The sequence below is a fragment of the Candidatus Thiodiazotropha sp. AKIB8 genome (assembly GCF_058244675.1).
In genome coordinates, this window is the sequence record NZ_JBSYOO010000046.1 from 1 (window position 1) to 57,671 (window position 57,671).

Annotated in this window: 41 protein-coding genes (1 of these 41 running past the window's edge); 26 read left to right on the forward strand and 15 right to left on the reverse strand. The window is 46.4% G+C overall.

The features are described from left to right. Positions 1 to 331: 331 nt before the first annotated feature. The 3 genes from AC4IFB_RS15760 to AC4IFB_RS15770 all read left to right on the forward strand — a co-directional run bounded on the left by AC4IFB_RS15760 (position 332) and on the right by AC4IFB_RS15770 (position 5,608). Positions 332 to 2,794, forward strand: a complete 2,463-nt coding sequence (locus tag AC4IFB_RS15760) for an acylase (protein ID WP_490780669.1) — start codon at positions 332 to 334, stop codon at positions 2,792 to 2,794. Positions 2,795 to 2,797: 3 nt separating this feature from the next. Beyond that, positions 2,798 to 4,636 carry an ATP-binding protein gene (locus AC4IFB_RS15765; RefSeq protein ID WP_490780670.1) on the forward strand — a complete coding sequence of 613 codons (1,839 nt, stop codon included), beginning with the start codon at positions 2,798 to 2,800 and terminating at the stop codon, positions 4,634 to 4,636. Between the two features lie 99 nt (positions 4,637 to 4,735). Then, positions 4,736 to 5,608, forward strand: coding sequence for a class I SAM-dependent methyltransferase (locus tag AC4IFB_RS15770; RefSeq protein ID WP_490780671.1), 873 nt, complete (start codon positions 4,736 to 4,738; stop codon positions 5,606 to 5,608). A 462-nt stretch (positions 5,609 to 6,070) separates the two neighbouring features. Here the strand turns inward: AC4IFB_RS15770 and AC4IFB_RS15775 are convergent, their stop codons facing one another. Next, a complete protein-coding gene (locus AC4IFB_RS15775; protein WP_490780672.1) occupies positions 6,071 to 9,262 on the reverse strand; it encodes a hypothetical protein in 3,192 nt (1,063 codons plus the stop codon). A 457-nt stretch (positions 9,263 to 9,719) separates the two neighbouring features. Here AC4IFB_RS15775 and AC4IFB_RS15780 point away from each other — a divergent pair, with 457 nt between their 5' ends. The 3 genes from AC4IFB_RS15780 (at position 9,720) to AC4IFB_RS15790 (ending at position 11,989) form a co-directional block, all read left to right on the forward strand. After that, complete coding sequence (locus AC4IFB_RS15780) at positions 9,720 to 10,394, forward strand: DUF2238 domain-containing protein (RefSeq protein ID WP_490780673.1); 675 nt, start codon at positions 9,720 to 9,722, stop codon at positions 10,392 to 10,394. A gap of 249 nt (positions 10,395 to 10,643) precedes the next feature. After that, positions 10,644 to 11,123 (forward strand): hypothetical protein, encoded by a 480-nt coding sequence (locus AC4IFB_RS15785; RefSeq protein WP_490780674.1) that lies wholly within the window; start codon positions 10,644 to 10,646, stop codon positions 11,121 to 11,123. 374 nt (positions 11,124 to 11,497) lie between these two features. Next, positions 11,498 to 11,989, forward strand: coding sequence for an MOSC domain-containing protein (locus tag AC4IFB_RS15790; RefSeq protein ID WP_490776570.1), 492 nt, complete (start codon positions 11,498 to 11,500; stop codon positions 11,987 to 11,989). An 18-nt stretch (positions 11,990 to 12,007) separates the two neighbouring features. Here AC4IFB_RS15790 and AC4IFB_RS15795 read toward each other — a convergent pair whose 3' ends face one another. The 3 genes from AC4IFB_RS15795 to AC4IFB_RS15805 form a co-directional block, all read right to left on the reverse strand. Continuing rightward, on the reverse strand, positions 12,008 to 12,943 hold the full coding sequence (locus AC4IFB_RS15795) for an aldo/keto reductase (protein ID WP_490780675.1): 936 nt from the start codon (positions 12,941 to 12,943) through the stop codon (positions 12,008 to 12,010). 1 nt (position 12,944) lies between these two features. Then, a complete protein-coding gene (locus AC4IFB_RS15800) occupies positions 12,945 to 14,267 on the reverse strand; it encodes an NTP/NDP exchange transporter (protein ID WP_490780676.1) in 1,323 nt (440 codons plus the stop codon). 105 nt (positions 14,268 to 14,372) lie between these two features. Continuing rightward, a complete protein-coding gene (locus tag AC4IFB_RS15805; RefSeq protein WP_490780677.1) occupies positions 14,373 to 15,998 on the reverse strand; it encodes a sensor domain-containing diguanylate cyclase in 1,626 nt (541 codons plus the stop codon). Positions 15,999 to 16,708: 710 nt separating this feature from the next. Here AC4IFB_RS15805 and AC4IFB_RS15810 point away from each other — a divergent pair. Then, entirely contained in the window at positions 16,709 to 19,072 is a 2,364-nt protein-coding gene (locus AC4IFB_RS15810) for a cytochrome c3 family protein (RefSeq protein WP_490780678.1), read from the forward strand. Between the two features lie 590 nt (positions 19,073 to 19,662). Next, positions 19,663 to 23,352, forward strand: coding sequence for a tetratricopeptide repeat protein (locus AC4IFB_RS15815; protein ID WP_490780679.1), 3,690 nt, complete (start codon positions 19,663 to 19,665; stop codon positions 23,350 to 23,352). Positions 23,353 to 23,638: 286 nt separating this feature from the next. On the opposite strand, the gene AC4IFB_RS15820 is transcribed toward AC4IFB_RS15815, so the two are convergent. Further along, positions 23,639 to 24,691 carry a hypothetical protein gene (locus AC4IFB_RS15820; RefSeq protein ID WP_490780680.1) on the reverse strand — a complete coding sequence of 351 codons (1,053 nt, stop codon included), beginning with the start codon at positions 24,689 to 24,691 and terminating at the stop codon, positions 23,639 to 23,641. A 323-nt stretch (positions 24,692 to 25,014) separates the two neighbouring features. Here AC4IFB_RS15820 and hisS point away from each other — a divergent pair, with 323 nt between their 5' ends. The 6 genes from hisS to putP all read left to right on the forward strand — a co-directional run bounded on the left by hisS (position 25,015) and on the right by putP (position 32,365). After that, positions 25,015 to 26,292 (forward strand): histidine--tRNA ligase, encoded by a 1,278-nt coding sequence (hisS, locus tag AC4IFB_RS15825; protein WP_490780681.1) that lies wholly within the window; start codon positions 25,015 to 25,017, stop codon positions 26,290 to 26,292. A gap of 49 nt (positions 26,293 to 26,341) precedes the next feature. Beyond that, the gene (locus AC4IFB_RS15830; RefSeq protein ID WP_490780682.1) at positions 26,342 to 26,968 is read left to right on the forward strand and encodes a YfgM family protein; all 627 of its coding nucleotides are present in this window, start codon (positions 26,342 to 26,344) and stop codon (positions 26,966 to 26,968) included. Then, entirely contained in the window at positions 26,943 to 28,133 is a 1,191-nt protein-coding gene (gene bamB / locus AC4IFB_RS15835) for an outer membrane protein assembly factor BamB (RefSeq protein ID WP_490780683.1), read from the forward strand. Before AC4IFB_RS15830 ends, bamB begins: the two co-directional genes overlap by 26 nt. Then, positions 28,133 to 29,524, forward strand: a complete 1,392-nt coding sequence (gene der / locus AC4IFB_RS15840; protein ID WP_490776580.1) for a ribosome biogenesis GTPase Der — start codon at positions 28,133 to 28,135, stop codon at positions 29,522 to 29,524. Before bamB ends, der begins: the two co-directional genes overlap by 1 nt. Positions 29,525 to 29,535: 11 nt before the next feature. Further along, complete coding sequence (locus tag AC4IFB_RS15845) at positions 29,536 to 30,816, forward strand: SPL family radical SAM protein (protein WP_490780684.1); 1,281 nt, start codon at positions 29,536 to 29,538, stop codon at positions 30,814 to 30,816. Between the two features lie 106 nt (positions 30,817 to 30,922). Next, the gene (gene putP, locus AC4IFB_RS15850) at positions 30,923 to 32,365 is read left to right on the forward strand and encodes a sodium/proline symporter PutP (RefSeq protein ID WP_490780685.1); all 1,443 of its coding nucleotides are present in this window, start codon (positions 30,923 to 30,925) and stop codon (positions 32,363 to 32,365) included. 66 nt (positions 32,366 to 32,431) lie between these two features. Here putP and AC4IFB_RS15855 read toward each other — a convergent pair whose 3' ends face one another. The 4 genes from AC4IFB_RS15855 to AC4IFB_RS15870 are packed head-to-tail and all read right to left on the reverse strand — an operon-like array spanning position 32,432 to position 35,793. Then, positions 32,432 to 33,349 carry an alpha/beta hydrolase gene (locus tag AC4IFB_RS15855; protein ID WP_490780686.1) on the reverse strand — a complete coding sequence of 306 codons (918 nt, stop codon included), beginning with the start codon at positions 33,347 to 33,349 and terminating at the stop codon, positions 32,432 to 32,434. Next, the gene (locus tag AC4IFB_RS15860; RefSeq protein ID WP_490780687.1) at positions 33,346 to 33,777 is read right to left on the reverse strand and encodes a hypothetical protein; all 432 of its coding nucleotides are present in this window, start codon (positions 33,775 to 33,777) and stop codon (positions 33,346 to 33,348) included. The genes AC4IFB_RS15855 and AC4IFB_RS15860 overlap by 4 nt, the downstream gene beginning before the upstream one ends. Then, positions 33,765 to 35,063 (reverse strand): ABC1 kinase family protein, encoded by a 1,299-nt coding sequence (locus AC4IFB_RS15865; protein WP_490780688.1) that lies wholly within the window; start codon positions 35,061 to 35,063, stop codon positions 33,765 to 33,767. The genes AC4IFB_RS15860 and AC4IFB_RS15865 overlap by 13 nt, the downstream gene beginning before the upstream one ends. Beyond that, positions 35,056 to 35,793: a TetR/AcrR family transcriptional regulator gene (locus tag AC4IFB_RS15870; RefSeq protein WP_490776586.1), complete on the reverse strand. Its 738-nt coding sequence runs from the start codon at positions 35,791 to 35,793 to the stop codon at positions 35,056 to 35,058. Before AC4IFB_RS15870 ends, AC4IFB_RS15865 begins: the two co-directional genes overlap by 8 nt. A gap of 273 nt (positions 35,794 to 36,066) precedes the next feature. On the opposite strand from AC4IFB_RS15870, the gene AC4IFB_RS15875 reads away from it, so the two are divergent. Together AC4IFB_RS15875 and apbC are read left to right on the forward strand one after the other, a co-directional pair. Beyond that, positions 36,067 to 36,711: a TetR/AcrR family transcriptional regulator gene (locus AC4IFB_RS15875; protein WP_490776587.1), complete on the forward strand. Its 645-nt coding sequence runs from the start codon at positions 36,067 to 36,069 to the stop codon at positions 36,709 to 36,711. A 217-nt stretch (positions 36,712 to 36,928) separates the two neighbouring features. Further along, complete coding sequence (apbC, locus tag AC4IFB_RS15880) at positions 36,929 to 38,020, forward strand: iron-sulfur cluster carrier protein ApbC (protein WP_490780689.1); 1,092 nt, start codon at positions 36,929 to 36,931, stop codon at positions 38,018 to 38,020. Positions 38,021 to 38,127: 107 nt separating this feature from the next. On the opposite strand, the gene AC4IFB_RS15885 is transcribed toward apbC, so the two are convergent. The 5 genes from AC4IFB_RS15885 to rnt form a co-directional block, all read right to left on the reverse strand. Further along, positions 38,128 to 38,787: a LutC/YkgG family protein gene (locus tag AC4IFB_RS15885; protein ID WP_490776589.1), complete on the reverse strand. Its 660-nt coding sequence runs from the start codon at positions 38,785 to 38,787 to the stop codon at positions 38,128 to 38,130. Beyond that, a complete protein-coding gene (locus tag AC4IFB_RS15890; protein WP_490780690.1) occupies positions 38,780 to 40,198 on the reverse strand; it encodes a LutB/LldF family L-lactate oxidation iron-sulfur protein in 1,419 nt (472 codons plus the stop codon). The genes AC4IFB_RS15885 and AC4IFB_RS15890 overlap by 8 nt, the downstream gene beginning before the upstream one ends. After that, positions 40,188 to 40,949 (reverse strand): (Fe-S)-binding protein, encoded by a 762-nt coding sequence (locus tag AC4IFB_RS15895; RefSeq protein ID WP_490780691.1) that lies wholly within the window; start codon positions 40,947 to 40,949, stop codon positions 40,188 to 40,190. The genes AC4IFB_RS15890 and AC4IFB_RS15895 overlap by 11 nt, the downstream gene beginning before the upstream one ends. Before the next feature lie 25 nt (positions 40,950 to 40,974). Further along, a complete protein-coding gene (locus tag AC4IFB_RS15900) occupies positions 40,975 to 41,718 on the reverse strand; it encodes an FCD domain-containing protein (RefSeq protein WP_490776592.1) in 744 nt (247 codons plus the stop codon). 367 nt (positions 41,719 to 42,085) lie between these two features. After that, positions 42,086 to 42,748, reverse strand: a complete 663-nt coding sequence (rnt, locus tag AC4IFB_RS15905; protein ID WP_490780692.1) for a ribonuclease T — start codon at positions 42,746 to 42,748, stop codon at positions 42,086 to 42,088. Positions 42,749 to 42,914: 166 nt separating this feature from the next. Here rnt and AC4IFB_RS15910 point away from each other — a divergent pair, with 166 nt between their 5' ends. Next, positions 42,915 to 43,661: an MlaA family lipoprotein gene (locus AC4IFB_RS15910; RefSeq protein WP_490776594.1), complete on the forward strand. Its 747-nt coding sequence runs from the start codon at positions 42,915 to 42,917 to the stop codon at positions 43,659 to 43,661. 54 nt (positions 43,662 to 43,715) lie between these two features. On the opposite strand, the gene pyrC is transcribed toward AC4IFB_RS15910, so the two are convergent. Then, positions 43,716 to 44,750 carry a dihydroorotase gene (gene pyrC / locus AC4IFB_RS15915; protein ID WP_490780693.1) on the reverse strand — a complete coding sequence of 345 codons (1,035 nt, stop codon included), beginning with the start codon at positions 44,748 to 44,750 and terminating at the stop codon, positions 43,716 to 43,718. A 328-nt stretch (positions 44,751 to 45,078) separates the two neighbouring features. On the opposite strand from pyrC, the gene AC4IFB_RS15920 reads away from it, so the two are divergent. The 9 genes from AC4IFB_RS15920 to lpdA form a co-directional block, all read left to right on the forward strand. Beyond that, positions 45,079 to 45,405, forward strand: a complete 327-nt coding sequence (locus tag AC4IFB_RS15920; RefSeq protein ID WP_490776596.1) for a sulfur globule family protein — start codon at positions 45,079 to 45,081, stop codon at positions 45,403 to 45,405. A gap of 87 nt (positions 45,406 to 45,492) precedes the next feature. Continuing rightward, positions 45,493 to 46,158: a sulfur globule family protein gene (locus tag AC4IFB_RS15925; RefSeq protein ID WP_490776597.1), complete on the forward strand. Its 666-nt coding sequence runs from the start codon at positions 45,493 to 45,495 to the stop codon at positions 46,156 to 46,158. Between the two features lie 338 nt (positions 46,159 to 46,496). Further along, positions 46,497 to 49,151: a pyruvate dehydrogenase (acetyl-transferring), homodimeric type gene (gene aceE / locus AC4IFB_RS15930; RefSeq protein WP_490776598.1), complete on the forward strand. Its 2,655-nt coding sequence runs from the start codon at positions 46,497 to 46,499 to the stop codon at positions 49,149 to 49,151. A gap of 86 nt (positions 49,152 to 49,237) precedes the next feature. Then, positions 49,238 to 50,581 carry a dihydrolipoyllysine-residue acetyltransferase gene (gene aceF, locus AC4IFB_RS15935; RefSeq protein WP_490776599.1) on the forward strand — a complete coding sequence of 448 codons (1,344 nt, stop codon included), beginning with the start codon at positions 49,238 to 49,240 and terminating at the stop codon, positions 50,579 to 50,581. A gap of 212 nt (positions 50,582 to 50,793) precedes the next feature. Further along, on the forward strand, positions 50,794 to 51,750 hold the full coding sequence (locus AC4IFB_RS15940) for a cytochrome-c peroxidase (RefSeq protein WP_490776600.1): 957 nt from the start codon (positions 50,794 to 50,796) through the stop codon (positions 51,748 to 51,750). Further along, positions 51,747 to 55,001 carry an EAL domain-containing protein gene (locus AC4IFB_RS15945; RefSeq protein WP_490776601.1) on the forward strand — a complete coding sequence of 1,085 codons (3,255 nt, stop codon included), beginning with the start codon at positions 51,747 to 51,749 and terminating at the stop codon, positions 54,999 to 55,001. Before AC4IFB_RS15940 ends, AC4IFB_RS15945 begins: the two co-directional genes overlap by 4 nt. A gap of 147 nt (positions 55,002 to 55,148) precedes the next feature. Beyond that, the gene (locus tag AC4IFB_RS15950) at positions 55,149 to 55,277 is read left to right on the forward strand and encodes a hypothetical protein (protein ID WP_490780694.1); all 129 of its coding nucleotides are present in this window, start codon (positions 55,149 to 55,151) and stop codon (positions 55,275 to 55,277) included. 222 nt (positions 55,278 to 55,499) lie between these two features. Beyond that, positions 55,500 to 55,745, forward strand: coding sequence for a hypothetical protein (locus tag AC4IFB_RS15955; protein ID WP_490776603.1), 246 nt, complete (start codon positions 55,500 to 55,502; stop codon positions 55,743 to 55,745). 374 nt (positions 55,746 to 56,119) lie between these two features. Beyond that, positions 56,120 to 57,671, forward strand: the 5' portion of a protein-coding gene (gene lpdA, locus AC4IFB_RS15960) for a dihydrolipoyl dehydrogenase (RefSeq protein WP_490780695.1). The gene runs 173 nt beyond the window's last position; 1,552 of the gene's 1,725 nt are visible here — the first part of the coding sequence; its start codon is at positions 56,120 to 56,122; its stop codon lies off the right edge, out of view.

The following is a 57,671-nucleotide window of genomic DNA, read 5'->3' on the forward strand; positions in this document are numbered from 1 at the left end:
CAAATTCCTGGGTAAAAAGTATAAAGCACTATAGTAGGGACTATTTTACAGCAGTTGGAGCAATTGATCGGATAAAGGCTTATGCACAATCCCTGGAGAAGTGTTGGTTTCAGGGCCAAAGTGCAGCGAAAAGCAATTATCATTTTGTATAGTTTGAGAGGGTATTGTGCAATTATGGTATCGTTTTTCAGTAGAATTTTAGGATCAAAGTTTGGGTGTCCCAGAATAGAATATGGATTACGACATAATTTTAAATGCACTTTAAATGGATAAAAATATAAGGATTTTCATGATAACAACAACGGTATGTTTTTGGAAAAACTGTTTTAACTTGGCTTTGGTATGTGCACTGGTATTAACCGGCTGTCATGATGACAAGAGTGCTAACAATGAAGATCCTACTACCTTTGATGAAGATGGTTTTCTTGAGGTCAGTATCATTCGCACAGAATTTGGTGTTCCCCATGTTACTGCGGACAATCTCGAGAGCCTGGCATTCGGTTTAGGGTATGCCTTTGCAGAGGATAATCTCTGTCTGTTGGCTGATCAGGTAGTTAAGTACAGTAGCCAGAGATCGAAATATTTTGGGCCGGATCAGGTATTAGGTAGCGGCGATTCACTCAACCTTATTAATGATTTCTCTTACAAGGCGCTGGATATCCGTGCACAGGCTGAGGCTGGCTTTCCTCTAATGAGTGAGAGATTGCGTGCCATGTTGTCTGGATATACGCAAGGATACAACCACTATCTTGAGGTCACTCCTGTCAGTCAGCAGGATCCACGTTGTGCCGGTCGACCCTGGCTCCAACCTATCAGTGAAGTTGATATGGTGACCTTTGCAGTAGGGATTGCTCTACTACCCGGTGCCGGCCAGTTTCTGGCACCTCTATTCGTTGCTGCACCTCCTGGCGAGTCTTACCTGCCTGAGTCTGTAGTGGAAGGTGCGGCCGCGCAGGTCTATCAACCAGAGAGATTGGATCTACGACAGGTCAAGTTACCGGAGAGTAAACCAAAAGGATTGGGTTCGAATGGCTGGGCTCTGGGTATGGATAAGAGTGAAAATCAGGGAGGTATGTTGTTGGCCAATCCCCATTTTCCCCATACAGGTAATCTACGATTCTGGCAATTCCAGGGGACGATTCCCGGAGCTATGGATACGATGGGGGCTAGTCTTGCCGGTATGCCAGGTATTGTAAATATTGGCTTTAATCGTGAGGTAGCGTGGACTCACACAGTATCTACCGCGCAGCACTTTATCGTCTACCGCTTAAGTCTGGACGAGACGGATACCTCTGGCATGACCTATCTGGTCGATGGTCAAAGCAAACAGATAGAGAGTCGTTTATTGACTATAGATGTCAATGTTAATGGTATGAATGTACCGCTTACTAAAGAGGTCTATTACAGTGATTTTGGTCCCATGATAGTTGTACCTGATCAACTTGGGTGGGGTATAGATGCATCAACGGGTCTTTTCTCTGCTTACAGTATCAAAGATGTCAATGAGGATAATCTCGACCTGATGGAGTTCTGGATGGCGCTCAATCTCGCTGGTGATATGAGTCAATTCCAACAGGCGTTCCAGGATTATGATGGTGTCATATTCAATAATACGATGGCAGTTGATCGAAAAGGAAATGCCTTTTATATCGATGATTCCACCGTGCCCAATTTATCCGATGTGGCAGAAGCTGCCTTGACCACAGATCCAACACTTATCGCAATGCGTGAGATGGCGGGATTTGTTATCCTGCCGGGAGATAGCTCAGTGTTTGATTTCGAAGGTCCGGTTCCCTATCAAGAGGCGCCCAAGCTGGCGCGAAGTGATTTTGTGCAGAACTCCAATGACAGCTATTGGCTGACCAATCCACATCAACCATTGAGTGGCTATTCCACACTCTATGGACCTGTCGATTACCAGCAGACACTGCGTTCACGGATGGGGCAAAGGTTGTTACAGGATGCTGCCGGTGAGGATAATCTCTTCTCATTGGACGAACTAGAACAAGTCTTGATTAACAATCGTAACTATCTTGGCGAAGAGGTGCAGGATGACTTACTGGGACTATGTGACTCTCTAGAGAATACACAAGTGACGATTGGTGATGAATCGGTAGATGTAGCAGCTGGTTGTCAGGCACTCTACCAGTGGGACGGCTTGATGAATCTGGATAGTCGTGGTGCGCATCTTTTCAGAGAGTTCGCACAAGTTTTTGCAACGAATCCACAGTGGCTAAATAGTTTCGATCCAGCTGATCCATTGAGCACCCCGAATACCCTCGCCACCAATCAAACAGTGATGGAGCAATTTGCTACAGCTATAGCGACCGTTCGATCCGCTGGCTTATCACTGGATGCTTCATTGGGTGAAGTGCAGTATGTTGAACGAAGCCTACTGGATGGAACTGCCTCCGGTGAAAAGCTTTCATGGGCTGGCGCGAACGAAATTGAGGGAGGGTTTAATATATTCTCCTCCAATCTAAATAATGACGGGACCCTCTTGCCTCGTCATCTCTATGCCTCATTGCCAGGGTCTCAGTTGAGCGCTGAGGCAGCGGGGTATCCGATTTCCTATGGTTCCAGTTGGATGATGGTGGTCGAATTTCTGCCCACTGGCCCAAACGCCAGAGGTCTGTTGAGCTATTCGCAGGCATCGAATCCAGCATCACCTTATTATGATGATCAAACGAAAATTTATTCTGAGCAGCCACGATTACGTCCAATATGGTTTGATGAGCGAGACATTCAGACTCATGCACAGAGCAGTCTGCAGTTAGAGAAGCGTGTACGTTAGATAATGGATGCTAAACTAGAACTTGAATTGGCAAGTGAGTCGTATGAGCTGGCGATAAAATCCACTTACACGTTTTATCTATTACTCGCTATTATTACCTATTTGTTCTGGGGTAAGTTATCCACAACGGTGTTACTTAGTTGGGTAGGTATAAACTACTTTACCGCAACACTTTTTCTGTTGACTGCTCGTTGGTTTAAACGGCACGGTACAGAAGAAAATGCAGCTCAATGGTTACGAATCTATACCATTCTAGTCGTAATCCATGACACCCCATGGGGGTTTCTTGGTCCAATCAGTAACTTGATAAACGATATAGAATACGTTCTACTCAGCATGTTTTATTTGGTTTTTATGGCCTCTGCAGGCTTCATTGCCCGTGCCCCCATATTCAGAAATTACGTTATCTCTCTGCTCTGCGTTATGTTGCCAACCACTATTCTGCTTGTTTACCAGGATACAGCGCTAACATATATAATGTCAGTGATGCTTATGGTCTTTATGCTGTTTATGTTTTGGGCTGCACAAGGTTACAGTCAGACGATTAAGCGCAAGACGCAGCTCTGGCTTGATAATGAGAAGCTCATTAAAGAGCTTAGGGAATACCATGCAGAAGTTGATGAGGCGAACAGGGGTTTGACCCTGGAAATTGACCATAGAAAACTGGTAGAAAGTAAACTTCTTAAAGCAAATAATGCAAAAAGTCAGTTTCTGGCAACGGTCAGTCATGAACTGCGCACCCCTTTGAATGGAATTATCGGCTTTACTGAGTTACTGCAAAGTGAAGTGCAAGAAGTAAAGCATAAGCATTATCTTGATCAGATCAGTAAGGCAGGTAAAACGCTATTAAACATAATCAATGACATTTTAGATATCAACGCCATTGAAGCAGGTAAAATTCGTCTCTATGAAGAGTCCTTTTCTATTCGTTCAGAACTAAATGACCTGGTAATCATGCTTCAACCTATGGTTAGCAAGAAAGGATTATATCTTGAATTACAGATAGATGAAGAGGTAAAGGATGATCTATGTGGGGATATTAAACGTCTTCGTCAGATAGTGGCAAATATTCTCTCTAATGCACTCAAGTATACTAACGTTGGAGGTGTGGTCTTTCATGTCAGTTGTGTCGATAATTCGGGGAGTAAAATTAAGCTGCGTTTTGATATAGAGGATACCGGTATTGGTATTTCAGTAGATAAGTTGGATACAATATTTAATAATTTCACCCGTGTCGAAGGTTTTGAAACACGACGAACAGAAGGAACAGGGCTAGGTCTGGCTATAGTAAAAAACCTTGTGCATATGTTAGATGGCAGTTTAGATGTTAAAAGTGAACCTGGTCAGGGTTCTTGCTTTAGTTTCGAACTGGCTTTTGAGCCTGGTAAAGTAGTAGAAGCAGAATTAGAACTTCAAGCCAAACCAGGTCTAACAGCAGAGCAATGGGTTAATCTAAAGGCATTAATCGTAGATGATAATGGAATTAACCGTATGCTGCTCAGTGCATTTCTAGCCAAGCTTGGCATCCAATTTGTTGAAGCTGCCAATGGACAAGAGGCCTTGGAGTATATGAGAGCCGACCATTTTGATGTTGTATTACTTGACATTCAAATGCCGGATTTCAGCGGTTTTGAAGTTGCTGATCAAGCATTAAAGGAGCTTAAATCACCTCCGATACTGATAGCTGTTACAGCCCATGCATTTCCTGAGCAACGAAAAGCTATTCTTGATGCTGGCTTTACAGATTTTTTAATAAAACCAATCTCGTTTAACGTTCTGACTACAATGCTGGCGCAAGTATATAGGGCTTTAAACTGTGAAGAAAAACGGGTAATTAATTAGTCAATATATAAAATTCATTTATCTCTTTACGTAGATTCTGCAAATAAGTGCATAACAGTTATGCGGCTTGTATTGCTGAAAAATAGCTTCAGATAATTTGTGGTTTATTGCAAATTCCATCACATAAGATGTCAAAAGGCTGATATTACTCGAAATATGAAAGATATAGATACAGATCAATTAAAGAAAAATCTTGAAAAGACATTTGATGATGTTTCAACAAGATATGATGAGAACAAGTTCTTCGCTATATCGGCAAATCGAATGGCAGAATTAGTGCCCTATTCTGAAAGTATGAATATTCTTGATGTTTCTACTGGAACAGGCTTAGTTGCCATTGAGGTAGCAAGAAAGCACCCTCATGCAAGAATAGAGGCTATTGATCTATCTCAAGGCATGCTAAAGCAGGCAGAGAAGAAGGCACACAAAGAGGGTATTGATAACATCACATTTAGACAGTGCGATGTGGAGAGCATCACTTATGATAAAGAGATGTTCGATGCAGTAACTTGTGGTTACGCCTTGTTCTTCTACCCAGATATGAATGGCTCATATTTATCAATAAGCAAAACAATAAAACCTGGCGGAACCTTTGCCTTTTCCTCGTTTACAGAAGAAGCATTTAATCCATATGCAGAAAGTTTTCTGAAGAGGTTAGAAACAGATTACAAAGTCGTAGCTCCATCACGACTTAGAGAGAGACTTAAGACAGAGCAGCATATCAATGAGTTGATCGCAATTGGTAATTATCAAAACTTCTTTGTAGAACTCTATCCGATTCGTTACTCCTTAACAATAAATGAGTGGTGGTCTTTACTGAATAATGCAGGATACAAATCCTTAATAGATCAATTGAGTCCTGAACAACTTGTCCAGTTTAAACAAGAGCATCTTAAAGAAATTGAAAAGAGCTTAAATAGAGGTGTTATAGAATTAAATGCTGATACACTGTTTGGAATAGTCAACATATAGACATGTTTTCATCAACGTGGACTACTCCACTAGATATCTTGGTCTATATTTAATACAAAGTGCAATAGGATGGAGCATGGCCCAAACCATCCAAGATATTACTTGTTATAAAGCCATCTTAAGGGCACCTCTATTAATTGCTTGTGCCCTCTGGCTTTACGACCCGTTCACAATCAAGGCGTGCTTTTGAAGCCATGCTTATTGCCTGTCGAAAAAGCGCAACGCAGAGTCTGGAGGGCTCGTAAAGCCCCGTAGAGCGCGACCTGAAGCATGCATCTGCTGCGTTGTGATGCTTGAGAATGGAACAACCATTTTGCTTTGGATCACGCCTTGCAGCCACACGCTTCAGGTCACGCAGAGGGCATAAGCAGTTATTAGAGGTGCCCTTAACTATAGCGCAGTGACTTTTGCCTAATCCGCTTCCGAGCTCATTTACCCTTTAGTTGCAGTGATAGATTCAGATCAGTCCAAGCTGCAATTTTGTGCCGCTGCTATAGCATAAAACACTGTTTGTACCATCTGTGAGGCATCCTTGTGCCAGCCGTAACCGCTATCACGAAGATGATTAGCTACTGTTGAGCTGTTGAGATTAGTGTTAAATCCTCGTCTTACCTGACTGCAGCGCTCGTTACTCACCACTCCAGGGTCTAGTGTGTTGCCAAGCATCACTGTTCCAAGTGTGTTGAGGTGAGCGTTATCGTAGGTAGGATCAGTGGGGCAACTACCTCCGCTTGGGTCAACCATCCCTGTACAGTTATATTTGATGCACTGTTCAACGATGTCACTTCCGCTACTGAAGTCACACACGTAGCTGTCACCCCAGGCTGTAGGTGAGAAATCTGTAATCTCATCACTACTGTCACGTGGGATGCCGGAATCAATCAGACGTGCCGTCTTGGCCAGAGCATTGATAATTGCTTCGCGCTCACTGTTCCCCGGTGGCAGATCGAGAGCACGGTTGTAAAAGAGTTCCTGCCATAGAGCAACGTAATGGAATACGCCGCTTGGTGCGAAGGCGCAGTCGATCTGGTTTGTATCGGCATCATCACTATAACAAAAGAGACCATTGGGAAGGTTGTCTGTGGTGTACTCTTCTATCATTGCATTGAACTTGCTACGTAGAGCTGTGTCATTCACTGGTGAATATTCGGCGGCAAAACGTAGAGCATTGAGATGTTGTATCACCTGACGGGTCATCACTCGTGATGAAACTGTCTCCTCGCGGCTACCAGTTGCATCAACATAACGGTTGATCACTGATTCACCCGCTGCCTGGAATCGCTCTGCCAGTGAGCGATGTGGACGGATCACATAGGCCTTGCCTGAACCCTGGTTATAAAACTTGTCATCGGAACCATAACCTGACCGATAACGGGCACCGTCACCAATACTCCCTGACGCAATTACCAGTCCACTACGGATTCCGACTACACCGCGACTGCCTGTATTGTAGGCATTGCTTTTCCACAGGTTCCACTCGGCAGGTAGAGCATAGTCCCATACCCACTTCGGATCACCAGTGATAAACCACAGTAAAAGTTCGCTATTTGTTGGACTCCAGATATTGCTGCTGGGTGAGTATTCATCGAGGCTGGTGTTGATCACATCCTTGATACCCTCCTGCATTGAGTCTATCCAGCCGACCAGAGAGTAGCCCTTCATACGATCACGTTGTGCGCCGCCGAGAATACTATCGATGATAGTGTTCTCGTGAGCACCCTCAATCAACGGCACCAGGATATCCATCTCTGCGGCGGATATCTCCGGCAGTTGCGGAAATACTTTGGCTTGGTTCAGATACCATAGCGGTGTGCGCCATAACAGACCTCGTTCCATGGCGGCATTGTTGCGAGCAGCACGGAGAGAGAATTCATCATCACTCAACCTGGCAGTGTCGATGGATAGGCGTCCTTGTCCCCAGATTCCCTGAGCCTCACCGAGGACAAACGGGTCGGATAGATCTGACATGACAGGATAGATATTGACAGATACGCTGTCAGAGCCATAACTGCTTTGTGCTGCAAGCCCTTGTGGTTCGCGGAAACGCATCCAGGGTTGCTGCACCAGTAATGTCAGGTTGCTATCACTCACTCCTGCAACTGGCAGTGAGAAAAATTCAGCGTCGATGATTACAGAGGAGTCAGGTTGTAAGGCTGTTCTGGTCTCCCGTGCCCAACGCCAATCGCTACCTGAAGGGTTACCCACAGCACCTTTGTTCTGTCTCAATACAATCGTTGTGTCACTAAGATTGCTGACAGAACTGATATCGCTGCTTGAACGGGTAGTAACCGTCTCGCCGTCAATGCCGCTGAAATCAAATGTTAGGGTTAGGTTGCTGATGTTGATGGTGCGACTCCACCAGTCGGAACCATTGATCGCACCGCCCGGTGAAGCGGCGAACATACCATCACCGCACTCGTTGACGAAGTCACTTTCCACACCCAGGTCTGCGCTACCACGCACCAACGTCCAACGCAGGGTGTAGCCGGGAGGATTGGTGCAGCCTGGGCCGGTCAAACCGCTAACATGACCTCGGGCTCTTATTACTGTCTTAACAGGGCCGCTCTCCTCCAACAGAAATTGTGTGCTGTCAGCAGCAGGTGAGCCTGATTGAGATGTGTCACCGTCAATCAGCAAGCTGCTGCGAAAGGTCGTCGCCCCCACCTGGCCGCTACTGATGCCTGTCGCTGCTGTTGGGTCGAAGGTTACCTGACTGATGCCGGTGTCCACGATCAATGTACCGTCGGGGTTGGTAGTGACTTGTAGAGCATTTGTGTCAGTGACTGACGGTAGTGTTGCGCAGTACCGAAGAGAGTAGTTAGATAAAGTGGATGGTTCAGTGGCTACTACCGCTGCCACCTCCAGCCATTTGAGCGGTGCATTGCTGTCGGATAGTGCTGCATTCCAGCGTGCAAGCGGGCGAAACTGGGCAGCAACAAGGGTCTCACCTGGGCCTACCAGTACAAGATTTTCAGTGTCAGTGAGTGAGACTTCGCGAGGTATGGCAATTCCGCTCCAAGCCAGTTCTGAGGTTCGATTCACAGTCTGATCATTGAACAGCTCAAGTGTGGTAAGTGCCTCGCACTGGGTGGTTAATCTCCCGAGACTTGAAATAGTTGGGACGCTGGTCCCCATGTTGTAGAAAGGGCTAGTGTCGGATGCGACTGCAGAGATCTCATCGAGATACTCCCAGCGCCAACTGGCAGGACGGCTATCGACTAAACCGTTGACATTGGCCCGTACCTGAAAAAGATGCTCTCCGGCCGTTATATCAGTAACAGCGTGTGGGCTGCTACAGCTGCTCCACCCAGAGTTGTCCTGATTGCACTCAAAAGTAGCGCCAGTGGGACCAGCAAAACTGAATGACGCGGTAGCACTGAGGGTTCCGGGAAATGGTGCTGAGAATATCCAGGTTCTACCTGCAATACCCGGTGTGGTGTTAGAGGTGTCGCTGTCATCAGAGGGGCTATCATCCCCTGGAGGTCCGCTATCTTCCGAAGGTGAGTCTTCCCCCGATGATCCATCGTCATTCGGTGAGTCATCATCACTTGATGAGCCGCCACCACAGGCGGGCAATAGCAGCAGAATGGTGGTCAGTAGTAGAAGTTTAGGAAACAACTTAGGTGAGATGGGGAAAAACGACAGGAACGGCATAGGGTGGCCCTCAATTATTTGAGTACATTATCCCACTTGATACCTCACATGGGGATCACATGCCGAACCACTAATCCAGTAATCTGCACCGGTAGTCTGAAGTGATAGTGTCATGTTTAGGCCGAAATCTAACATTTAAGGGAGTTTGTAGTCATTTCAGACGGTTGGTAGCAGATGCAATCAGTAAAATTAGTCAAATCGATAGAGTGCATTGAGACCAAATGTAAATATAAGACCATATTTATGAATGCGCCAGGAAAGAACAATCGTGATATTCCTGAAAAGCCATCCTATTCACAACGAGTTACGGTATGAGTGGAAATGAAAAATACCAGTCATCTATAATTATGTTTAACAAATTGATTTTATGTTGAATCTGACTGAATAAATTGAAAGCCAACAGCTATTCATACGCTTGAGGATTTTAGTCGAACAGCAATTCAAATGATGCTAATAAGTGCTGAAAGGAGTATCTAAGATTAAGTACTTTTGGATAATTATCTATTTAGCCGTTCTGGTGTGGTCTGGTGTGGATCCGAAAGATCACTTCACCTGGTTTCTTGAGGTTGCTCCCGCACTGGTTGGTGGGGTGTTGCTGGCATTAACCTATAATTCCTTCAGATTAACTCCGATACTATATTATTTTATATTAATACATTGCATCGTGTTGATGATCGGTGGCCATTACACTTATGCTGAAGTACCATTTTTTGATGGACTTTTTGGCGCAGAGAGGAATAACTACGACAAGGTGGGTCATTTTTTTCAGGGTTTTGTACCAGCACTTCTCGCAAGGGAAATACTCATACGAAAAAACATAGTCAATGGTAAAGTCTGGTTGGTTGTAATAATTATCTCAATCTGCTTAGCCTTTAGTGCATTCTACGAGTTAATAGAGTGGTGGGTAGCCCTGGCTACAGGCGAAAATGCTGAAGCATTTCTTGGAACCCAGGGCTATGTTTGGGATACACAATCAGATATGGGCTTGGCTTTACTAGGATCAATATGTTCCATAATAGTGTTGTCTAATATTCATAATAGACAGTTAAAGCATGTAGCTGATCATCCAGTTGGTTGTGCTGAGAATTTAAGAGCAGATATGCCGGTTAATGAAAGGAAGCGAAGCGGATGATCCGGCGTCAGCGTCTATTGTAAATGAAGCAGTGCTGAGCCGTTAACTATTGCAGCATGCATTCTGATTAAACAAGTTGGATCATGCATGGTTGATCGCCTGTAGGCCTTACCATAAAATCCCGTTTTTTATAAGATTGAGCTATTATTATCTTAGGGCCTGTTAACAGGCCCTAAGATTTGTTGTGTGCTTTTCTGCAACTGAGAGTGGATTTGGAGAAAGTGAGAAGCAACAATAGGGGTGATTTCGATGCCTGTTTTTAAACCTTATGTGACAAGATTTCTGCTTGTCTTTCCTGTAATTATTCTGGTCACTTCATGCACTGCAGGTGATGCTCAATTTTCAAATGAGACCCCCGCTGGGTTCTTTTGGGGCCTCTGGCACGGTGTGATTTCAGTTATCAGTCTGATTATACATCTGTTTAATGACGCTGTTGCTGTATATGAAGTAGATAATAGCGGCGGTTGGTACGATTTTGGTTTCTTGCTGGGTGTTATTATGGTTTGGGGAGGAGGGTGCCATGCAAGCTGTAAAACTAAAAAAGAGAAGCAGTGTGATAAAGAGTGGGATGAAATTGGTGAAAAAGTAGAAAAGAAAGTTATGTGGAAATTGAAAGCGTGGGCAGAAGAGGATGAGTTGCCTGAAACAGGTGAGGAGTGGGGGGAAATTAGTGACAAAGTGGAGGTGAAGCTTAAGCGTAAGATACGGGAGTGGGCTGAGAAAGATTAGACCAATTTGTTGCTATCTCTTTAACACTCAATCATCCAGAAACAAGCATATAACCACTCTATCTTGATAGGGAAGGGATTGAAGAGAGGTTGGACATCAAGTGTTTGATGCGGTTGATGAATACTCCCCCCCATCTCCCCCGGCCCCTCTCCCACAAGGTGAGAGGGGAGCTACCCTTCCTCATATCAGACACGCTGCTATTTATAATCTTTACCTCCCTAATGCGTTATGCTTTCACATCTCGATTTAGGATTACGCCTTAATAAGCATGTCAGGCAAAGGATGAGGGAGTGAAAAAAGGCACTATTGTCATCAGGATAGCAATTGTTATGAGTGAGTATTACCGCTAACCCCTTAATTTAAGAGGGTACACTTTGCCTAAGTTTAAAACTATTCATGACCTCATGAGCAATCTTCCACAGACAGGCTGTGTCGAATGGATTGGTGTTAGACCTGCACGTGGGAAACCTATGGATAGTCTCAATTCAGTTCAGGTGGATCTTGATAAAGGATTGCTCGGTGATCGATTCAGTGGTCGTCCCGGAGGTGCCAGGCAGGTGACTTTGATTCAATATGAACATCTACAAGTAATAGCTGCATATCTTCATAGAGACTCTGTTTTACCGGAGGAGTTACGTAGAAATATAGTCGTTTCAGGAATCAATCTATTGGCGCTTAAGAATAAGAACTTTCAAATCGGTGAAGCTATTTTGAAATACAGGGGGCAATGTCATCCCTGTAGTAAAATGGAATTGGTTTTAGGTGAAGGTGGCTACAATGCAATGCGTGGGCATGGGGGGATTACTGCAAGCGTTGTCAGACCCGGTATGATCAGCCTAAAAGACAAGGTCATCGCAAGCTATTGATTTCCATCTGAGTGGCACTTAAAGTGATGCGAAGTGGCGTGCCATCCTCTCTCTAGTCTTTGCATCGGGTAGAGATCCATACCCAGCTCCCATGTTATCAACCATATGGTGCGTCTTACTGGTTGCTGGAATGGCACAAGTAACTGCTGGGTGGGATACAGCATACTTCAGAAAAAACTGTCCCCAACTGTGGCAACCGAATGCTTCAGTCCAGTCCGGTAGTGATTTGCCCTTTGTCAATTTAAATAAACTACCCCGTGCAAAAGGTCGGTTGACAATAACTGCAATGCCCTTTTCCTGGGCCAATGGTAGCAGGCGATGTTCCACTTCCGGGTTCGCGATGTTATAACTCAATTGAACAAAGTCGAATGGATGTTTCTCAAGTGCCTGGTATAGCTCATCATGATCCCGACCATGAGAGGTTGTGATGCCGATATAACGAAGTTGTCCCTCCGCTTTCATTGTTTTCAAGGTCTCTAAATGAACCTGCCAGTCCCTTAAGTTGTGAATCTGCATCAAATCAAAGCGCGTAATACCCCAGAGCTTCTTAGACATAGCCATCTGGTGGATGCCTGATGCCTTACCGTCGGTCCAGACCTTGGTTGCTGAGAACAGCGCTTCCCGTTTTGATATTGACTTCAGTAAGCGGCCGAGCACCTGCTCAGAACTGCCGTACATTGGCGAGGAGTCGATCAGTTTTCCCCCTTGTTCAAAGAATAGCTCCAACACTTTGCCCAGGTTTTGTAACTGTGACTGGTTACCTCCTGAGTCAAATGTGCGGGAGGTACCCATGCCGATCACCGGCAGCTTTTCGCCACTGACGGGTATGGTTTTCTCGATGAGACGACGTGGAGAAGCAAGCAATACGCCTGGAGTAAGGAGTAAACTGCCACCAACACCAGCAATTGTTTTCAGAAGAGTCCGTCTTGCTGTTTGGAAATTATCTTTATTCATATCACTCATCTCCTTTTGGCGCGTTGAATTGAGTTGCGATTCGATCCTGTCTCTCACCCAGTCTGAAGGCGACCCATGCCCAGATGAGGGATATGGGGGCGGCTATCCAGGCGATTGCGGGCAGGCTTATGCCGATACTTCGGAAACCGGTATAGATCCACGAGCTGACTGCATCGCCTCCTCTATAGACAACTGTATCGATAAAATTCTTCGCTTTATACTTCTCTTCCCGGTTGAGTACCACATAGAGCATCTCCCTCGCAGGGCGCATCACTGCGTAGTTACCAGCACGTCGCATAACCTGTAGACCTATCAGTACCGGTAGTGTAGGGAACAGGGCCAGCACTATAAACCCAATACTGAGTAGCAGGGGAGTCAGTGCCAGAACCCAACGAAGCCCCAGTCCCTTGATCAGGCGGGCTGTGATAAGCGTTTGTATAATCAGAGTCAGGCTATTGACAGCGAAATCAATCGTTGCGAAGAGTGCTGTACGCGCCTCAGAATCTGCTACTGCCTCTTTGACTATCTGTGCCTGCTGAAAATAGAGAAAGGTGGAGAGGAGGGTGAATAGCAGCATTAACAGGCAGATTCCCAGTAAGTAGGATGAACGCATTACCAGCAAAACACCATCCCATATATCGCCACCAAGGGGACGTTCTCTCTCTTGGGTTACTGCTACCTCGCTCTCTTCTTCTCTCTGCCATTTTATTAATTTTTGAATACAAAGGATTGAAAGTCCAAGCAATCCAGCAGAGATCAACAGCATCTGACTGGTTCCAAGCCGCTGTACCAGCGTTGCTGTCAGTAGAGGGCCGGTGAGGGCGCCTATAGTACCCCCAGCAGCAATAAAGCTGAATAGTCGTTTCGCCTGGTCGTTTCGATATAGATCTGTCATGAAGCTCCAGAAAACTGAAACAACGAACAGATTGAATACGCTTAGCCAGATAAAGAAGGCACGGGCAGCGTAAGTCAATGAGAAGGCGGTTTCGAAAATCAGATAGAACAGTAGCAGGTTAATGATAAAGAAGAGGTAGACGTATGGTAGAAACTGCTTACGCTGTAGTCTGGAAGTGATCAATCCAAATAGAGGTACAACCAGTAACATAGCAATAAAGGTACCGGTAAATAACCACTGCATCTGTTCAATTCCAGCAATGATACCCATCTCATCCCGGATAGGGCGAAGAATATAGTAGCTGCTGAGAAGCGAGAAGAAGTACAGAAAGGACCAGAACAGAGCGGGGCCCTCTCCAGGCTTAATCGAGACCAGGCGATGCAGTAGTATCTGCCATGTTGGATAGGCTGTTTGGTTCTCTTTACTCATTTGGTTATCGGTATTCAGTCCCCAATATTATTTACGATGAATAGCAAGAGTTGGTTATTGGATATCCAAGGCATTCGATGAACGTTGAACAAAAAGAATTTAGGACTACTCTGCTGTAACAAATTCAGACGCTATGCAACGGTTTCTTCCTTCTGCCTTGGCTTGGTAGAGTGCCTCATCCGCCTGGCGCAGTAAGCTCTGTGACTTCATTTCATAGCTAGGCATAATGGTTGCAACCCCTATGCTGATTGTTACCCAGTCACTAACGTTTGAATGTTCGTGTTTGATTTGAAGAGTTTCCACTGCTTTTCGGAGACGCTCTGCCACAAGCATTGCACCGTGAGAGTTGGTATTGGTCAGCACCAGTACGAATTCCTCGCCGCCGTAACGGGCCAGGCGATCGTTTCGACGAAATAGGCTTTCGCTCAGGGCTCGTGTTACTTGCTTGATACACTCATCCCCAGCCTGATGTCCGTAAGAATCGTTATAGTATTTAAAATAGTCGATATCCACCATTATTAAGGAGAGCTCTTCACCAGAACGGGTATGATCATACCAACTGTTTTCCAGTATCTCATCGAATGAGCGTCGGTTGGCGATTCCTGTCAACCCATCTATACGAGCCAGCTCTTGCAGTTTTTTATTGGCCTCCTGCAATGCCCGATCAGATGCCAGACGACTGGTTATGTCCCGAAATATCACCACTGCACCGGAAGCTTCTCCGTCATCCAGTTGCGGTGCGGCGGTCATTTCCACAGGAAAACTTGAGTTGTCTTCGCGCCAGAATATCTCTTTTTCGCTGTGGATTGTCTTCAGCTCAGTGAATGCTTTGCGAACCGGACACTCTTCTGGTGGATTTGGCTCGCCGTTGGCTTTAGTGTGGTGCACCAGGGCGTGGTGATTACTATCTAGCAATGTCTCCTTTGGCCAACCCATCATGGATATTGCAGCTGGGTTAGCGAAAAGCATGTTGCCATGAAGATCGACACCAAAGATTCCTTCACCTGCCGTGGTCAATATCATCTCATTCTGGCGATTCAATTCTCGCAGTTTCTCCTCTGTTCTTCGTCGCTGCTGAGAAGCGCTACTGGCGCGGAACAGCAACATTATCAATATCCCCAGTAGAATAATGCCACCTGTTATGCTGGAGAGTGTGAGGTAGTTGGTGAGTTTATCGATATAGGTGATTCTCGGAGTGACATCGTAATAGGTCTCGAAGGCACCATCGAATTCCCCTTTTTGAGACATTATCGGTACATAGGTTTCAACTACGTCTGCCTGGTAGATTTGCCCTTCCGCAGACAATTGATTTTTCTCTACCATCTTCGTATATGGCTGCCCTCTTGATACCTGATTATGGAAATAGTTGTGCTCATTGCGTATACCGATATCGCGAGGCTCAGTAGAAAAGAGGGTTGTACCATCGGCTGAGAACAGCTTGAGTTTGACCAGTCCCAGGTAAGTTATTGCGTCCTTGCCATGTTTCTCTAGATCCTTGGGTAGATTCTGCTTAGTTAAACGAGTCTCTATTAAATTCATATGGACTGCCAAGAAACGTCCTGCTCGAACAGCCTCGCGCTCGGTATTTTTTATGAGTGCAAGTTCGAACAGTGGATAGACAAAGAAGTGTCCGGCGGCAGGTAGAATTAAGATTACTATCGTAGATAGCACTAAGATGCGGCGAAGAAACCGGTCGCGAAGTACCAACTTCAGGTTGCTGTATAAAGCCATTGCCGGTCTCTTTTGTTTTTATTGAGTTGACCTACTGGAAGACTCTGAAAATATCCCTTGAATATCTATTAGCAAATCTCCAATCACTTCTTAAAGAGTATGGTCTTGATTGCTACCTTTGCAACAATGCTTTTTGCCCAATAGCAAAATGCACTTTTGCTGTTTTTTAAATACAACTTATCGAACCGATAAAAAACACTATTCAAGTTATAAATTATTGAAGGTGGAGTACCCCCTTGTATACCTGGAAAACAATTATGAGATCTATTGTGATAAAACTAATTTATAAAGATTTGTCTGTTATTGAGGGGGAGGATCAACACTCTATTCGAAAGTTATCAGATAGGAAATGCAGAAGATTTCATCTGGTAAGTAACACCGGTTCTACTATCTCTCTCTATATATATATTTTCTACATAACTTTAAAATCCTAAGAGCTTTACTGGTCACTGAATCGTGAGAATCCCGCTCTAAAAAAATTGTGACCAAATTCCCAAAATCAACATTCACTAGATACTAATACACTAATGGGGTGACCGGCTCACAGATTTTTACTGCGGCTTTAATTAGCATTTTCCTTAACGTTGTTGGGGTTGACCTTTCCCTTCAATTGAGTGCTAAGCAATCATAAAAAAGGCGATATAGTGCTTGGCGCCACAGGACAACAGCTGTTGCCTTGTTTAATACCTAAAGACGATAGGATGTGGAATATGAGCAGATTATCTTACTGGTTTTTGTCTATTGTGATTTTCTTTTTTCTCTTTAATGGGTCAGCAGTTGGTGGTGACTTTAAGATTGAGAGGGCGCTATGGAAGGCGGAAAGATCTGTTCTCATCGTTGAAGCCAGAGCCGAGAAGGGACAAAGGCTCCTTATAGATAATGCTTATGACCCTACCCAGGTGCTTGCAGACAGTAAATTGCGAAAAGAGACCCTGAAAGCCAGGTTACGGTCGCCAGCACAGCTTCCTTGTCGGATTCGGGTGGTCAATAAAGATACCGCTCAAACACTGGAACAGAATGTAATCAGTAGTGAGACTGGAAATATCCCGCAAGGCTGTTCACCAACAAGCTCATCCGAACCACCTCCTATACCTGAAAATCAAGCGCCTGTTGCAGATGCAGGTATCGATCAGCTTCATCAGTTAGCAGTAGGACAAACAAGCCTTACTGTGACTCTGGATGCCAGCGGCTCATCCGATCCTGACGGCTCTGTCGTCGACTACATTTGGTCTGGTTCACCTGATCCTGCTGATGAGGTTTCTCCCACTGTGAGCCTTATTGAGGGCACATACGAGTATTCACTGGTGGTGGTTGATGCCGAAGGCGAATCAAGTATCGCCGATAGTGTGCTGATTACTGTTGCTTCAACACTATCAGGACCTTTCACTACAGCGGAAGAGGCGCATGCCAGCATCACATCCTATGAAGGCCCTGCAACCTGCATCAGTTGTCATGAAGATGAAGCGGTTGCAATGCATGGTTCAGTGCACTATCAGCAGTCGGGAGATGCCATAAATCTTATCAATGACGTCACACCGTTCAGCAGTAATGGCTTGCCCCGTGCCGGTGAACGTGGTGATGGTGCCATTGGTATCAATACCTACTGCGGTTCTCATGAAAACTCCCCACGTTTTACCTGTGCGGGTTGTCATGTGGGTAATGGAAGATTCCCCAATTCGGAACTGCCTCTGGCTGAGGCTGAGAGATCGGCGGAACTGAGTAATATAGACTGCCTGATGTGCCATCAGGATAGCTACAAAAGATTCCCAACGGGTGACTTCGAGCCACTTGAAATCGTCTCGATTGGCGCGGATGGAAAACCTGATCCAAGCCTGGATCCAATTGTTAGAACCGGCTCGCAGGGTATACCTGTAGTAGATCAAAATAGCCTTGATTTCCTTTTTGAGCCGGCAGATGCCAACAGTACTCTGGTTGGTCTTGGAGGCACGCCTTTGATGCAAGACAGAGTAAGTGCAGCACAATCTGTACATGCGACAACCAGGAAGGCATGCCTTAACTGCCACGCCAAGGCTGGTGGTGGTGATGGTACCAAGCGAGGTGACATGTCATCGGCTTTAATCGATCCTGATCCACAAATCGATATCCACATGAGTGCTGGTGGTGAGAATCTTACCTGCTCTGATTGTCATGATGCGGGTGGACATCGGTTGCAAGGGCGTGGGCTCGATCTCAGGCCTAATGATGTAGCGGATCATTTTACCTGTGAGAGCTGCCACGATCAGCCTCATGGTGATTACAGTAACCGCGTTGGAAGCAGTCGTGATAAACATGCCACACGGGTTGCATGCCAAACCTGCCACATTCCAACCTATGCCAAGGGTATGCCAACAGAGACCAATCGTGATTGGGAAGATCCTCACTTCTCTGCTGCGGCATGTAATGGTCGAGGTGGTTGGTTGCCAAGAGAGGACAAGGCGTCAGATCTCACTCCGACATATCAATGGTTTGATGGTACCAGCCAAGTCTATGTACTCGGAGAAAACCTGGCTGATTACCCATCAACTACTCTGGACGATGGTAGTGAGGCGATTACACTGGGTCTGCCCAATGGTTGGGTGGATATGCAAAATGCGAAGATCTATCCTATGAAGGAGCATACTTCCAAATCTGCAGTGCATGATGCAACAAACAGCTTGATCGCACATTCGACCTTTGAATTTTTCCGCACAGGCAGTTTCGACGCGGCGGTACAGAGTGCACTCGAACAGACCGGAAGGGTTGGAGATAGCTATACCGTTAAGCAGGTTCACACTTTTCAAACCCTTAACCATGGAGTGGAAGACTCATCTGCAGCGCTTGAGTGTGGATCATGTCATGAAAGTCTCAGCGGTGGTCCGTTACGAATGGATCTGGCGAATGATCTGGGCTATGGCCTGAAAGGGAGTGAGTCTGAGGTCTGCACTCAGTGTCACGAAAACAAGGGTGGTATGAGTTTCTCCAAAGTGCACGAAAAGCATGTCAAGGATAAGGGTGTGGATTGTTCAACATGTCATGACTTCACAAGACCCGAACGTGGTTTGAATGCGAATATATCTCACTTTATTGATGATTAAGAGGGAATGTACATAGAGCAGGGAAGCTGAATTAGTTAAATCATAAAACCCATCCAGTTTTCTGGATGGGATTTTTTTTCATCCTAGTATATTGAATTCAGGCAATCCAATTGGTGAATTGGTTAGGTGCTATTACTGTTGCAGATTTGTAAGATATTTTAGTAATGATCCGTGTTATATAGTCTAGCATCTAGTGGGATCGATAGCTGTTAGTTTTGTGCATTAAAAATCATTTGATTTATGCTATAAGTAATTTTTATAAGAAGAGCGGGTTAATTAAGTTTGTTACTTGATAGAAGTCTATTTATCAACGTAAGATGCAAGTTATAAGTACCACTTATATTTTAAAAGTATCGCTGCAGTAAAGATCAGGACGAATAATAATCTGGGATTTGTATTAGAGTTTGAATTGTCTTTCTCGCACGCTTACTTAAAATCAGTACCACCAAGTGTACAAATGTATCGCCTTGTTTTATTTATATTTCAATGTATATCGTTTATGTATTTTTTTGTGAAATAAATAAATTAATTCTAGTTTGTTAGTTATATCGATATAGATAATTTTGTATGTGTTATAGAGGATCAATGAAATGACTAAAGTAAAGGAATCAAAACGCATTACTATATTGATATCACTGCTTTTGGTTTTACTAGCTATATTGTTATTCACTAATTCCAGAAGAGAGCAGCATGATTCTGCGCTGTTAACAAATCTAACTAATAAAAAGACAGTAGAATCTGATTCAGCATTACATTTAAATTCAGGTAATAAAGTACTTCAGAAGCAGCAAAGCTATGGATTGTTTATTCTTAAAAAGCTTCTAGAGTTTGATGACGTTGCTGAGCTTGACGAAGAGTTTTTTAAGTCAGAAATAATGACATCTAGAAAGGGTGAAAATGAAAGGCTATCTGACTGGGAAGATGAAGTGAGTAAAAATCATCTCTCTCAGCTGGATGGGAGTCAATATGATGTTATTGTGTTGCCGTTACAGCAAAAGATACCATATTACGACAGAGTTGGGCGAGTTATGTCGGCTCGGTGGGTCGCAAATGCATTAGAAATCCAGACGGGGATGAGGGTTATGTCCCCTGAACTCGCGCTTCGGTCTCTTGGAGAGAGAAGAAGAAGATTTAATGTTGATGCGGTGAATGAATTAGCACAAAAATTAGATTCTAATATCATCTATCTCTATCTTGATAACACTGCTATGAAAGCCGTCTCAAAAGAGATTAAATTACTTGTCGTTGAAGCTAACAAACACGGAAAAATAGTTAACAAGATCATTCTTGATCTGCAAAAGACTTCTCTAAAGAATCCATTGGAAAGTGTTGTTAAAAATAAGTCGCAAAAGATTGTTTCTGAGCTATTTGGAAAGGCTGTAAATAAGCCTGCTGGCAATAAACTGCATCACGAGTTTGCGAATAATAAACAGTTATTGTCTGTGACACTTCCTGAAAACCTAGATGAATTAGTAAAGAAATTAAAGTCACCAATTGATCATGCTGCTTATTTGCAGTTGTTCGCATTGATGACGCCTTCAATACTGAGGTACGAGAGAGATCGGTTATTTGAAAGATCCCTAATGGCGCTTTCAGAAGTCGATCCATCATCAGAGGGATACAACCTACTTAAATCAAGAGCGTTATTTCACTTGACGCGCAAACCTGTAGCATTAGGTGGTCTGAGTGATGCCGTTAAACCTGAAGAGTTGGCTCTTAAAGCCTATCTTGACGGTAATTATCAGGACTTGAAGCGGTATACGCGTGCAATAGATTCACCCTTGCTTCAGTTGATGAGCTATTTTGAGTTAAAAGAAATTCAATATGCCTATGCAATCGAAGAAGATCTAGATGTAGTAGTCAAAGATAGCCCTAAGCCTTGGAGTGGTCTAATTTCAGGTGTGGCGAGAGACAATGATGTTTGGTATGCGCCGGATAACACCCTGTTTATCTCTGGTTTGAAAGGACTCAATCCGCAATTCGATATCTACTATGAACGTCAGGTTAAAGCTCAAGCATTGAGTGGTGAATTAAATATTGATCAAATAAGTGACGATTTTGTTGGTAAGGTACTCCATAATAGACTTGAGGATTCTGTGAATGATAGTTGTTGTTTAAAGTATAATAACAAGCTACATAATAGTGATCTATGGAGTTTTTACAAAAATAATTTGTTAGCAAACTTATTGCGAAGATTGAATAGATCTGTGAATGTGCATGGTAATTTTGATACTGCCCATGATTATGCTCTTAATCTCGAATCAAAATTAAAAGGGCATCCAACCTATACGCGACTCTATGCGCAAGCTTCTGCAGGTTTGGCATCTAAAAAGTCAGATAATGATAAAACCTTCTACTATAAAAAGGCACTTGAGCTTTGTGAATTGGTATTAAGTTACTCTGGGGCAAATGATCTGGACCTTCTGTATTCGGAGTTAGTTGGAAAAGATGTTTTGCAATCCTCGAAAGGTTTAGTCAGTAATCTACCGCCACGTTTTTATAGTTTAAGCGAAAGAGATGTTCCTCGAAGTTATGTCGTTGCTGCGTCGAAGGTGCTATCTGGCGATTCTGAACAAGCGCTCCCTTACGATAATAAAAATTTTAATATACTTAAATTCACTGCTAATAGTCAAAAATGGAGTGACGAAAAGCTCATCATTTATCTTGAGAGTCGATATATTGGGCATCCCGAAAGAGATGTCTATCTTGCAAGCAGAATGATTGCTGATAATCAGGATGAAAAAGCAATAGATATACTACAAAAAGCCATTAAAAACGATCGTACTAATTGGAAAGCATACATTCAACTTGGGGATCTCTTGATTGGACAAAGTAAATATACTGAAGCGGATGAGGTATACTCTACTTATGAAGGGTTTTCCGGTAAGATTGATGCTAACAGGGTCCATCTAGCTAATAGGGCTTATCATGCGGGTAATGAATTTTATTGGCATGGGAGACATGAAGAGACAAAAAAATATTACAAATTGGCTGGTAATCTTAATACTGGGTCTGCAAGTGGATATGCATCATTACAGCGTATTGCGATGATGAAGCATGATTACGGTACGGCAATGGAGTATGCCCTAAGGCGAGGTAAAAGGTATAACAATAAATCTGCTTACCGTGATTATTTGGTAATGATGCATCTATTAGGTGCTCACTCAGAAGCTTACTCAGGTTTTTCAAATCTTGTTGAGCGTTATAAATCCCCTCAACTATGGACTTCTTTATTTGTCGGTCAGCGTATACAAGCAAAAGAGAATGGCATTAATGAGAAGTTTGTAAATAAATATATTATTAGTTCAGCGTCGGATATGCTCAGGAATCAAGCGGCCCGCTATATTTTTCTAAATAAATCTGTAGATCGTATTCCAATAAAAAAAGATCTTTCTATTTTTCATTCAGTAGGCAGTATGAAAGATATGTCTAGGGCGTATGGAGATGATTTGTTAAAAATGATGGCTGTTGAGTCGGGTGTGGCTAGTTATGGTAATTGTCAAAATAATGCGAATCATTGCATAGAGTACAATAATACTGAATTTAATAATAAAGTGTTAGATCATTCATACAACAAATATGAAAACTATCTGGATTCATATATTAAATTCAGATCGGGCTCGTATGAGGAAGCATTTTTTAACTATTTAGAAAATGATCTGCAAGACTTAGTATTAAGAGCTGATACTGATTACGATAGTAATGGGGTTTATAAAAAACGATTATCTACAAATTTTACACTGCCATATATCGCAATGTCAGCGATTAAAACTAATTATATAAAGTTTCTGGAAGCATTGGACAAGACAATCGCCAACCATGAAATCAATGAAGATAGCGAATTTGATATTCTACTCACGCAATCAATTATATCCGCTAGCACAGGAGATATAGATGAAAGTCTAGAGATATTAAATAGAGCCTTTAATAAAATACCTCATACAAAATGGAGACCACTTTTTAGTTGGTATCAAATTACTGAGATCTCTGAATGGTTATTTCACTATACCAGTGATAAGCGTTTTCTTGACTTAGCTCTTAACTGGGTAAAACGTTACCAGGTTATACAACCTCAATTTTCATGGGCCTATGCATTTGAAGCACTATATAGCGAAAATCAGCAGGATAGAATTCGTGCTTCTGGATTTGCTCTATATTTGGATCGTGACTCATATTGGCTGTCAATGGTGCCAGACGATATAAAAAAGCTAGGTAAAGAATGGTGGAAAAAGAACAACCCGTTTGTCATAAATGAACAAAAAGATAACGTAACAATCTAGTGATGTTTATAGAGAAGCTATTAATAATCCTGAGCCGTGATTTTGCGTGCAAATGACAATAAAATATACAATTCACAATTGGTTTGGCATTGGTATGTGTATGGGGTATCAAATATTAATACATTATTAAATTCTAGGAATTCTAAATACAAGTATTAGGCCCCAATGATTCCTTTAAAGTGTATGGTGTTGGTTTCTAAAGTTCCTTTTCTTCAACGTAACCCATGTGAAAGAAGTTATCATCCCGGTACAAGAGTATGCACTATTACGGGTCTGGACTTTAGTATCAGGCCATGGTTGGTCGTTCGGCCTTTTTAGGAACTGGTGGTTGAGACAATCCCACTCCAAGTTGACGGGGGTCCATGTTTCTGTCTACTTTTCCTTTGTGTTGGAGGCCGATGAAAACAGCTTGTGCTCTGGACCATATTCCCAGTTTAAGTTTGAAATCTTTCCACATCTCAGCAGGACTGATCTTGAAGATATCATCATAGGTATGGTCTGTAGCTGTCGCAAGTGTTCCGTTAGGCCAGATAGCTGCGTAGAGTACTGCATTAACAAAGTGGGAACAGATAACCGTTTGCTGTAAGACATTACTCATGCCCCCGCTTCGATATGAGTCATCCAAACGTTTGAGTAGGAACTGATTAGCGACCAGAAGACGTGCCCCTGGATGTGGCTTAAAACTTAAAGTGGCCAGATCCCAAACCGGATATTTCGGCCTGCCTATATAGGCCAGTCCGCAACGGGCAGACTTTGCAACGGCATTAATCATATGACCAAACAGTCTGCTACGTACGACCAGGTCGAAGTTAACTCGTTCTGATACGGGATTCTTCTTTAATCCAGTTTCACCAATTTCGATAACTTCACCGTCAGAGTAAATGCCAACATGTTGTATGACCAGTACTGAAACACCCAGATTAATGCTGTCTCCATAAGCCTTGTACTGTGTCTGATCTTGACGATCCTGACCTGCAGCGATAATACCCTGCAGAGGTTTACGTTGATCAATGCCTCGAGGGACCCAACGAAAAAGAATATCGCCATTTACCAGATTGAGATGCTCCGCACTACTCGAAGTAAGCTCAACCATTACCTCATGAGCTAAATTAGGACCCAGGCGGGCAGCGAACTCTTTTGGCTGTTTTTGTGACCACTTTGTGATGGAATCTTTCAGGTCGGTCAGAATGTGATTATGCAGATAACCATTCACTGCCGCATTATTGTGATAGAGGCGAAGTTTCTTGATGACATCCTTTAATTCAGGACTTTTAACATGCCCGATTCCCCTCTGGGCTTCCCTTTCAAATTGTTCCGCACGCCTAATGTGACTTGGCATATCAGCATCTCCTGTGCTTGAAACACCATTTACGCTCCCTCTACTATCTATCAGTTAAGTATAGGCAATCTTAATTATCAATACATTTCTTTGTGCGTCCCGGGGTTTTAGCTACAATCTTCCAGCGAATATGCATGACATACGTCATTATTAACCCGGCACCTTCTCTGCGCACACAGCTGATTTTTTAATAGTCATCACTATGATCGCGGATGCAAACCATATTAACCGCATCCCAATCGCCTCAGATAAGATATCCGGGCTAGGTTAGCCCATCATAACGTGGTAATCTTGCCTGCTTTTATCCATTTTTCTTGAGTCCAATGGCAAAGCAGATCCAAGCCATCCGCGGGATGAAGGACATCCTGCCCCAACAGACCCCTGTCTGGCAGTTTTTCGAAGACCGGGTACGTTCGGTTTTGAGTCGATACGGCTATGCGGAAATCCGTATGCCGATTGTCGAGATGACCGACCTTTTCAAGCGCTCTATCGGCGAGGTTACCGATATTGTTGAGAAGGAGATGTACACCTTCGAGGATCGCAATGGGGATAGCCTTACCCTGCGTCCTGAGGGTACTGCGGGTTGTGTCCGCGCCGGGCTTGAGCATGGTCTGCTCTTCAATCAGACCCAGCGGCTCTGGTATCAGGGGCCGATGTTCCGCCATGAGCGTCCTCAGAAAGGGCGCTATCGGCAATTTCATCAGATTGGTGTCGAGAGCTTTGGCATGAGCGGGCCGGATATCGATCTTGAGCTGATTTTAATCACTGCCAGAATCTGGCGGGAACTGGGCCTGAATGATCTGGAGCTGCAGATCAACACCCTTGGAACAACCGAGGAACGGGCGAGTTATCGCGATCAGTTGGTCGACTACTTCAATCAGCATATTGACCTGCTGGATGAGGACAGTAAAAGAAGACTTGAGAGTAACCCGCTGCGGATTCTAGACAGCAAGAATCCTGAGATGGCCGAATTGATTGCTGAGGCGCCAACTCTGATGGCACATCTTGGTGACACCTCACGTGCCCACTATGAGGCGATCTGTCAGGGTCTCGATCTGGCTGGGGTGGCCTATGTGCAAAATCCCCGATTGGTGCGCGGTCTCGACTACTACAGTCGTACCGTGTTCGAATGGGTCACTGACAGCCTGGGTGCCCAGGGTACTGTCTGTGCTGGTGGTCGCTACGATGGCCTGGTGAAACAGCTGGGTGGCAGAGAGACCTCTGCGGTTGGCTTCGCCATGGGGATTGAGCGACTGATCTCTCTGCTGGAAGAGATTGATTTGACGGAACGTCTGCCGGTTCCTGACGTCTATCTGGTGACTTTGGGTGAAGAACCGGAAAGGGTCGGTCTGAAACTGGCTGAGCAGCTTAGGGATGCACTGCCTGAACTGCGTCTCATCAACCATTGTGGTGGTGGTGGATTCAAGAGCCAATTGAAGAAGGCAGATAAAAGCCAGGCCCGATTTGCACTGATCCTGGGTGAGGATGAACTTAATAATGGGGAGATCGCCCTTAAGCCTTTGCGGGGCGGTGAACAACGACAAATCAAATTGTCAGAACTCGAAGTAAAATTGGCAGAAATGCTGGTTGAGCAGGGGTGACTTCGGGTTGAAATCAAATAATCAACTGAGTTGAATGGGTTAGAGACTTATGAGCACATATCAGACCGAAGAAGAACAGGTCGAAGCCATCAAGCGCTGGTGGAAAGAGAACGGTACCTCAGTGATCGCCGGATTGGTGATCGGGTTGGGTGGCGTTTTTGGCTGGCAGACTTGGGGTAACTATCAGGATCGTGTTGGCGGTGAGGCCTCGGTAGCCTTCAGCCAGTTGGTCAGTGCGGTGCAGCGTGGTGATAACGAATCTGCCGCTAAACAGGCCGAGTTGTTGAAACAAAACTTTGATGGTAGCAGCTATGCACTGTTCGCCGGATTGTCAGAAGCCCGTCTGCTGATGGAGGCGGGTGACAGCGCTGCAGCCAAATCGAAACTGGAGTTGGTCATCAAGGAGAGTAAAGTTCCTGCACTGACCCAGATGGCACAACTCAACCTCGCCAGAATCCTGCTTGATGAAGGTGATCTTGACGCTGCTGAGCAGCAGGCTGCTATCGAATCTGGCGGTTTTGCAGGTGAATTTGCGGTACTTCGTGGAGATATTGCCCATGCGAAGGGCGATCTTGTGGCGGCTGCTGCAGCTTATACCGAGGCTATGACAAAAGATATCAGTGACCGGGCTCTGCTGCAGATGAAGCTCGATGATCTGGCCGTTGCCACACCCTGAGGCCAAGATGATTCGTCACCTGATCTGGTTACCCATGCTGCTAGTGACTGGCTGCAGTATTTTCACAGGTAAAGATAATGCTGATCCGCCATCTGAACTGGTGGAGTTACAGCAAGAGCTTCGAATTGAATCCATTTGGGATGAGGATTTTGAAGGGGGTGATGGGGCGCAATTGAAATTGCCCCCTGCCCATGAATATGATCAGCTTTATCTGGCCGAGCCTTCTGGTGAAATCTATGCTATCGACATGAAAACCGGGGATACACTCTGGTCAGTGGATATAGATAGCCCATTGAGTGGCGGGCCTGGGATTGGAGAAGGTTTTTTAGCCGTTGGCACAATGGAGGCAGAGCTGATTGTGCTCAACAGTGCTGATGGTACTGAACGTTGGCGTAAGCGGGTAGGCAGTGAAGTTTTGTCTGTCCCTGCAATCGGTGGCGGCTATATTGTCTGCCGGACTGGCGATGGCGGTGTGGCTGCCTATGCAGCGGATAGCGGAGAGCGCCGTTGGCTCTATGACCGTAGTGTCCCGGTATTGTCGCTTCGTGGTGACAGTTCACCTGCAATCAGTAACTCACTGGTGGTATCCGGATTTGCAGGGGGCAAGCTGATTGGCTTGACTCTTGACGCGGGTGTGGTGGCCTGGGAGGCTTCGATTTCCACACCTAAAGGTCGTACTGAACTGGAACGTGTGGTCGATATCGATGCTGATCCCAAACTGGTGGAGGGCACGGTATATGTCACTGCCTTCCAGGGTGAAGTTGCTGCTGTATCGGAGTCCAGCGGGGTTGTGCTGTGGCGACGGAGCATCTCCTCACATGCCGGTCTTGATGCTTCCTGGCGGCAGCTATTCGTCACAGATGAAGAAGACCATGTCTGGTCACTTGATGCCACCAATGGTGCTACTTTGTGGCAGCAGAAAGCACTGCATGCCCGACGTCTGACGGCACCTGCCATGATTGATCAATATCTGGTTGTGGGTGATCTCGATGGATATGTCCATTGGCTCTCTCAGGAAGATGGCCGTCAAATGGCGCGGGTGAAAGTTGGCAGTGATGCGATACGTTACCAACCTCTGGTGATCGACGATCAGGTCTATGTCCTGGATGAGGGTGGAACCCTGACAGCTCTGAAGGCTCACCCAACCGAAGCTGAGAACCCCTGATGCTACCTGTTATTGCGCTGGTTGGACGCCCAAATGTGGGTAAATCTACCCTCTTCAATCGTCTGACCCGCAGTCGTGATGCCCTGGTTGCAGATCAACCAGGGCTGACCCGCGATCGAAAATATGGCACTGGCAAGCTTGGTAAGCACCCCTATGTGGTGGTGGACACCGGTGGCATCAGTGGTGACCAGGTGGGAATTGACGTGCTGATGGAGCAACAGGTTCGTCAGGCGATTGGTGAGGCTGATCATATTCTGTTTCTCCTCGATGGTCGGGAGGGGTGTACCGGAGGTGATGAAACCATCGCCCAGGAGTTGCGCCGTACCGGAAAGCCGGTAACTCTCGCAGTCAACAAGAGTGAAGGGTTGGATGAAGATCTGGTGGCCAGTGATTTCTATCGTTTGGGATTGGGTGATCCACAAGCCATTGCAGCTGTTCATGGCCGGGGCGTGCGTTCACTTATCGACAGCGTTCTGGAGCAGATGCCGTCGCCTGAAGAGAAGATTGCTGACGAGGAAAAAGGCATCCAGATTGCCGTGGTTGGTCGTCCCAATGTAGGAAAATCTACTTTGGTTAATCGACTGCTGGGGGAGGATCGGGTGGTGGCTTATGATCAACCCGGTACTACCAGAGACAGTATCTACATCCCCTTCACCCGTAACGACAAACACTACACCTTGATCGATACCGCAGGGGTCAGACGTCGGGCACGAATCAAAGAAGCCATAGAGAAGTTCAGCATCATTAAGACACTGCAATCGATGCAAGAGGCGAATGTAGTGCTGCTGGTGCTTGACGCACAACAGGAGATCGGTGAGCAGGATGCTACCTTGGCTGGTCATGTACTGGAGAGCGGCAGGGCGTTGATCCTGGTGATCAACAAGTGGGATGGTCTCTCCCAGGATCAGCGGGAGTGGATCAAAACTGAAATTGAACGAAAACTCCCTTTCCTCAGTTTTGCTCGCCACCACTATATCTCTGCACTGCATGGTTCTGGGGTAGGGGATCTGTTCAGACTTGTAGATAATGTCTACGCCAGTGCCATGAGTGATCTGGCTACTCCTGAATTGACTCGATTGCTCGAGGCCCTGGTGCAGGAGCACCAACCACCACTGGTTCATGGGCGGCGTATTAAATTGCGTTATGCGCATCAGGGAGGAAAGAATCCACCCCTGATCGTTATCCACGGTAATCAGACGGATAAAGTGCCCGACGGCTATAAACGCTATCTGATCTCACGCTTTCGTACTGCGCTGAAACTCAAAGGCACACCGGTTCGTCTTGAGTTCCGTTCCGGCGACAACCCTTATGAAGGGAAGAAAAACAAGCTAACCAAGCACCAGATTCAAAAACGGCAGCGTCTGAAAAAGTTTGTATCGCGCAAGCGCTGAGGCCTTCCAGTATGTCCCAGTCGTTATCCCATGACGAAAGAGTTACCGGTCTGCTTCAACAGGCAGGTGTAGATCGGCTGCAACCTGAACAGCAGCGATTCATCCAGCAACAGGCAGTCACACACCGTTTTACTCAGCAGGAGTTGAGACAACTCTGCGACATGGCCGCAGACCTGGCGATGTGGGGTGAAGGATCTCTGCAGCGCTATTGGGCGAATGACTATCCAGCTGGCATGGCACCCAAGCAACATCGAAAATGGTTACTTGATCATCTGCGGGGGCAATGGCAGCAGTTACGGGAAGCGCCGAATCACTATCCAGACATCCCCGTAGTTCCCGCCAGAGCAGAACAGAGAATCCGCCGAGTAAATACAGAAAAAGAGAGGCTGGGATTGGGGCCTTGTCCTGTCGCCTCTCCTCGCACCCGCTGCTGCAATCTGCTGACACTGGATGCTGTGGAAAACTGCGGTTTTGATTGCAGCTATTGCAGTATCCAATCCTTCTATCATGGTGATGAAGTAAAGTTTGACAGTCGTTTTCCGGAAAAACTTGCCCAGCTGGAGATCGATCCACAGCGTTTCTACCATATCGGTACAGGTCAATCCTCTGACTCCCTGATGTGGGGTAACCAGGCTGGTATTTTAGATGCGTTACTCGAGTTTGCAGATAGACATCCCAATGTCATTCTTGAGTTGAAAACCAAGTCTAAGAATATCCAATATCTGCTAAAGAGGGATCTACCGAGTAATATTCTCTGTACCTGGTCACTGAATACACCGACCCTGATCGCCCATGAGGAGCATTTGACCGCCTCACTTGATGAACGTCTGAATGCAGCGCGACGTATGGCCGACAAAGGGGTGTTAGTCGGCTTTCATCTTCATCCGATGATTCACTACGATGCCTGGCAACAGGATTATGGTGAACTCTTCCAGCGTCTTGAAGAGACTTTTACTGCGGATGAAGTGGTGTTGGTGTCGCTTGGTACTCTGACCTACATTAAGCCGGTAATAAAGCAGCTCCGCGCTCGCAAAGGTTTTCAGAGTAAGATTCTGCAAATGCCCTGGGTAGAGTGTGATGGTAAGCTCTCATATCCAAAAGAGATCAAACAGCAGATGTTCAGTTTCGCTTACCAGGCGTTGCGCTCCTGGCATGAGCGGGTTTTTTTCTATCTCTGCATGGAGAACCACGATCTTTGGCAGCCGGTGTTTGGTTTTGAATACCCGACCAATCAGGATTTTGAAGCGGCCATGAAATCTGCCTATCTGAATAAAATAGAAAAACTGAGCTAGGGCCTGTTAACACTAATCGAATTGACCCTGCTGAAGCTATTTTTCCGCCCAGCGGCGTTATCATTCGCTCATGTAGATTGACTACATCACATTAGAAGGGGAAATAATGAATCAACAGCTTCTGGTCGGCTTAAGCTTCTTTCTCTACATGGTGGTGGTTTTAGGGATTGGTGTTATCGCCTGGCGACGTACCCGCAATCTATCTGACTTTGTGCTGGGTGGCAGGCGGCTTGGCAGTTGGGTAGCAGCACTAAGCGCCAGTGCCTCAGACATGAGTGGATGGTTACTGTTGGGTTTGCCTGGATACGCCTATCTGGCCGGAGTTGAAGTGATCTGGATAGCCTTGGGTCTGATGTTGGGAACCTGGCTCAACTGGCGACTGGTTGCTGCGAGATTGAGGACGGCTTCTGAAGAGGTAGGAAATGCCCTCACCCTGCCTGAGTACCTTGCCAATAAATTTCAAGACAACAGTGGCATCATCAGAGTGGTCTCCTCTGCTTTTGTATTGCTGTTTTTTCTCTTCTATACCAGTTCCGGTCTGGTGGCTGGGGGTAAGCTCTTTGAAGCTGTGTTTGGTCTGCCCTATCTCTGGGCGGTAGCTACAGGTGCACTGGTGATCATTCTATACACTGCTTTTGGTGGATTTCTTGCGGTCTCATGGACCGACCTCTTTCAAGGTCTTTTGATGTTGATTGCCCTGGTTGCGATACCTCTGTTTGCTTTGGGGGATATAAGCACTGTTGGTCAAATAGCTGCAATGATAGGTGAACAGAATAGTGAACTACTCAACCCCTTCACCGACAGCAAAGGTGAACCCCTGGGTTTGATTGCCATTGTTTCATTGATGGCCTGGGGACTGGGTTACTTTGGCCAGCCGCACATCCTTGCCAGGTTCAAGGCCATTCAAGAGGTCGGGTTTGTGCCCAAGGCCAGACGCATTGCTGTAAGCTGGGTGTTTGTCGCGCTTATAGCCTCCTGCCTGACAGGCATGATCGGTATCACTTTTTTTGAAGCTCCACTGGATGATGCGGAAAAAGTATTTATCCGTCTGGTGGAAGTGATGTTTCATCCGCTGGTGGCTGGCATCTGTCTTGCTGCAATACTGGCAGCCATCATGAGTACCGCAGATTCCCAACTTCTGGTCTCGTCGAGCACCTTTACCCAAGACCTGTATCGACTGGTTCGTAGAGAGGCCTCAGAATCAGAGTTGGTGATCGTTGGTCGTCTGGCTGTAGTCACCATAGCTGGGATTGCATTTTTACTGGCCATGGATCGTGAGAACAAAGTACTTGATCTGGTCTCCTACGCATGGGCCGGTTTCGGTGCGGCTTTCGGGCCTGCGGTAGTGCTCTCTCTCTATTGGCGTGGTATGAACCGCTGGGGTGCATTGGGCGGTATTCTTACGGGTGGCTTTACGGTTATTGTGTGGAAGCAGTTAGAAGGTGGTTTGTTCGATCTCTATGAGATTGTTCCCGGTTTTCTGTTATCACTGGTGATGATAGTCATCATCAGCAGTCTCACTGCTGATAAACAGTCGATCCCAGGATAACTTAAAAACCGGAAGGTACTCGCCGACTTGATTAGTTAAACCGTTGGGTGGAATAGACCCCAGCTCTCATGACTGCTTTTGAATAAAATCCAAACAGGTTTGCAGAACCGCTTTATCTCTTAGTATCTTCTTATGTCCCAGGCCTGATGTGGTGACAAGCTGAGCATCTGCACTCACTGCTATTAAATTTTCAGCATGTTGATAGGGCACTTCCTGATCCTGTTGGTCATGCAACATGAGTATCTCTGTCTTGATACGCTGAATAGTATTGATAGGAGAGAGTTGGTGCCACTCCCAGGGTTTATCAAATCGATTCAGGTATCGGCGGTGCGCCTCATCTCGCATCGCAGCTGTAACTTTCTCGTTCATAGCAAATGCTTCTCCGAATTGATTGGTTATCCAGTAGATATCTTCAAAACAACTAAATAGTATGAGTTTTTCTACTTTGATTTCGAATCTGTCGATGGCCAACAACGCAGTGCCGCAACCGAATGAATGACCAATCAGCACTTTGATAGAGTCAAGTGATCCAGCAACCGCAACCAGCGCACTGGTTACGTCAAGTGCGTTAGTTCTCTTGCCTGAAGATTCTCCATGTGCAGGTGCGTCGAAGGCTACTACCTGATAGCCCGCGCTTACAAGTAGTTCGATGAGTGCATAGAAATGGGTGCTACGTCCTCCCCAGCCATGACTTAGAAGTACTGCCGGACCCTCACCCCAGGTGTAGATGGCAATACGGTTTCCATCGATGGTTTTGTAATGCTGCTTGCCCTTCTCCTTTATTGCCATCTCTCTACGGGGAGAAGGAAATCTAGGTGGGGTCATGAATAGCGGTAGTGCAAGTTTGCCGGCGAGGGTAGGTGCAATGCTGCCCAAGGCGCTGAAAAAAAATCGGGTTACAGCAAAAAACAGGCGTACTTTGAGTGGGAATTTATGACTACTAAAGGGGTTACCGGTGGGCTGTTTTTGTTGATTACTTTTCATTGTGGCGCCTTGATCATCTGTCTATAACCCATGAGATGAACAATACCGATTACTGAACTGATAATCGATGTCACGATCAGGAAGGTATCAACTAAATCAGGAGAAAAAAACAGTAAAGGTAATATCCCAAGGCCTCTTACAAGATAGATCAAGGTTATGACTACCAAGGCAGGCTTAACCCAAGGAAGGTCTCTAACTAGGCCTGCTCCTGAAAAGGCATAGATTGCCCAAGTAAAAAAGATAATTGTAATAGCCATTGTGATTGCTGCTGGTAAGAGTGAGCCCTGTTCTGAAAGTAGGGCCAACTCCTCTCCTGCGCCAAAGAATCGATACCAATCAGCACCACCGATAATAATTGTGATATGCAGGAGCGCAGCAAGCATACTGAAACTTCCAGCAAAGATAAGCGATTTATTTAAATTAGCCATTTATGCTCCATGTTGACCTGGGCCTCCATACGTTCAAAGATCTGATAGAGGCCAAATAGTGTACGATCAAAGTAGATAAACTCATTGGCAATATCATCAACTTTACTAACCCGGCTCAGTTGTTTGAAAATATTCATACCCTCTTTCGTGTAAGGTGAAGAGCGTGAACCAAAGTCAAATCTCCCGGCTCTGAATGGTTCGCTTAACCAGGCTCCAAATGGTTCCAGGGTTTCACTGTAGAAAGTCTCTAATTCAGAGGCTCTCAAATCACTCACTTCCAGTCCTAGCTTCTGGTAGGTATGAAGGATTACTTCTGCATCATTCTGCATATAGGCATTGATCAGGATTGGTATCAGTGCGACAAAGTTTTTTGAGAAATGTCTTACACAGCCGAAGTCGATCAAGCCCAACGAACCGTCACCAGCAAACAGATAGTTACCTGGGTTCGGGTCTGCATGCAGAGCATTAAGCCCATAAAATGAGTTAACGAAGAGATCGTATAGGCGTTGTGCGAAATGGTTACGTTGATCTTGATCAGGGGTGTTAGAGAGCCACTGATCAAGGTGTTCACCAGGTAACAGGGTTGTTGTTAATATTCGCTTTGTTGAAAAGTCTGAGTGAACGGCAGGAATAACAATATCCTCGAGTTGTAACCTTTCACGAAACCAGTTTGTATTGTCTGCCTCCTGTCTATAATCGATCTCTTCATGTAAACGATGGCCTATCTCATCCAAAGAGGAGAGTAGAAGTTTTGCATGTGGGGTACGTTTAATCAGCATCCTCATTATTTGTAGATCGTTATTAATGGTGATGTCGATGCCTGGGTATTGAAGCTTTACGGCGAGCACGTGGTGGTTATCGGCTGTTGCCTTATGCACCTGACCGAGACTGGCGGCAGCAAAAGCCTGCTGCTCAAAAGTAAAAAAGATGTTCTCTGCTGGTGTGCCAAATTCCTGTAGGAAAATTTTCCGTATCAGGGGGCGACCCAAAGGGGTCACTTGATGATATGACTTTTCAAGTTGCTTGCGTATCGATTCAGGTAATAGATGGCTATCCATGCTCAACATCTGGGCCAGCTTTAGGGCGGTACCTTTGAGTTGTGAGAGGGCGTTAAACAGTATCTGAGCCGTCTTCTCATCTAAACTCTCTTTCTCTATGCTACGTGCCTCAGAATTGAGGAACGGGCGTCGGGCAATATGCGTTAGGTGATGTCCTCCCGTCTTCAGTATCGCGCCACCTGCCATGCGGGTGCGCCTGAACTTCCCTGTTGGCACCGACTTAGTCATCGTGGTTGGCCATGAATTGTCGTTTGGCTTTTATCCAGGGGCGAGTGTAGTCTCCAAAGGCATCCAAGGTTCGACTGAGGTGCGTGCGAAACAGGAATGAGACCAGATCCAGGGCTTTTCCAACCATTCCGGTTTGTAGAACAAGCGCAAATATCTCAACACTTTGGTCCACTAAGCGGGTGGTATTGGCGAACCCCTCAGTATCATCACGTAACCAGTAAGCGAGGATGCCGGTTGTATAATCCCAATAGAGTGGTGCCATGAGTTCCTGGTAAGGCTGTTCAGGGATCTCTCCTGCCTCGACGGAATTGCTTATTATCTCATCCACCATACGATTGAAACGACGGCGTGTTTCCGCCAGGTTTACCAGGCTGGCTGCAGGAGAGTAGAAGGTCAATTCAAATACTTCTGCGAGGAATTCCCGGTCAGGTTTCCACAGTGCCAGTTCTGTCTCGATCAGCTGCTGCAGCTGTTCCTGCAGTGTGTACTCATTGAAAGTCTCAATCTGTCGCAGTTCCTGAGCCACCTCATCCTGACGATTCTCGCAGTAGCCATACAAAAGCTTTTCTTTGCTTGGAAAGTAGTTGTAAATCGTTGCGTCGGCAACTTCCGCCCTGCGTGCAATTTCCCGCATTGATGCCGACTTAAATCCCTTTTCAGTTATCACTTCTGATGCAGCCATAAGGATTCTTTTACGTGTGCTTCTCTTCTCCTGCTCACTAATTCTCATAGCTGTTTCCTGAAAATGAAAATACAATACAATAATTAGATAATATAGCGCATTATAGTATAGTAAATATATTTATCAAATGGTGACAAATTGATATTTACTGCTATTCTCAATACTTGAATAAAAATCTTCATTCAGTCGTTCATCGTGTGCGACAGATCACTGTGTGAAGATAAAAAATGGTGTGATATTGCCATTGCCCTTGTTTGATAGGGAAGGTCGAAGTTCTAAAAATCTGTAAAACACATTGATAGTGTTAAATTAGGAGATAACATGGGAAGACGGGGAGAACACAGCAAGTCTGAAATCGAAGATATGGCACTGGTGGCGGCTGAGGAGTTGATTGAAACTCAGGGCTATGAAGGGCTTTCAGCCCGCAAGGTAGCTTCAGCCATTGGATATACAGTCGGTAGCCTCTATTTCGTTTTTAAAAATCTCGATGAGTTGGTGCAACGGGTAAATGGGAGAACCCTGGATCAGCTCTACATGAAACTCAGTGAGTCATTGACCGAATGCCGGCACCCTCAGGATTGTTTGTACACCCTGGGGTTGACCTATCTCGACTATGCCTCAAAACATGCCCATCGCTGGCGTATGGTTTTTGAACACCAGCCGCAAACTGAAGGTTTGCTGATGGAGATCCATGAAGACAAAGTGGATCGCGTCTACGAGCTGGTTGAGCGACAGATCGCCGCATTGACCATGAATAATCTGCCTCAAGGAGAGATAGCACTGGCTGCCCGAGCTATCTGGAGTGGTATTCACGGCATTGCCATATTGCGTACTACATATCAGCTGCAGTCAGATGTTCAAGATTCAGTAGCACCTCTGATCAAACACTTGATTGAGCGCTATCTGGCTGGTCTCGATGTAATGCAGACAATGGATAGCGTGGCTCAACATAAGGAAGTTGTCTGATCTGGATCACCTAGAACTGATCAATCTTAATTTGTTGATAAAACGTCGTAAAACACACCTTTGGGAGACTGAAGGTGTGTTTTCTGCTGCCTGTAAAAACAAAACCCAGGAAAGAGCTTGGTATATTTACCTGGTTTTCGTGTAGAATCCCCCGCCATGTAGTTTTCAGTAATATTGACGGGCCCACGTGTAGGCCTGCTTGCAGGAGTAACTGACGATGTCTGAACTGACACAAGATTCCGTAAAAGAAGCGATCAAAGCTTATATCGAACCTAATCTGGAGAAAGACCTGGTTACAGCCAAGGCTGTCAAAGGTGTAGAAGTGGATGGTGGCAAGGTGAAAGTTGCGATTGAACTTGGCTTTCCTGCCAAAGGCTGTTTCGATGCTATCGAATCAGCGGTCACTGATCAGGTCAAGACACTCTCTGGTGTTGAGTCAGTTGAGGTCACTGTGAGCAGCAAGGTCGTGGCTCATTCGGTGCAAAAGGCTTTGAAACCGATTGATAACATAAAAAACATTATCGCTGTCGCCTCAGGTAAGGGCGGTGTCGGTAAATCCACAACGGCAGTCAATATCGCGCTGGCTTTGGCGGAAGAGGGTGCAAAAGTGGGTGTTCTGGATGCGGACATCTATGGCCCATCTCAACCGCGTATGCTTGGGATTACTGGAAAGCCAGACTCTAAGGATGGAAAAACACTCGAGCCGATGGAAGGTTATGGTCTTCAGGCGATGTCGATCGGCTTCCTGATTGACGAAGAGACACCGATGATCTGGCGTGGCCCTATGGTTACCCAGGCCCTGGAACAGTTGCTGAACGATACCAATTGGGACAGCCTCGATTACCTGGTTGTGGATCTACCCCCGGGTACGGGTGATACCCAGTTGACCCTGGCGCAAAAAGTTCCTGTTTCCGGTGCTGTGATCGTAACCACGCCACAGGACATTGCCCTGTTGGATGCTCGAAAAGGCTTGAAAATGTTCGAGAAGGTTGAAGTGCCGGTTTTGGGTATCGTGGAGAATATGAGTACCCATATCTGTTCGAGCTGTGGACATGAAGAGCACATTTTTGGTGAAGGCGGTGGTTCGTCCATGGCAAATCAGTACCATGTTGACCTGTTGGGTGCCCTGCCACTGGATATTCGTATTCGTGAAGAGACCGACGGTGGTAAGCCTACTGTGGTTGCTGAGCCAGAGGCGAGAATTTCTCAGATCTATCGTGAAATCGCCCGTAAGACTGCTGCCAAACTCTCTCTACAGGCAAAAGACTATGCCGCAAAATTCCCCAATATTGTTATCCAGAATAACTGATCAGTACCCATCTATATAGATCATAAGCCCGCATTATTGCGGGCTTTTTTATTTGTTTTGGATTTAGCCTGTCACGCATATTTCACCAGCTACACACCACCTATCAGCTATGTCTCAGTGATCAGCAGGACTACAAGTTCGGTTGGACCATGCACCCCATAGGCCAATGTCTGCTCAATATCTGCGCTTTTGGATGGGCCGGATATGAGCAGCAGGTTGGTCGGCATCAGTTTATGCCAGCCACCCGCTTCCATGGCCTCGGAAAAAGTAGCATAGAGATTTTCGGCATCCAATATTGCAATATGTACAGGTGGAACCAAAGACCAGGTGCGTGGTTCTTCTGCTGTCGGCCAGACAATAAGGCTTCCGGTTTCTGCAATACCGGCTTTAGTCGAGGTGATAGCGGCATCAACGTCGAAAAACAGCTCCTCTTTCCATTCTGCGACACTATTTGTACGGGATACCAGTCTGCTGAGTTCATCGTCGCTGCAACTATTGTGCAGGGTTTTACCGAGTTCGGTCTCGGGAGCATAGAGAACTTTTGTCAGACCTTTCTCTTTGAGTAAGGCCGAGGCTTTGGTTGGCCACTGGTCTCTGCTTACTAAGTGAACCTCTGCTCGAACCGACGCCATCCGGGATCGAAAATGTTCGATGAGGTTCGATGCGGGTGGGAGTTCAGTTTTAAGCGCGGTATAACGCTCTGTTTCGTTTATTACAGGTTGCTGCCCCCGGAGTCGAGACAATATCTTGTTGCGGGCGTCACTCATTGTCGAATCCATTGGTTTTAGCAAGTTCATGCAGTGACCGACTGGCGGGTCGGGGCGCTTTGCGCGCCTCGGTCCAGGCACCGAGCCTATTGGGCGTCAATGCACGGAGACGGGTTACTAGAAGGCTGGCGATGCGATATATGGTTGGTTGCCGATGTGCCAGGCTCCATGCTTTCCAGATGTTACTTTCCCGGCTGCTGCGTTGGCTGCCCTGGCCTCTGGTCAGAGCAGTACCGTCGTTGCGAACCCTTTCGTAGCGCAGTCGGTTCAATAGTTGAGGTATTGGAATGCGAACGGGGCAGACCTCCGCACAGGCGCCACATAAAGTGGATGCTGTGGGCAGTTCACCCATATTGTCGAGTCCAAGTTTCTGCGGTTCAAGTATGGAACCGATGGGGCCAGGAATGGTGGTGCCGTAGGCGTGGCCACCGATACGGGCATAGACCGGGCAATGGTTCATACAGGCACCGCAACGGATGCAGCGTAGGGTATTGATCAGTTGATCGTCTTCGTAAATGTGTGAGCGACCATTGTCGAGCAGCACCAGATGGACTTCTTCGGGACCATCTTTTTCACCAGGTTTGCGGGGTGAACTGATCATATTGAAGTAGGTGGTGATAGCTTGTCCGGTTGCAGAGCGGGTCAATAGGCTGAGCAGGGGAGGCACATCGGAAAGTTTCTCGACGACTTTTTCGATACCCGTAACAGCGATATGTACCTGAGGTGCGGTGGTGCACATGCGGCCGTTGCCTTCATTTTCTACCAGGCATAACGTGCCGGTTTCCGCTACTGCGAAATTGACCCCGGAGAGTCCGACTTTTGCTTCGTAGAAACGGCGACGCAGTATTCGGCGAGCACTTCTGGTCAGGGTGTCGACGTCTTCACTGTAGGGGATGTCTGGAAACTTCTCCTTGAACAGCCTGGCGATATCCTTCCCGGTCTTGTGTATGGCTGGCATCACGATATGAGATGGTGGCTCGCCGGCAAGTTGCAGAATAAATTCGCCCAGATCAGACTCCAGACATTCGATGCCCTGTTGTTCGAGGAAATGGTTCAGTGCCATCTCTTCAGAGACCATGGATTTGCCCTTAATCAACAGCCTGGCATCGTGTTGTCGCATTATATCGAGAATGATGTTGTTACCGTCTTCAACGGTTTCGGCCCAATGAACTTGTATGCCGTTAGCCTGGCATTGCCGCTCCAAGCGTTCCAGCAGCTCCGGTAGTTTGCTTAATGCATTAACTCTGATTTCTGCGCCACGTAAGCGTAATCTTTCCAAGGCCTCTGCATCAGGGAAGGCATCGAGACGCTTACTCATAAAGCCATCCATGGCTTTGCGGAAGCTGACGCGTAAATTACTGTCTGCTACCGCAGTCCGCACACGAGCATGGAAATCGCCACTACTCTGCATGGTGTGTGCGCTCCCAAATGAAATTCGCAATATGCTGGCTCTGCAGCTCTTGCTCTTGATGGGCCAGGTGTCCTGATATATTCATAAGACAGCCGCAATCGCCGCTGACTAAAGTTGTGGCGCCGGTAGCAGTAATCGCTGCTGCTTTTTCGCGCACCATGGCGGTGGAAATTTCGCCATGTTTTATAGCAAAGGTGCCGCCGAAGCCACAGCACTCCTTTTTGTGCGATTGTTGCAGAACCTGCACATTGTCGAGTTGTTCCAGTAAGGCTTCGTGCTCTCCTGCGACCCCCATTTCACGGCGGGCGGAGCAGGAGGTGTGCAGTGCAACTTGGGTCGGTTCGCCCAGATCAACGAGTTTTATATCGAGAACACGCACTAGAAACTCGGTAAGTTCGTAGACACGTTTTGAGAGTTCAACCGCAGCTTCGTAGTCTGCAGTATCCTTGAACAAGGCAGGGTAGTGATGTATGATCATAGCGGCGCATGAGCCGGAGGGTACTACCACTGGATAGGGTTTGGCGAAACAACGCAATTGAGCGGCAGCAACCTTCCTCGCTTCATCCCGGTATCCGGAATTCCAGGCCGGCTGTCCGCAGCAGGTTTGATCATTCGGGAAGATAACGCGAACACCCTCTCTGCGAATCAGCTCCATGCCAGCCAGTCCGGCTTCCGGGTAGAGCAGGTCGATCAAACAGGTACCGTAGAAATAGATCTCTTCGGGTTTATTTTTTTGTGGGAGATTTGACATCTTGGTTTGCTCTGGAGAAGAGGGGTTATGAAGCCAGTCCACGTAGAGATCGTTGTTTACTGGCTGTGGCCCGGTCAATTTGCTGCAGGGATTCCTCTACGAAAACCATATGTGCCTGGGCTGCTTGCCTGGCTCTTTCCGGATCACTGTCAAGGATCGCCTGTAACAGACGTTGATGCTGGGTGCTTAAGGGTTCAAAGACCTTGGGAAGAGTATATAGCTTGTCCAGGTTGTGGCTGATGCTGTTTTGCAACAAGGTGAATAATCCACGCATGACATGTAGCAGAACAAGATTGTGTGAGGCTTCGACAATGGCTAGATGGAATTCAGCATCAGCTCGGGCTTCATCCATCGGATCGGTATATCTGCCGTGCTGTTCGATCATCTCTCTGAATCTGGCCTTGATGTTCTCTTTATCTTCCTGGGTGCCACGTAAAGCCGCGTAGTATGCGGCCGTACCTTCCAGAGCATGACGAATTTCGAGTACATCATATCGAGACTCAGGTAGATCCCTTAGCAGAGCGAGCAATGGATCGACAAAAGAGGGTTCCAATCCCTCGCAGACATAGGTACCTCCACCTCGCCGGGTAGAGAGCAATCCCTTGCTGTTGAGTTTCTGGATGGCTTCCCTCAGAGAGGGGCGGGATACCTCTAACTGCGCTGCGAGATCGCGTTCAGCAGGTAATCTTTCACCAGCTTTAAGGTCTCTTTCTGCAATCATTGTTTCCAGGGTTTCCGCTATTTGATCGGATAGCCGTTGCTGTTTCATAGGCCTCTATTTCTTATTTGGCATGACCAATTAAAGAGGAGTCTAGTTGCTTTTTAGAAAAACGGAAGAGATATTGTATCTATATGAATAAACATAAAAAAATAGGAATATGACTATTAAAACAGAGTTTAATAGGTAAATAATGTTTTTCGGCATTGTGATATTTTCAAAAATATTAGCCGATTTATTAATTGGTAAGACCAATTAAATCGACTCTGCTGCGCTTTTTATCCACACAATTGATCGAGAATCAAAAAGGGGGAGATCGGCTGGGTCACTTACTGGCTGTAAAAACAGCCATCCCTGACATATTGAGGCAAGGTGGTCGCTGCAGGGCCTGATGCTCCCCCTTAGCTGGGACGAGCCTCTAAGTCTGATCAGTTGGTACTGTGTTAGTAGGCAGGCCGTTGTTGCCGGATATCTGCTGCCAATGATTGATGATGGTGCAGAAGAGTTTTGCTGTCTGTTCCGTATCATAGATTGCTGAATGGGCCTGAGCACCATCCCACTCGATGCCAGCAGCCTTGGCCGCCTTAGCCAACACTGTCTGGCCATAAACCATGCCAGCAAGGGAGACAGTGTCGAAAGTGCTGAACGGGTGGAAAGGATTGCGTTTGACTGCAGCGCGTTGCACCGCGGCATTCAGGAAACTGAGGTCAAAAAAGGCGTTATGCCCAACAAGAATGGCCCTTTTGCAACCACTTGCTTTGATCGCTTTGCGGATTGGTGTAAAAAGTTGTTTCAGGCCTTGCGCTTCAGAGAGTGCCTCACGGAATGGATGGTCAGGATCAATACCATTGAACTCCAGCGCTTTAGGATCAATATTCGCGCCTTCAAATGGTTCAATATGGCAGGAATATGTCTCTACAGAATAGAGTAGACCTTGTTCATCCATAGCCAGGATGGTTGCTGCGATCTCAAGCAGGGCGTCTTTGGAGGGGTCAAAACCACCCGTCTCTACATCGACTACGACTGGCAGATAGCCTCGGAAACGTTGTGCGATGGCAATATTATAGGTAGTTTCATTCATCGGCCAAGGATAATGAAAACCCACCACTATTTCGAGAATATTTAGTTTTTTTTCCCAACTGAGGAACGAAGGTTTACAATCGCCCTGTCAGCGCGGCTTCTTCTTGCTTAAGATGGGCTGTATGTTTCCAATATATTCTTACCATTAGTCACTGAGTCTGTATGTCGTGTTAAAAAGGATTCTAGCTCTCTTTATCCCTCTGCTTTTTCTATCTGGATGCGCCAGCTTCCAGAGTCAGCATCCTGCCGATCCTATTGAGTCGTTCAATCGGAAATCAGATCAGTTCAACCAGGACCTCGATCGTGCTGTCGCTAAACCTATTGCTCAGGGTTACCGATATGTCACGCCAACAGTTATCGATTTAGGCGTCACCAATTTTTTCAGAAATCTCGCCGATATTCCTTCAGCAGCCAACAATCTGCTGCAATTAAAACCCGGTCGTGCCCTTTCAGACCTTGGGCGGGTGTGCATCAACTCAACCCTTGGTATTTTTGGGTTATTCGATGTGGCCAGTGATATGGGGATGCCGAGCTACAAAGAGGATATGGGGCAGACATTAGGCTACTGGGGTATGGGGGATGCACCCTATTTGGTTGTTCCTTTTCTTGGTCCAACAACCTTACGCGATCTCCTGGGTAGAGTGGGTGACACATTAATCAATCCGATCAGCTATCCCTCACAATCAGCTTATCTTGCCTTGAGTACACTGCAGCTCGTTGATATTCGCGCTGATCTGTTGGAAGCGGGTAATGTCTTGGATGAAGCGGCCGTGGACAGATATGCCTTTCTCCGGGAATTCTATCTGCAGCAACGACGGTCGATGATCATGGATGGGCCTAATCATATGGACGATGACGAGTTGTTCGATGAGTCTCTCTTCGAAGATGAGCAGATGTTCGATGATTCCCAGTAATTGATGTCAGGAGTAGCTTGCTGAGCTGTATGAGACCATCAGTCTCAGCTCGTACTATTCTGAGACTATTTGCCAGTGAATCGGTTGACCTGCTCTCAATGGAACTACCCGATCTTCACCAAAACGGTAACTTTCTGGTGCTTCCCAGTCAGCTTTTTCTAATGTGACCTGTTGCTGATTACGTGGTAGACCATAAAAGTCGGGGCCATGCAGACTGGCGAATCCTTCCAATTTATCGAGCGCGTTCTCTGCGTCAAATATCTCAGCGTAAAGTTCAATTGCTGCATGGGCTGTATAGCAGCCGGCGCATCCACAGCCACACTCTTTGGCATGCTGGGGATGGGGGGCGCTGTCAGTGCCAAGAAAGAAGCGGGGATCTCCACTGGTTGCGGCTTTGATGAGTGATTCCTGGTGTATTTCCCGCTTCAGTATGGGTAGACAGTAGTAGTGGGGTCTGATACCCCCTGCCAGCATGTGGTTTCTGTTGAACATCAAATGCTGCACAGTGATCGTGGCACCAATCGATCCGCCGCTTGCCATAACAAAATCGACAGCATCACGGGTGGTGACATGTTCAAACACCATCGACAGCTCCGGGAAATCCTTTCTGAGTGGGGTCATGTGACGGTCGATGAAGACCTTTTCACGATCAAAGATATCGACCTGTTGATCCGTTACCTCAGCGTGAACCAATAGTGGAATGCCTTCCTTTTGCATGGTCTCCAACACAGGATAGAGTGCACGAATCTTGGTGACACCTGCATCAGAGTTTGTTGTTGCTCCAGCCGGGTATAGCTTGATTCCATGAATATATCCACTCTGCTTTGCCTTTATCACCTCTGCGGATGTCAGTCGGTCAGTCAGATAGAGCGTCATCAGCGGTGTGAACCCGGTATCGTCAGGCAGTGCATCAAGAATACGTTGACGATACTCGATAGCCATTTTGGTATTGGTAACCGGGGGTTTTAAGTTTGGCATTACAATCGCTCTGGCAAACCGCTCTGCGGAGTGTGCTACGACTGAGGCCATGCCCCCATCATCGCGTAAATGAAGGTGCCAATCGTCAGGTTTCGTCAGTGTTATGCGCATTTCTCGATATCAGTTCTGTTGAGTGGTGCTATTTGCTTCAGGTCGGAGTCAAGGGAGTGTGTTGGACTATTGTCTCACATAATAAGGTGTGGGTTGGTGCTGATCCATACCCTATAGAAGGATAGAAGGTGTCTATTTCATTCCTGGAAACGGGTAGGGGCTTTTGATCGTCGTTTACTTAGATATTGACTATTTAAAACAAATTCACAATTGAAAATTGTTATTTGTTAATTTTAGTATTTTCTAATATTCTATGTCTTGAAAGCTACGCGGTATCTGCTTTCTCAGAAAATTCTAAGATGACATTCTATCTCGAGGAGAGTGAAAAATGAAAAAGACCGTTCAAGTTGCCGCTGCTGCTGCTCTTATCGTTGCTTCTGCTACTGCTTCTGCATGGTGGGGTGGTCCTGGCTACAACCGTGGTTACGGTAATGATGGTTGGGGTGACGGCTGGGGCGATGGCTCTGGTGACTTCAGCTTTGGTATGAGTGGTAGTGCCCGTGGTTCTGGTTATGGTCGTGGTTACAACAACTACCGCGATTACTATGGCTATGGCCCATATGGTTATGGTGCACCTTATGGCTACGGATATGCGCCTTACGGCTATCCTGCTGCTCCTGCAGCGCCAGCTGCACCTGCTGCACCTGCTAAATAAAGCGGTTTACTAAAGGATATCTCGCACAAGGATGTGCCTAGATGACACGCGTAGTTTTTAAAAACACAGATTTTTGGGTATAAAAAAATGAAAAAGATTTCTATCATTGCTGCAGCAATCACTATGGCAGCCAGTTCCGCAACCGTTAATGCCTGGTGGGGCGATAACTGGAGTGACGATTTTTTTGGTGATGGTTTCGGTGCCGGAGATTTTGACTTCTCATTCAACATGCGCGCCCGTGGTAACGGTTCTGCCCGTGGCTATGGTAATGGTTATGGCTATGATGCACCTTACTATGGCTATGCACCATACTATCAGGCACCTGCCCTGACTGAAGAGCAGAAGAGTGCTATGGCCGATCAGCAGAAAGCATTTGCAGAACAGCAAAAGGCTTTCGCTGAACAGCAGCAGAAAGCTTTCGAACAGGCTGTTGCTGCACAACGTCAGTATGCTGAGCAGTTCAACAACGATCCTTTTGCCTCCAGAGAAGCTGAAATGAAAGCTATCAAGGAGCGTCAGGAAGCCCAGCGCCAGCAGATGATGGCTCATTTCGATAACATGCCTAACCGTCCTGAAATGCCTGAAGCAATCGCTAAACGCATGGAAGAGTCTAAAGTCCGTCACGACGAAATGATTAAAGAGATGGAGACTCGTCGTGCAGAATCCATGAAGCAGATGGAAGAGCGTCGTAAGGTTGCTATGGAGCGTAAGCCTTTCGAAATGCCTTCATTTGGCGCACGTAAAGAGATCTGATCTAGATATCACTTCTATCAAAGAGCGCATCCAGGGGGTTCCTGGATGCGCTTTTTTTTGTCTGCAGGAAACAGATGACGGTCATCTATGTCGCACTCTGTTGCAAACCTGATATTTTGTAATTCAATTGTAAAAACAATGTATTAGGTCATTAAAAATAATCATCACATAACGCTGAAATCGTCTTCGTCTTGCTGTATATTACGCGGATCAATCCAAATTATTGGTTATCTAAATAGTTTTCTTTCGTACTCCGTTTGCTGATTTTGGAGATACATAGGATATTGCGGTGGGGTACCCGATTCCCTGACGCCAAACTGAACAGCTAGAGAATAACAATGCCGAGTAGACCAGATATCGACCCTATTGAGACACAAGAGTGGTTGGACGCCCTTGAAGCCGTCCTTGAAAACGAGGGCGTGGAACGCGCGCACTTTTTGATCGAACGTTTGGTCGATAAGGCCCGTCGATCTGGGGCTCATCTCCCCTTCAGTGCCAATACCGCTTATGTCAATACTATTCCAGTAACCAAGCAGCAGCGATTTCCCGGTGATCGAGCCATGGAGCGCCGTATTCGTTCCTTTATACGCTGGAATGCAATGGCGATGGTGGTTCAGGCGAACCGAATCTCGACAGAGCTTGGAGGACATATCTCAAGCTTCGCCTCAAGTGCGACTCTGTTTGATGTTGGCTTTAACCATTTTTTCCATGCCCCTACCAAAGAGCGGGATGGAGATCTGATCTTTTTTCAAGGCCACTCTGCTCCGGGGGTCTATGCCAGAGCATACCTCGAAGGCAGGATTAGTGAAGAGCAGCTCTATAGTTTTCGTCAAGAGGTGGATGGCCACGGGCTCTCCTCCTATCCACACCCCTGGTTGATGCCTAATTTCTGGCAGTTTCCTACAGTTTCCATGGGACTTGGGCCATTAATGGCCATCTATCAGGCGCGATTTATGCGTTACCTTCATGACCGGGGAATGGTCAATAGCAAGGAGCGTAAGGTGTGGGCCTTCTGTGGAGATGGAGAGATGGATGAGCCTGAAGCGTTGGGTGCAATTTCTCTTGCTGGCAGAGAGCGTCTTGATAATCTTGTATTCGTCATTAACTGCAACCTGCAACGTCTTGATGGTCCGGTTAGAGGTAACGGTAAGATTATTCAGGAGCTGGAAGCTGTATTCCGTGGAGCGGGCTGGAATGTGCTGAAGGTTATTTGGGGTGGATATTGGGATCCTCTCTTTGCCCGGGATAAAAACGGCATACTACTAAAGCGTATGGAAGAGTGTGTCGACGGTGATTATCAAGCCTACAAAGCGAAGGGCGGCGCTTATACCCGAGAGCATTTTTTCGGTAAATATCCCGAGCTTGAAGAGATGGTTGCCAATATGACTGAGGAGGACATCTGGCGTCTCAACAGAGGAGGACATGATCCTCACAAGGTGTTTGCTGCTTATGCAGAGGCGACTGCACACACAGGCCAGCCGACAGTAATTCTTGCAAAAACCGTCAAAGGCTACGGTATGGGAGTGGCAGGAGAGGGTCAGAACATAACCCATTCACAGAAGAAGATGGGGGAGGCTGCTCTAAAAGCGTTTCGAGACAGATTTAATATCCCGATTTCAGATGATCAGATTGGTGCGGCGCCATTCTATAAGCCTCCGGCAGATAGCCCGGAGATGAAATATATGCATGAGCAGCGTAGCAAACTGGGTGGTTTTCTACCTCAACGACGTACCAAAGTAGAACCTTTGACCGTTCCGCCTATGGAGAATTTCAAGGCGCTGTTGGAAGGTAGTGGTGATCGTGAGCAATCAACCACAATGGCATTTGTACGTCTGCTGAATATGCTCGTCAGAGATAAAAAGTTGGGTAAGCAGATAGTACCTATAGTGCCGGATGAAGCGCGAACATTCGGAATGGAGGGTATGTTCCGGCAACTGGGTATCTACTCCTCGGTTGGCCAGCTCTATGAACCGGTGGACGCCGACCAGGTGATGTTCTATCGAGAGGATAAGAAAGGTCAAATACTACAGGAGGGTATCAATGAAGCCGGTGCCATGTCCTCCTGGATAGCGGCTGCTACCTCCTATAGTAATCATGGGGTCACTATGATCCCCTTCTATATTTACTACTCCATGTTTGGTTTTCAGCGTATCGGAGATCTGGCCTGGGCAGCGGGCGATATGCAAGCGCGCGGGTTTTTAATTGGGGGCACAGCAGGTAGGACGACACTGGCAGGTGAGGGTTTGCAGCATCAGGATGGGCATAGCCATCTTATGGCAGCAACCATTCCCAATTGTGTCTCCTATGACCCTGCGTTTGCCTATGAAATGACGGTGATCGTTCTGGATGGTATGCGCAGGATGTATCAGGATCAGGAGAATGTTTTCTACTACATCACTGTGATGAATGAGAATTACATTCAACCTGAGATGCCTGATGGTGTGGAAGAGGGTATTGTCAAAGGGCTATATCTCTTGCAAAAAGGGGGCAAGCAGAAGAAACGTGTTCAGCTGCTGGGCAGTGGCACAATATTACGAGAGGTGCTTGCAGCGGCTGAGCTGCTTGAAAAAGACTTCAAAGTCACCGCAGATGTCTGGAGTGTAACCAGTTTTACTGAATTGCGACGGGATGGACTGAAAGCTGAACGTTGGAATACCCTGCATCCAGAAGATACACAGAGAGTCAGCTATGTCACTCAGCAGCTCTCTGGGCAGAAGGGGCCTGTTGTAGCAGCTACAGATTATATTCGTAGTTATGCTGATCAAATTCGCCCCTTCGTCCCCGGCTCCTACAGTGTTCTCGGTACCGATGGGTATGGACGAAGCGACATGCGGAGTCAGTTGCGAAAATTCTTTGAAGTCAATCGTTACTATGTGGCGATTGCTGCCTTGAAATCACTTGCTGACCAGGGTGAGCTAGAGATGGAAGTGGTCAGTCAGGCGATCAAGAAATATAAAATAGATCCGGACAAGCCCAACCCCTGTAGCGTGTAACGCGTGTTATGAAAAAGGCGTGAGTTGGTCAGTGCGGCCAATTAGAAAAACAGATAGAGCCTGAATGGCAATAAAGAGGACGAGACGTGGGTAAAACGACAGATGTACTGTTACCTGATATTGGTGATTTCGAATCGGTAGAGGTCATAGAGATCCTGGTTTCCGAAGGTGACGAAGTCTCCGTTGAAGAGTCCCTACTGACCCTGGAGAGCGATAAAGCAACCATGGAGATTCCCTCTCCTCATGGGGGTAAGGTCAAGCAGCTACAAGTTAAGGTGGGTGACCGGATCAGTGAGGGTGATGTCATTCTTACCATTGAATCGAGCGATAGCGATGCGACTGTCACTGATGAGGTAGATGCAGGTTCAGGGCCGGCTGCTGAAGAGCTGGAAACCGTTCAGGCTCCTGCACCATCACCTAGTGATCATGGAGCTGAGACAGATATGTCGAACCGTCGTCCTGGTGATAAGGAGAGACTCGTTCCGCCTGTGCCTGAAGCTATGGCTATCTCCAGTGGGGAAGGGGTTCCTCATGCCAGTCCATCGGTAAGACGTCTTGCCCGGGAATTGGGGGTAGATCTCTCCCTGGTCAAAGGTAAGGGGCCGAAACAGAGGGTTTTAAAGGATGATGTACACAACTTCGTAAAGCAGTCGTTACGTCGGGGAGAGACAGGTAGAACGGGTCGCGGCGCTTTTGAAATGCCAGCTGGCCCAGAAGTGGATTACAGCCGTTTTGGTGAAGTAGATATTCAACCAATGGGGCGCATAAAGAAGATCAGCGCTGCGCATCTGCACCGCTGTTGGTTAACCGTTCCTCATGTAACTCAATTTGATGATGCGGATATTACCGAATTGGAGGCTTTTCGTAAGTCACAGAAATCGATAGCTGAACAGCAGCAGATCCGTCTTACTCTGATGCCTTTCCTGATGAAGGCTGTTGCTGCCGCGCTGGTTGAGATGCCAGCATTCAATGCAGCACTGGATAGTGAGGGAGAGTCTCTGGTCTATCGAAAATATGTCAATATCGGTGTCGCTGTCGATACTCCGAATGGATTGGTGGTACCGGTTATTCGAGATGTGGACAAAAAAGGTATTTTCGAACTGGCTTCTGAATTGATGACAATCAGTGCTAAGGCAAGAGATGGCAAATTGGCTCCCGGTGATATGCAAGGGGGGTGCTTTTCCATCTCAAGTTTAGGTGGCATAGGGGGAACAGCATTTACCCCAATTGTGAATGCCCCTGAGGTCGCTATACTCGGCGTATCCAGGAGTGCGATGCAGCCTGTGTGGGATGGTAGTGGGTTTCAGCCACGACTCATGCTGCCGTTGTCGCTTTCATATGATCATCGCGTAATCGATGGCGCAGAGGGTGCCCGTTTTACCCGCTTGTTGTCATCCTTGTTGGGTGATATACGCAAGTTATTATTATAATAATCAGTGAGGAATGTTTTTTTAAGGCCCTGGTAACACTTGCAGCTATCGAGTGGGATTCCTGTTTTGTTGATAAAGTTATAGATGAGTTGTCCGCTAAAGAGTGTAGCTGGCTTAAATTTATACTTTTATTACTTAGGGCGCAGTTAACCCAGTAGAAAGGATTTCGGATTGGCACATCAGGTGTCAAGAGGGTTGCTGCGATTGAAAATATGCGTAACCTTTTGTTTTTGATGATTATATTGATCCTGCACTCTTTGGGTGTTTGGGCTGATGATCGCAAAAATGAACCGATTCTCCCCCTTTCTGTGACTGCAGCGTTAAACTCAAGGCTGGTCGCACTTGGGGATCAGCTATTTCACGACAAACGTCTTTCCCAGGATAACAGTATAAGCTGCGCCAGCTGCCATGTGCTCTCCTCCGGTGGTACCGACAAATTGGCCCGTTCAGTCGGGGTTGGTGGGGCTGTTGGTCCAATCAAAGCACCGACGGTCTACAACAGTAGCTACAATCTATCCCAGTTTTGGGATGGTCGATCTGAGACCCTTGAGGCTCAGGCTGCAGGTCCGGTACATAACCCCCTTGAAATGAACTCCTCCTGGCTGGAGGTGATATCAAAACTCAGCAGAGATTCTGCCATGGTAGAGCGATTCAATGAGTTGTTTGAAGATGGCATCACTGGAAAAAATATCACAATTGCGATTGCTGCATTTGAGCGCTCTTTGGTGACGATAAATTCCCGCTTTGATCTTTGGTTGAAAGGAGAAGGGACGCTAAGCGAGCAAGAGATTCGGGGCTATCGTCTGTTTAAGAGCTATGGTTGCATCAGTTGTCACCAGGGGGCAAATGTTGGCGGCAATATGTATGCATATATGGGGGCCATGGGGGATTATTTCAAAGATAGAAATGGTGGAATTACAGAGGCAGACTATGGCCGTTTCAATGTCACCGGCAAGAAGGAGGATAAACACTATTTCAAGGTACCCAGTTTAAGGCTGGCGTTTATAAATGCACCCTATTTTCATGATGGTTCTGCTAAAAGCCTGGATGATGCTGTACGTATCATGGGGCGATACCAGCTAGGACGAGAGATTCCCAACCACCATATTGCAGATATTGTTGCATTTTTACATACACTGGCTGGTGAGCATGCCAGATTCAAACCATGATTAAGTTGTTCAAGTCAATCGGTGCTAAACGCGGCTTCCTGCTGATCGGGTTAAGCTTGGCTTTTGCAATGCTCCTTGCGCTATTCTGGAATGATGAATCCAAGGGTTACACTGAAATTTCTCAACACTTACTCCATCTAAAGAAACTGGATGCCAGTCTCGATCGAGACATGTTGAGTATCGCTTCATTTCTGATGGTCCAATATGATCCGCTTGTGGAGACCTCCTACCGTATCAAGGCGCTGAAAAAAGAGATAGATCGAGTTATAGACGAATATGAAGATGAACATGAACAGGTCAATGAGCGATCTATCACGGATCTATTTAATATCTATTGGCAGGGGATAGATGAAAAGCTTCTCCTATTGGAGAAAATAAAATTCCAGGCTGCTGTGGTGCGCAATGGTATTCACTATCTGCCAATCATAGCTAAAGAGTTACAACAAGCAGATCCAGAAACATACGAATCTATTCTTGCGCTCATAAACAAGCTCTATGCCTTTCACCTGTTTGCCACCAATACTCAATTCACAGAAATTAAGCACGCATTGCAAGAGATGAAGAGAGTTGTTTTACCGGATTCAGAGAATCAGGCTTTACTGGAGCAAATTCTATTTCATGTTGACTCCAATCTCCTTGGTGTGACTGAATTAGGCTCTTTAAAAAATCGCTACTTAGCCGTGCCAAGTAATAGCAATTTTGAGGATATTCACACCGAGCACGAAGATAACAGGATTGCTGAGACAGCGAGAAAGCGGCAGTTAATAATGCTCTTGGCGGTAGCTGTATTTATCCTGATTATAGGATTATGGCAACTGGTAAAGAGTCTGTATATCGCCCATCAAGAGTCGAACCGCTCATGGTATCGGTTACATGATGCGGTGAATAATCTCTCCGAAGCCTTTGCACTTTTCGATTCAGATGGAAACCTGGTGTTATTCAACCACCGCTTTGAAGATTTCTACCCTTGGCTCAAAGAGCGGGTTGAAAATATCAGCTTGAATGAGTTACAAGCTACGGCAGGCGGGCGTGTAAAAAACCGAAATCTGGAGGGAGAGCCGGTTATCGATTCGCTGCCCAGAGGACAATATCTTGAAGAGCTGGAAAATGGCACTTGGTATCTTGCGAGTAACAACAGAACCACAGAGGGTGGGCTCGTCTGCGTAAGAAGTGATATTACAGAGTCAAAACGGGCTGAAGCTGATTTGCGTAAATTGGGCAGGGTTCTTGAGCAGAGTCCTGCTTCAGTAGTGATAACCAATACGGACGGTATTATCGAGTATGTAAATCCCAGATTTGAAAAAGTATCAGGTTACTCCGCTAAGGAAGCAGTTGGGAAAAATCCAAGATTTTTGCAGGGTGGAGATAAGACAAAGCTCGATTATCAGGAGATGTGGGTGAGCCTGCTGGCTGGTAAAGAGTGGCGTGGAATGTTTCATAACAGGCGAAAAGATGGTTCGATCTATTGGGAATCCGCATCAATATCACCATTGAGAGATGAGCGAGGTACGATAACTCATTTCATTGCTGTCAAAGAGGATATCACGGCACAGAAACGGGCAGAGGATCAGTTGAGAATGAATGCCACGGTATTTGATACAACTGCCGAAGGTATTATGGTGACCGATGAAGAGAACAGGATAAAAACAGTCAATCCAGCATTCACAAGAATTACTGGCTATAGCCAGGAAGAGGTGCTGGGGCGTATGCCGAACATCCTCAGTTCAGGAAGACATAGCAAATCATTTTACGAGAAATTATGGGAATCGGTATTACAGAAAGGTTATTGGTCGGGAGAGGTTTGGAATCGTCGTAAGGATGGGAGTGTTTTTCCTGAGTGGTTATCAATTTCATCGATCAAGGGTGAGAATGGCGTCGCCAAGGAGTTTGTTGCAGTCTTCTCTGACATAACCAAACATAAAGAGGATGAGGAGCAGATTCGCTATCAGGCAAACTATGATGCACTCACTGGATTACCAAATCGCTCATTACTCTCTGATCGACTGAACCAGGCAATAGTTTCCGCTCACCGTGAAAACTGGATGCTCGCAGTTCTGTTTCTCGACCTTGATCATTTTAAAGTGGTCAATGATACCTTCGGACATGTCGTAGGTGATGAGTTGTTACAACTCGTATCTGCACGAATAAAGGCCTGTCTGCGAGAGTCAGATACAGTAGCCCGCTTTGGTGGTGATGAATTCGTTATTCTTTTACAGGATGTGACAGAAATGGATTCCGTGGCCCATGTGGCGGCAAATATCATCGAACAAATTACCAGAGTCTTTTCACTCTACGGGCGAGAGATATATATAGGGGCGAGCATAGGTATCACAGTCTATCCTGACGATGCGGTCAATGCAGACTCACTGTTGCGAAATGCCGATATGGCGATGTACCAAGCCAAAGAGCAAGGTAGAAATACTTATCAGTTCTTTACCGCTTCCATGCAGCAACATACCTTGGAGCGCAGGCAGTTGGAATTGGATCTGCGACAGGCAATCAAGCGTGATGAGTTGGAAGTCTACTATCAGCCCGTTATCAATCCGAAGTTGAATAAAGTTGTCAGTGTAGAAGCTCTATTGCGCTGGCATCATCCGCATCGTGGTATGGTTTCTCCGGCACTATTTATTCCAGTCGCTGAAGACAGTGGTCAGATAGGTCCGATTGGTGATTGGGTCTTGAATAAATCGTGTCAGCAGTTGAAAAAATGGCATGATGCCGGGTTAAGTGATTTGAAGATGGCAGTAAATCTTTCCAGTCGCCAAAGAGAGCTGGGGCTAGAGGCGGATCATCTTAAGAAGGTTTTGGATGAGACGGGAATCTCTTCTGACTTCCTTACACTTGAGATAACAGAGAGCCTGTTGATGAGAGATACAGATGAGGCAATGGCCTGGTTATCTGGTTTCAAGGAACTTGGGGTGTCACTCTCCGTTGATGATTTTGGTACTGGATACTCCTCATTGAGTTATCTTAAACGATTCCCAGTGGATGCGCTTAAAATTGACCGCTCCTTTGTTTGCGACCTGCCGAATGATCTTGAAGATGTAATACTGGTTAAGACGATTGTGGCGATGGCGGATAGTCTCAATCTGGCACTGGTTGCAGAAGGCGTTGAGACTAAAGAGCAGGCAGAATTTTTAGTCGATGTTGGCTGTGAAAATCTGCAAGGCTACTACTATTCACGGCCCCTTACAGCTGAGGGTCTGGATGATTTGCTTAAAGGGGAGTTGCTGGAGACTGGTACAACTTGAGACGCCGGATCAGCCAGCTGAGTCTACCTTAAATCTGCTCCGTCTGAAGGTATTCAGATCTTTCAAAAGCGATTCGACTACGCCTTGTCTGAAGGTTTGGACGTCTCGTCTGCCATTACCCAGAGCTTCTTGTTGGTTAGAGCAAATATGCAAGAGACCAGCAGTATCAATACACCTGCAAATATTACAGTGCTCGAAATCATTTCGGTTGTTTCTATTGCCATACTCTCTAACCCCTGTCTGCTGGATGAAAAGGCTGCAAAACTGATTGCATAAAAAACAGTTTAGACTGGGTGAGGTTATTGATCTACCGAATGGTATTAATAGAAAGTATTGATTTTTGAAGGGGTATGGTTATAAATTAATCTAAAGATATTTGCACGCTGATTAATCAATATCGGTGCCTAAGTCACATCCTCAATCTCCAATTGATTATATAAAAACCTGCCTGGAAGATTTAGGCTAAACCCAAGAATATGGAAATTGAGGAATGAAATCATGAATAGACTGACCATTGCAGTTGCCGCATCCATTGCCCTTACATCAGTTGCTTGTGGAAAATCGGCTGAGACAGAGAGCAGCAGTTCTGCAGCACCGACTTCCATGACAGAACAATCCCAACAATCTGTTGCTGAATCTGCTACAGATCAGGGAACGGTGCAATCCGAACAGGCCGCTTTTGAAGCTGTTGGCTCGGCAGGGAGTAACGAGAGCGCGGGTTCTGAGGTGTCTGGAGATAAGTAGTTAATAACTAACAGAACTCTACACTGAGTCAACTCTCGGCTCTATCAAATCCGCGGCTAAAAGTCTCAAATGCTTAGGGACTTCAAGTTAGGGCTTACTGGCAACTGATGCTTGACCATGAGCGCTGTTGAAGTCCCGATAGCTAAGCCCTCTCCCTCAGATTTCTGAATGACGTTTTTTGCAATTACCGGAAGAGATACCCTCTCTGGATCAATTTGCATCACTCCAGTGCAATGCATGGTTCGCTCTCAGCGGCAGAAATGCTATAAAGGGCTAATAGAACCCCATATTTACAGCGTTCTGAGCAGAGGCATCGAATAGATTTGCCCTTAAATAGCGCAAACTTAGACAACAAAAAACTGAGAGGAGCCTACATGAGTGGCATTGTCGACGTGACCCTTCCCGATATTGGTGATTTCGAGCAGGTTGATATCATCGAAATTCTGGTATCCCCTGGTGACCGGGTAGATGCAGAGGATTCTATTATCACTCTGGAGAGTGACAAAGCGACAATGGATATCCCTTCCCCTCATAGTGGCACGATCAAGGAGGTAGTGGTCAAGGTTGGGGAGAAGATCTCCATGGGTGCCACTATTCTTAAGCTGGAGCTGGAATCAGGAGCGAATGTAAACGAGAAACCAGAACCAACTAAAGCGCCGGTTTCAGATGTAGTGAAAGGTGCAGCAGACAAACAGGTTGATGTGGTGGTTCTTGGTGCTGGGCCAGGTGGCTATACTGCAGCATTTCGAGCTGCAGACTTGGGCAAGCGGGTGATTTTGATAGAACGATATGATGCCCTTGGGGGGGTATGTCTGAATGTAGGTTGTATACCGTCAAAGGCGCTACTTCATGCAGCAGCTGTGATCAATGAAGCCGCTGAAATGGCCGAGCTTGGGGTCAGTTTTGGTAAGCCAAAAGTGGATCTGGACAAGTTACGGGCTGGCAAGGATAAGGTAGTACAAAAGCTTACCGGCGGATTAAAAGCTCTGGCTAAACAGCGAAAAGTAGAGGTTATTCATGGGATTGCCCGCTTTGAGTCTCCAAAAAGGATTGCGGTGAATGGTGCTGAGGGTACGACCTCCATCGATTTTACCGATGCCATCATTGCCTGTGGCTCCAGTCCGGTGAAGATTCCGGGTTTTCCAAACGATGATCCCAGGCTGATCGACTCTACTGGCGCACTGGAGCTTGCAGATATCCCTAAGCGCATGTTGGTTGTGGGGGGAGGCATTATCGGGCTTGAGATGGCGACGGTGTATAGCACTCTGGGTAGCCAGATCGATGTGGTTGAATTACAGGAGAATCTGATTCCAGGTTGTGACCCGGATCTGGTTCGTCCTCTACAGAAACGCATTAAAAGTCGTTATAAAAATATCATGTTGGGCACCAAAGTAACCGATATACAGGCGCAGAAGAGTGGCCTCAAGGTTACTTTTGAAGGTAAACAGGCCCCTGAAAAGCCACAAAGCTACGACCGGGTACTGGTTTCAGTGGGGCGTGTTCCGAATGGTAAAAAAATCAATGCGGAAGCCGCAGGGGTCAATGTGGATGAACGGGGTTTCATCCCGGTTGACCAACATATGCGAACCAATGTACCGAATATCTATGCAATTGGTGACGTGGTGGGGCAGCCGATGCTGGCCCATAAAGCCACTCATGAAGCCAAGGTGGCTGCAGAAGTGATCGCAGGTCTGCCTGCCAGTTTCGATCCAATGACTATCCCATCAGTGGCCTACACTGATCCTGAAGTTGCCTGGATGGGTTTGACCGAAACTGAAGCCAAGGCCCAGGGTATAGAATATGAGAAAGGGGCATTCCCCTGGGCCGCCAGTGGTAGAGCGCTGGGTATTGGCCGGGAAGAGGGGGTGACCAAGCTACTGTTTGATCCCAAGACTCACCGTATTCTGGGTGCGGGTATCGTTGGTC

Bases quoted from the DNA above. Each gene is read 5' to 3' on its own strand.
- AC4IFB_RS15785 (WP_490780674.1), top strand. From the start codon at position 10,644: ATGCCTGTTTTTAAACCTTATGTGACAAGATTTCTGCTTGTCTTTCCT.
- AC4IFB_RS15925 (WP_490776597.1), top strand. From the start codon at position 45,493: ATGAAAAAGATTTCTATCATTGCTGCAGCAATCACTATGGCAGCCAGT.
- AC4IFB_RS15805 (WP_490780677.1), bottom strand. From the start codon at position 15,998: ATGGCTTTATACAGCAACCTGAAGTTGGTACTTCGCGACCGGTTTCTT.
- pyrC (WP_490780693.1), bottom strand. From the start codon at position 44,750: ATGCGCATAACACTGACGAAACCTGACGATTGGCACCTTCATTTACGC.
- AC4IFB_RS15765 (WP_490780670.1), top strand. From the start codon at position 2,798: ATGGATGCTAAACTAGAACTTGAATTGGCAAGTGAGTCGTATGAGCTG.
- AC4IFB_RS15795 (WP_490780675.1), bottom strand. From the start codon at position 12,943: ATGAATAAAGATAATTTCCAAACAGCAAGACGGACTCTTCTGAAAACA.
- hisS (WP_490780681.1), top strand. From the start codon at position 25,015: ATGGCAAAGCAGATCCAAGCCATCCGCGGGATGAAGGACATCCTGCCC.
- AC4IFB_RS15820 (WP_490780680.1), bottom strand. From the start codon at position 24,691: ATGCCAAGTCACATTAGGCGTGCGGAACAATTTGAAAGGGAAGCCCAG.
- AC4IFB_RS15845 (WP_490780684.1), top strand. From the start codon at position 29,536: ATGTCCCAGTCGTTATCCCATGACGAAAGAGTTACCGGTCTGCTTCAA.
- aceE (WP_490776598.1), top strand. From the start codon at position 46,497: ATGCCGAGTAGACCAGATATCGACCCTATTGAGACACAAGAGTGGTTG.
- AC4IFB_RS15890 (WP_490780690.1), bottom strand. From the start codon at position 40,198: ATGCAGAGTAGTGGCGATTTCCATGCTCGTGTGCGGACTGCGGTAGCA.
- AC4IFB_RS15895 (WP_490780691.1), bottom strand. From the start codon at position 40,949: ATGTCAAATCTCCCACAAAAAAATAAACCCGAAGAGATCTATTTCTAC.
- AC4IFB_RS15800 (WP_490780676.1), bottom strand. From the start codon at position 14,267: ATGAGTAAAGAGAACCAAACAGCCTATCCAACATGGCAGATACTACTG.
- putP (WP_490780685.1), top strand. From the start codon at position 30,923: ATGAATCAACAGCTTCTGGTCGGCTTAAGCTTCTTTCTCTACATGGTG.
- AC4IFB_RS15955 (WP_490776603.1), top strand. From the start codon at position 55,500: ATGAATAGACTGACCATTGCAGTTGCCGCATCCATTGCCCTTACATCA.
- AC4IFB_RS15950 (WP_490780694.1), top strand. From the start codon at position 55,149: ATGCAAGAGACCAGCAGTATCAATACACCTGCAAATATTACAGTGCTC.
- AC4IFB_RS15945 (WP_490776601.1), top strand. From the start codon at position 51,747: ATGATTAAGTTGTTCAAGTCAATCGGTGCTAAACGCGGCTTCCTGCTG.
- AC4IFB_RS15870 (WP_490776586.1), bottom strand. From the start codon at position 35,793: ATGAGAATTAGTGAGCAGGAGAAGAGAAGCACACGTAAAAGAATCCTT.
- AC4IFB_RS15830 (WP_490780682.1), top strand. From the start codon at position 26,342: ATGAGCACATATCAGACCGAAGAAGAACAGGTCGAAGCCATCAAGCGC.
- AC4IFB_RS15815 (WP_490780679.1), top strand. From the start codon at position 19,663: ATGACTAAAGTAAAGGAATCAAAACGCATTACTATATTGATATCACTG.
- rnt (WP_490780692.1), bottom strand. From the start codon at position 42,748: ATGAATGAAACTACCTATAATATTGCCATCGCACAACGTTTCCGAGGC.
- AC4IFB_RS15865 (WP_490780688.1), bottom strand. From the start codon at position 35,063: ATGACTAAGTCGGTGCCAACAGGGAAGTTCAGGCGCACCCGCATGGCA.
- AC4IFB_RS15810 (WP_490780678.1), top strand. From the start codon at position 16,709: ATGAGCAGATTATCTTACTGGTTTTTGTCTATTGTGATTTTCTTTTTT.
- AC4IFB_RS15875 (WP_490776587.1), top strand. From the start codon at position 36,067: ATGGGAAGACGGGGAGAACACAGCAAGTCTGAAATCGAAGATATGGCA.
- AC4IFB_RS15940 (WP_490776600.1), top strand. From the start codon at position 50,794: ATGCGTAACCTTTTGTTTTTGATGATTATATTGATCCTGCACTCTTTG.
- AC4IFB_RS15900 (WP_490776592.1), bottom strand. From the start codon at position 41,718: ATGAAACAGCAACGGCTATCCGATCAAATAGCGGAAACCCTGGAAACA.
- bamB (WP_490780683.1), top strand. From the start codon at position 26,943: ATGATCTGGCCGTTGCCACACCCTGAGGCCAAGATGATTCGTCACCTG.
- AC4IFB_RS15775 (WP_490780672.1), bottom strand. From the start codon at position 9,262: ATGCCGTTCCTGTCGTTTTTCCCCATCTCACCTAAGTTGTTTCCTAAA.
- der (WP_490776580.1), top strand. From the start codon at position 28,133: ATGCTACCTGTTATTGCGCTGGTTGGACGCCCAAATGTGGGTAAATCT.
- AC4IFB_RS15855 (WP_490780686.1), bottom strand. From the start codon at position 33,349: ATGAAAAGTAATCAACAAAAACAGCCCACCGGTAACCCCTTTAGTAGT.
- AC4IFB_RS15860 (WP_490780687.1), bottom strand. From the start codon at position 33,777: ATGGCTAATTTAAATAAATCGCTTATCTTTGCTGGAAGTTTCAGTATG.
- AC4IFB_RS15885 (WP_490776589.1), bottom strand. From the start codon at position 38,787: ATGAGTGACGCCCGCAACAAGATATTGTCTCGACTCCGGGGGCAGCAA.
- AC4IFB_RS15920 (WP_490776596.1), top strand. From the start codon at position 45,079: ATGAAAAAGACCGTTCAAGTTGCCGCTGCTGCTGCTCTTATCGTTGCT.
- apbC (WP_490780689.1), top strand. From the start codon at position 36,929: ATGTCTGAACTGACACAAGATTCCGTAAAAGAAGCGATCAAAGCTTAT.